We start from the raw sequence: 57,671 nt of genomic DNA, 5'->3' as shown, positions 1-57,671 counted from the left end.
CAATACAAAAACAGCCAGTGAACTCACCACCAGCTGACGAGAAAACTTCATCGGTACTCCTAATAAGCATCCGAGGTCAGTTGAAGTGATTCTCCAAATGACCCCGAAAAAAACAATCTATGCCACAAATGTCTATAATAAACACATCCAATAAAAGCGGTTTTAGAACGCAAGCTCTTATAACATAAGCACTTTACAAAAGATGCATCTTATAACAAATTTATCTTATAACAAGCCAGCGTCCGTCATCGCTTTTTCAACAATTGGCTGACTTTCCGCCGAAAGCTCTGTCATTGGCAGACGCAACAGACCGTGTTTAATCAGCCCCATACGCTGAGCAGCCCATTTAACCGGAATCGGACTGGATTCCACAAACAGGTTCTTGTGCAGCGTCATCAGTTTCTGGTTGATAATGTCAGCCTCTTCCCACTGTTTATCAGCAGCCAGACGGAACATCTTCGCCATATCTGCAGCAGCAATATTGTTGGTCACAGAAATAACGCCACTGCCACCGAGACGGACAAAATCAAGCCCGGTTGCATCATCACCACTCAGTAAGACGAAATCTTTGGCACAAAGTTCACGGTGCAGTGCAACTCTTTCCAGATCACCGGTCGCATCTTTCAGTGCCACAATATTTTCTATCTGCGACAAACGGGCAACGGTCTCCGGTTTCAGATCCACGGCAGTACGCCCCGGAACGTTGTACAGAATAACAGGAACTTCACTGACTTCGGCTATCGCTTTATAATGCTGATACAAACCTTCCTGAGTCGGTTTGTTGTAATAAGGTGTGACACTCAGAACACCGGCAATGCCCGAATTATTCAGCAAACGACTGAACGTCACGGCTTCATGAGTAGCGTTAGCGCCCGTTCCAGCAATAACAGGAACCCGGCCGGCTGCAAACTCTACGGTTTTATTCACTACCTTGACATGTTCTTCAATCGTTAATGTTGCCGACTCTCCCGTAGTTCCGACGGCAACGATACCATCAGTACCCGCTTCCACATGAAACTCTACGAGCTTTTTAAGGCTGTCAAAATCGACTTCGCCGTCACTGTCAAATGGCGTAATTAACGCAACAATGCTTCCTGAAAACATGTCTATCTCCCTTATTTTGTAGTTTCTGCATAGTAATGCATGCCTCTCAGTAAACACAAGGGATTAAACCCCGATTCCCGAGACTAAATCACGATTAATTCATCCCTGTCGGCTTTCGCTGCCGTTACTGTACTAAAACCCACAGAAAAACATCATGATATTTACCCTCACCGTCAATGTGCTAGTATGTCGGATACCACCACCTGTGAAGAAGCTGACATGTCTCAACATTTAGTGATAACTGCAATGGGTTCCGACCGTCCCGGAGTCTGTAACCAGATCGTGCACCTGGTCAGCGCCGCAGGATGCAATATTGTCGATAGCCGCATTGCTCTGTTTGGTAATGAATTTACCCTGATCATGCTGATTTCCGGCACTATCGGTGAAATCACCCGGGTAGAGACCACCCTGCCGCTGCTCGGACAGGAACTGAATCTGATCACGATCATGAAACGGACTTCTCCGCATACAGAACCGGAACACTGTTATACCGTCGAGGTTTTTGTCGAATCAGAAGACAGACCGGGGCTGACTGAACACTTCACTCACTTTTTTGCCGACAGAAATATCGGGCTGGCTTCTCTCAGTGCTCAGGCGATTAATAAAAATAAACTGAACCTGACTAGTGATCTGTTTCAGATCGCTGTCACCGCAACCGTTAGCTCAGAGTGTAACCTGATGCAGCTCCAGGAAGACTTTAACGCTTTGTGTCAATCACTTGCTGTTCAGGGCTCACTCAACTTTATCAAAAGCAGCCAGTAGCACCAACCACCGCTTTCCTTCACCCTCCGCCTTGCAGACTGGCACTGTACTGCCTATAAATATCTCTTGACCTGTGTGTAACACACAGGTTCTAAAATAACCATAAAAGATACCGTTCCTGATCTCAGAAAGGAAAGACGCATGAAGACATCTGAACTGGCAAAACGGGCCGGAGTAACCGCAGAAACCGTACGATTTTATACGCGCAAAGGACTGCTGACGGCTGCCAGAAATCCTGAAAATGATTATAAGCTCTATGATCAGTCGGCACTGGAACGACTGAGATTTATTTATCAGGCACGAGCCATCGGTTTCAGTCTGAAAGAAATTGAAGAAATTATCCAGTATTCACAGCAGGGCAATTCTCCCTGTCCAAAAGTACGCCAAATGCTGGGCAAAAAAATTCAGGAAACGGAAAAAAAAATTGCCGACCTTACCGTCAATCTGAGCATGATGCGGGAAACATTTTCTGAATGGGCCAATGAGCCGGACATGGTGCCGGACGGAAAAGCCATCTGCTGCCTGATAGAAGAATGGTCAGATAAACACGATGCCTTACCGGAGGAAGCCGAACATGAGCAACCATAATTTTGCACTGTCTCTGAGCGGTGTTAACTGCATGAAGTGCGTCGCGAAAATAACAACCGTTTTACGCGAACAGGATCCGGATATCTCTCTGGTGATGAATAAAAGTAAAGACCGGGCCGATTTCATCACACAACTGACTCCGGAACAGGCCATTGCACTGATTGAACAGGCTGGCTACTCGTCAGCACTTATCAGACCTGAAATACAAGTGATGCCGGTTACAAACGTATCCTGCCAGCACTGTGTGAAAAAAATCACCACCGCCATTCTGGAACAGGATCCGGAGGCAGACGTCCAGGTTGACATCCCGGCACAGAAACTCACTGCCACAAGCCGTCTCAGCTCAATTCAGATAGAAACAATACTGGACGAACTCGGCTACCGATCCCCAGAATCCGGCACAGAAGACGTTCCCCCTCTCCCTGAACCCAAAGCCCCCGAGGCCACCCCGACGACTCCCTCTGAGCAACAGACCATAAGGCTGGCACTGTCCGGTGTAACCTGTGCCAGTTGTGTGAATACCATTCACACGGCACTGAATGGTCTGAACAACGTCAGCTCCGTCAGTATTAACTTCGGAAACCGCACAGCAACCGTCATTTCCGATTATCCGGCAGAAACCCTCATCACCACCGTCCGTGCGGCAGGATATGATGCCAGACAGATTGTCGATGAAGATATCGCCGAAAAGGAACGCCAGCGTGAGGAACAACTGGAATATCAGTCAAAAATAACCCAGAGTGCTGTCGGACTGGGGGTCGGTCTGCCATTGATGTTATATGGCCTGCTTGGCGGTTCTATGCGCGTAGAAAGCAGCTCGGAACGGCTTATCTGGCTGGGTATCGGCCTGATCACCTTCCTTATTTTGTGGAAAGCCGGGCGCCATTTTTTCTCCGGAGCCCTGAAAGCTTTTATTAACCGCAATGCCAATATGGATACCCTGATCGCCCTGGGTACAGGTACGGCCTGGCTGTATTCTATGCTTGTCGTGCTGGCTGCCGGATATCTCCCGGAAAGTGCCCGCCACCTGTATTTTGAGGCTGCTGCAATGATCATAGGTCTTATCAACCTGGGTCAGGCACTGGAACTGAAAGCTCGGGGCAGAACGTCACAGGCAATACGCCGCCTGCTGGATCTCAGAGTCAAAACCGCCCTGGTCATCAGAAACGGGCAGGAGTTGATACTACCGGTCGAAGACGTTATAGCCGGAGACCGGATCCGGGTTCGGGCCGGAGAAAAGATCCCGGTCGATGGTGTCGTACAGGAAGGACAAACCGTCATTGATGAATCCATGCTGACCGGCGAACCCATCCCGGTCGAAAAAGTAGCCGGAGATAGCGTATCTGCCGGTACAGTAAACGGTCAGGGAAGTATTATTTTTACCGCTGAAAAAGTCGGCAGCGATACTGTACTTGCACAGATCATCCATATGGTAACCACTGCTCAAAACTCAAAACCACCTATCAGTCATCTGGCCGATAAGGTATCCGCTGTCTTTGTACCCACCGTCATGATCCTTTCTGTACTGACGGCGCTGGCCTGGTACAACTTCGGTCCACAGCCGGTGCTTGTCTATATGGTAGTTACCGCGACTTCTGTACTGATTATTGCCTGTCCGTGCGCACTGGGGCTGGCAACACCGATATCCACCATGATTGCTGTCGGGAAAGCCGCCGAATTCGGCGGACTAATCCGTAACGGTGAAGCACTGCAACGAGCCAGCGAACTGGATACCATAGTGCTGGATAAAACCGGCACCATCACTCAGGGCAAACCCATCGTCACCCACTTCCGTAACTTTACCGTGAATGAGGATGTGCTGAACCTCACCGAAGCACTGGAGAAAGGCTCAAATCATCCGCTAGCAATGGCATTAACCGACTATGCCATCCAACACAAACCCGCTCAGAGCCTGTCCGTAGCACTCACGAACTTCGAATCCGTGACAGGAATGGGTGTAAAAGCAGACTACGGTGATGCCCGTCTGCTGCTGGGTAATGAAAAACTGCTGCACAGATATGGCATTGACACAGAATCAGTGAAAGCCCTTGCCTCGCTATGGGAACATAATGCCAATACCGTTACCTTTTTTGCCCGCAACAACACAATAGAAGCCCTATTCGGGATCAGCGATCCGATCCGGGAAGATGCCAGACAGGCGATTGCCCGGTTCCACCAGCAAGGACTGCATGTGGTAATGCTGACCGGAGATAACGCCAATACTGCCGCCACCATCGCTTACGAAGCGGATGTTGATGAATTTTATGCAGAACTCATGCCCGAAGATAAACTCAACTGGATTAAGACCCTGCAGAACCAGGGGAAAGTTGTCGGCATGGTGGGTGACGGCATCAACGATGCTCCGGCATTGGCACAAGCAGACGTGGGTTTTGCTATCGGCAGTGGTACGGATGTGGCGATTGAAAGTGCAGATATCACCCTGATGCGCGGATCACTCCACGGTATCTCTGATGTAATTGCTATCAGCAGTGAGGCTATGAAAAATATCCGCCAGAATCTGCTGGGTGCCTTTATCTACAACTCACTGGGTATTCCGGTTGCAGCCGGAATTCTGTTCCCGATAACAGGCTGGCTGCTCAGTCCTATTATTGCCGGAGCCGCCATGTCACTGTCCTCCATTACCGTGGTCAGTAACGCAAACCGTCTGCGTCTTTTCACACCGCAGTCCCAGAATAAACAGGAGTAAATTATGTGGGTTAATCTGATCGGTATCGCCGTAATTGGCCTGATTATCTGGTGGTTCTGGATAAAATAACAGGACATCAGTATAGTGGCAGAACAATAAAATGATGCCCGTCTGCCTGGCAAGAACGGGTATCGCCACTTGATAAAAAGGAAGTCACGTTATGTTAGATATTGGTAAGCCGGCGCCGGATTTTACACTAGAAGATCAATCCGGTTCAGACATCTCCCTTGGCGATTTCAGAGGCAAAAAGGTACTGGTGTATTTTTACCCGCGAGCTTCAACCCCGGGATGTACCGTTCAGGCCTGCGGTCTGAGAGATTCGATGGCCGAACTGAAGAAACTCAACGTTAAGGTTCTGGGTATCAGCCCCGATACCCCGCAAAAACTGACCCGCTTTACTGAAAAACAGAACCTGAATTTTACCCTGCTGGCCGATCCTGAACATGTGGTTTGCGAAGCATACGGCGTATGGCAGTTAAAAAAATTTATGGGCCGAGAAAGCATGGGAATAGTCAGAACCAGTTTTTTAGTGGATGAACAGGGGAATCTTGAGTATGTATTTAACAAGTTTAAGACCAAAGATCACCATGAAGTCGTATTAGACTACCTAAACAGCCAATAAGCTTCCATGAGCAATTAACTCTTAACTTGGGGACAGGCATAATTGGATAGAAGAGCACGTGTCTGCCACCAAGACAGAGTTGAATTTCAGGTGGACATGTTCTCATAGCAAGCCTAGTTTGCCTGACTGACCCCATTTTTCGCAAACTCATTTGTGCCCCATTCGAAGTTAACGCAAACAGTTGATAACTGAGAGTACCACTGAAATTAAGATAATTTACCTCATGGACGTCCGTCATAAGTCTGAGCTTGAAGCTTCCAGTTTCGTATAAGAATAGTCTTCTAAACCAATTACTATTGCCTGAATTGTTATACAAGCATGCTCTTTAAGATCTATTTTCCATAGTAGGTTAAATTTAACCATCTATTTTTGTTATACTTTTCCTGAATATATTTTTATAAATAAAGGATTAATATGAAACTTTTCTCATTTCTTGCTGTGATTTTTGTGGGTTTATCAACTCAGGTTCACGCTTATGCCCTTGATAAAGAAGATGTAAACTGGCAGAGAATTCAAAATAAACCATTCACACTGAGATGTGCGGCTTACTCGCCTGACCAAAAATTTGTAGGCGATCGTACTTGGGAATTCTATTTGAAGAACTATTCTGAAAACGGTCATATGGTTCAACGAGTTATTATTGCTCGACATTCAGTGATGGATGAAGCAATCAGCCGCCCAATAGACAAAGAAAATGAGTACTATACTGATTTGGATAAATCTCGTCATGCATCTCTAAATGAATTTGCTCGTGGATTTAAGCTCAGTAGCGTATTTAAGGGTAAGAACTTCACTTTACATGAAACTTTATATTTAACCTTTGATATATATAACCATTCAATGATTTTAAATAAATTTGAGATCGTAGATGGTGAAATAAGACGTAATGATCCTTTATATTTCCCTAATTGTATGTAGTGGTTCACGAAAACTGACCACAGATATAGATCTTTCCATACTTTTTCTCATCTGAGCAGAATTCACATTGATTCAGCTCGTAAAAAGAAATTGTCCATCAGCGTGTCAGCGAGATCTCGGCTGGCACGAAAATGCCCCTAAACGTGTTTCGAGCGCATGAAACCAGCATGAGATTTATTTGGGCAACAAGCTGTTGCACAATTAGGAAACAGCCTGCTTCATCAAATGTCCAACAGGCTGTTGGACAAACTCCACCCCAAATTTTGCAAGAGCCTCTTGCTAAAATAACTCTGAAGCACTTCTGCCCCATAGTTTGCTAGAGTTAGTACTTTTAACAATGCCACCAGTTACTCTTTGACTTAATTAATCCAATACATCTAATATGAGACAAAGTATCTATTAAGTTGGTGTTTATTCACTAATTTGATAATAGGTAACTCGATTTTTTTAACAGACAGTAAGTGAAGATTAAAGTGAAAGGACAGGTAGTATCGTTCATAGCTGAGAAGAAATACGGATTTATTAAGGGCGATGATGGAGAAAGTTATTTCTTTCATTTATCAAGTCTTCTGGACAAATCTGAGGAATCAAAGGTCGTTAAAAATGCCTACTTGACGTTTGACCCCACTCCGACCCCAAAAGGCGACGCTGCAAAAAAAATAGCAATCATCGACACTTTATATAAAAAAGAATTTGTGCCGTTTTTTGTTACGCGGGAGGCGTCGCCTAAACATGGTGAAATTGAACACCATCATGCGCTAAGCACGCCTTATTATGATGATCCCAGTGATGCCAAGGACTACCTTGACCTCTTAGCAAGGACAGTTGGAGCCAACGCCATCCTGAACTATCACATTCGGAAAGAAACGTTTTCTGAGGGAAATTATAACTACTCGATGCATGCCGCCTTAGGTACTCTGGCCTTAGTCAGTGAGTTAGTCCCCTGTTCGGATGAGGAAGAAGTTGAAGAGGCAGAATATGAGATAAAAAAGGCCATTGCTCAATTTGAAGATGACTTTTCTATCGTTAATGACCGGGAAACTAAGATCAGAAATAATCAGGAAGGTTGGTCAATTCCTAGTTGGATTTGGCCAGCGCTGTTCATACTATTCCTGTTTTTTGTCTTTATTGGTTAGAAGATAATGGGAACTATTTGTTCCCATCTGTTATTTTCCTATTCAGGTTGAATAAATTCGTGCTTTTTACCTTGGCTATAGATGGCGGGTACAATTTCGCTGGTATAGGTATAAGTCACACCATTACCATGAAATTGAGGAAATGATGGTGTGTAAAGAAAAAATCCATCTGGTAATTCTTTTGTGAATTGCTTGTTAAAATCAACAAAGTTTATGTTTTTTGTTTTTACATTTAAAAACGCTGGCGTTGGAATACCAACGAGCATGTTTTTGATTAGTAAAGAGTTCTTATCCAAACCGTAGACATAGGCTTCCTTAAATTCACCATTAAACGGAAACTGTGTGCGAGTTAACAGATGTTTTCCCTTATGATTAATTTTACTCACAACACCAACAGGATAAGATTCACCGTCAACAACAACTTTTGTCACGGTAAAACGCTGGTCTTTCGTCACTTCATTCTTAACCTCACCATACGGATGCAGTACTTTGTTAGCCGCAGTATGGACAGAATTCAAAATGTACTCTTGAGCTTCATCTTCCCTGTTGAACTGTTCTACAGGAACAGCAATAATCCATCGTGATTTTGAAGCTGTATGGTTTTTGTGTGCAAGGCTGGTTGCCGCCCCGCCAGCAACATCTATAACACCGATTAAATCACCAGTTAAGATCCGCATTGCCCCAAAAAACTCGGATACACCCGCCCCGCTTTTTTTTGTCAGCTTTGTTTTCGTCTCATCAATTTCTTGCTGCGTAAAATCCCGCAGAGGGCTGTTATCTCGCGTGAGCGCGGTTTGCGCGGCAATGTTATAGGCAAAGCTATGGGTATCGCTAAATGCTACCGGAGTTATTGCTTCCGGCTTGGCTGCGCACCCCATAAGGGAGGCGGCTGAAATAGCGGTTAGTAATGTTAGTTTGATGCTTTTCATTTGGTGAACCTGCGTTTGGTGTAATTACCATTATTGTAACCAGATATTATTATTTTCAAAATTCATTATCATAGTTGAGCTGTTTCACTAAATTAAGTAGGAACTCTAAACAGTTTTTGTCCAAAAGTATGCTGACGGGGCATGTAACACAGAAATGCCCCAAAGCGCCTTAGTGCGATTACTCAGCAACGAGTTAGGCTGCGGAATTTGCAATACGTGAAGTTATGGTAGACACCAGAACGGCACTGCACAGGAACTCCCATTTTCGAGCAATTGCTGTGTTTCTTACACGTATTTCCCTTTTTGAATTGTTATGCAACTTGCTTGAAAGAAGGCATTGCTCGGGGAGCTGAGCAAGACCTAGAGTTTTTACACCCATCACCTATCTGAAACTGTGCACTTCTAGGCATTCATATGAGCCCATCTCAAACTCTCGACATATCCAAGTTCGGTTCTCATATATACTGCACTTGAAGGTTTCTCTATCTAGTGCTGAGCACCAGCCATCTGCTAGCCTAAGCATGATCTCTCCACCCCAAGCATCCCTACTTATATGCTCCTCTGGAACTGAAGTGTCTGAAATAATCATTACTTCAAGGCGGCAGCAGCAAGCCCTACAGTTTGAACAATTAATATTTGGCTTAATTTCGCTTTTGGCGGGTATGCTCATAAGTGCTTACAGATCAAATAATTTATCAAAATTGCGTTTATCAAGAATATCTTCGATTTTTCTTCTTGTTGATTTCGTATTTTTATTATCATTTTCAAGAGGTTTGTTTTCTTTTTTAGGTGATTTTTTATTGCTCTTATTCATCTGAGCTTTCCTTAGCATGGTTGTTAGACAATTTTGAAAGTGCCTAACTTAACCCCAGTGACTGATAATATACTTCCCATCATATTTGACTCGGAAAAGGCAAATTCTAGATTATGCTGTTTGGAGTGAAGTTTTGGAAAAATGTGACGTTGTAGAATGTCACTATTGAGTTGATGTATGCTTGCTGACCAATTTAGTTGTTCATTTTCCAAGAAAAACTCTATTTGGAACATACGTTGAGCTCAGCTTTATTTGGCCGTATGTATTTATCACATGATTTTTTATACCAGTATCGCTGGCGACTAGTTCTTCGAGACAATAAAACTCCTGAAATTTATGTGTATTAGATGCTTATATGGAAAGAATACGGGTGCAATGCACTTGTATTACACCCAATACTGCTATAGCGCGATTACGTTCGACGCCTGAGGGCCTTTTTGACCTTGCTCTACGTTAAAGCTTACTTTTTGACCTTCAGCTAGCGTTTTAAAGCCGTCAGATGCGATAGCTCTGAAATGTACAAATACATCAGCGCCGCCATTGTCTTGTGAAATAAAGCCAAAGCCTTTAGATTCGTTGAACCATTTTACTGAACCAGTAGTTTTAGTAGACATAGATACCTCTAAGAAATTAATAATATTGAAACTGCGAGCAACTGCTATTTAAAAAACTATGACGAGAAGCAATCACAGGAGCTAAACGAAGGTATCGAAAGGAAACTGGGAGAGGGCTTGTACTAAATTTTCACTAATAGCTCGTTTGCAAGAGCTACGCGCACTATACAGGTTGTTTGGAAAATGAACAGCTTTTATTTTATGTTTTTTCAAAATCTGTTGAGCTTGAGATAGCCCGACTCAACAGTAGTAAGTTATTTTAATGCGATTTAGATGCATAAAAAACGGTCATAAATGCCGAAATGGCTTTCAGATAGTGGAAGGTTTTGTCCAAAAGCTATCACGAACGGCATCTCGCATAGAGGTGCCGTTCGTCACTTTGAGATGCGAGAAGTTATCCGTGAATAGCTAATTTAGCAAAGTCACTGATTCAGAAATGTCCAAAAGTTTGTTAACCAGCATTGAATACAGGTTGTGATCACCAAGCGATTCTGTCTCAATGACAATCGGCTTCATCTTTCTATGGGCAGGGAAAGCAGCGAATAGATGCATGAAGCCTTAGCAATACGTTAACTGATACCATGGTAGCAAATTAAGCGATTAACAATTAAAAAATTGTTATCATGGTAACAATTACAAACCCATCATTAGGATAAATCTTTCGTCCCCCATGTTTTAGCAAGAAGATACCGGCCCTCCTTGCAATTGTTACTATAGTATCAATTTAATCAAAATTGGTGCTATAATTGTTACTATATTAGCAATTATCGAGGCGTGCATGTTATCGCTCTATACCGCTTATGATTTGCAGATGGAACTCAAGGAGTTTCTTATATCTGCGCGTAAAAAAGACAAGCTCAGTGTTCAGAAGCTGGCTGATCTCTCTGGCGTGCCTTACGCGACTATTCGAAAGTTTGAATCTACGGGCAACATCTCATTGCGACAGTTCCTTCAAATTGTCGAGGTATTGGGTGATTTGAAGAAGTTGAAAGACCTGACTAAACCGTCTGAGCCAGAATTTAAATCGATAGAGGATGTGCTTCAACATGCTTAAATCAGCCCTAATCGTAAAACGAACGCTTAGCACAGGTGAGAAGGTACTTGTCGGCAAGCTCGCTGAAAATCGTAAGCAAAGCTTCTTTCAATTTGATGAGACTTATTTAGGCGCTCACTCTACCTCTCTGGCTCCATTCAATTTAAAGGCAGATACAAGCCTACAAGTTGCGCCTAGAGAGCCGCATTATGGTATTCATGGGGTTTTTGGAGATAGTCTCCCTGATGGTTGGGGTCTTTATCTCATGGATCGCGTATTTAGACAGAACCATCATAACCCAAAAGAAGTTACCGCCCTAGAACGTTTAGCTTACCTAGGTGACAGATGTATGGGTGCGTTGAGCTATGAGCCTGAATTAAATTTACTTGATGAGTTCAAAGAGTCAATTGACATCATTACCCTTGGCCGAGCTGCAATTGAAGAGTTTGAAGGCACCGAGTCTGCTTTGCTTGAGCATTTGATGAATACTGGTGGATCGGGTGGGGCCAGGCCAAAAATGAACGTGACACGTTTATCGAATGGGCAGTATTCAACATTAGATGACGCACAAGGAACAAAGCTTATCGTAAAGCTGACATCTGAAAAGTTTGACTTGAAGCACTCTGAATCATTAGTCGAATATTGCTACATGCAGATGGCACGTAATGTCGGCATTGAGGTTCCCAACTTTAATTTAATTGATGCGGGTAATGGACAATTTTGGCTAGAGCAGGAACGATTTGATTGCACCGGGCAAGGCGGTCGAATCCATATGATTTCTGCGTGCGGGTTGCTAGACGCACCGTTTCGGGAGCCTTCTTTGGACTATGTGGATTTAGTTAAAGCTACTCGCATCATGTGCAGTGTCACTGAGTCTCAGAAGCTCATTAAGCGCTGCATGTTTAATTACCTAACGGTTAACCAAGATGATCACAGTAAGAACTTCAGTTTCCTTGCCAGTGACGCTGATAACTGGTCGCTATCGCCTTTCTACGACATTGTTTATAGCCCTAACCCTTACAAAGAGCATATGACAGCATTTGGTGGTAATGGCCGAACGCCAAAGAGCGCACTAGATCAGTTAGCTGCTCAGTCGGGGTTGTCTTCAAAGAAAGCAATTATGGTTATGGCTGAAGAAATATTTGAAACAACACGCTCGTTTAGTAATGAGGCCAAACATCTGGGCTTGTCACCTAATCTAATTAAGGAGATTGATAAAGATATGGTAGAAAAATTCAAGGCGCTGTATGTGTAATTCGCTATGGCTTGCAGGCGATTTGACAATCAGCTTCATCTTTCTATGGGCCGGAAAAGCATGAGGTACGCTCAAGAACATTCCCACGCCAATGCGTGGGAATAAGAAACCTAGTCTTCGGCTATCTCTTCGTCCTGATTCTTAATGGCATTCCATACAGCTTTAACCAGTGTTGCCAGCGGGATGGCAAAAAAGACCCCCCAGAAGCCCCACAAACCACCAAAAAACAGTACTGAGATAATGATTGCCACCGGATGCAGGTTGACCGCTTCCGAGAACAGCACCGGCACCAGCACATTGCCATCCAACGTCTGAATAATACCGTAGGCTGCCAACAGCCAGTAAAAATCCGGGGTAATCCCCCACTGAAACAAGCCAACAATCGCCACCGGAACCGTCACGGCAGCAGCACCGATATAAGGGATCAGCACTGATAATCCAACCCCAACGCCCAGCAGCACCGAATAACGCAAATCAAGTAATGCAAAAGTAATATAACTGCTGGAACCTACAATCAGTATCTCCACCACCTTACCGCGGATATAGTTTGAGATTTGCTGATTCATTTCCCGCCACACCCGGGTAGCCAGACGACGATTCTTCGGCATCAGGCTGCTCAAGGTATCCAGCATAACTTCTTTGTCTTTCAGCAGGAAAAACACCAGCAGAGGAACCAGAATCAGGTATACGACCAGAGCGGCAATACTGACCAGAGATGCCAGTGAACCTTTAACGACGGTTTCGCCCAGTCCCACCACCTGCTCTTTTACATTAGACATCACAGATTCGACGATCTTCAGATTTGCCAGTTCAGGGTATTTCTCTGGGATACTGGCAACAAACCCCTGTAAGCCGCTGAACATCGTCGGTATATCATTAATCAGATTACTCACCTGATTCCAGATCGTCGGGATCAGGCCGAACAGTGCAATCAGCATAACGCTGACAAACAAAATAAGCACCAGAATAACCCCAACAGGCCGGGGGATCCCTATCCGGGTCATTTTGATCACAGGCCAGTCCAGCAGGTACGCTACAACAATGGCCACCAGCAGAGGAGCCAGCAGATGTCCAAAGAAATAGATAGTGATAAATCCGAATAACAGAATAGCAACCAGACTGATCGCATGCGGATTGGAAAACCGGCGCTGATACCAGCGCATGATCATATCAAACATCTGTAACGACTCTCTTTTAGTCAACGGGATTTTTCCCGAAATCAATAGTATAGATTTTTGCCCTATAGTTCGAACTCTTTATCAGGACTATTTTTCGATCCCAGAAACAAAGTGTAAACTTAGAGGTCATACATTCAAAGTAAGATATAAAACCGGAGCCAGTTCCGCCTTATGTTCAAGCCCAGCCGATCTCTTATCGCCTTCTGTATTGCCGTTGCTGTCAGCACGCCGTCTCTCGCATCCCCGACGACAAATGTAACCGACATGGATCTGCCGGATATAGGCACGGCAGCAGCCGGAACCCTGACTATCGATCAGGAACTTATCTACGGGGATGCTTATATGCGGATGTTACGCGCAAGCAGGCCCGTTATTCATGATCCGGTTCTGAATGAATATATTCAGACGCTGGGACACAAACTGGTTGCCAATGCCAACGATGTCAAAACCCCTTTCCACTTTTTTATGATCCGGGATAAAGACATCAATGCCTTTGCCTTCTTCGGCGGCTATGTGGCCCTGCATTCCGGACTGTTTCTGCATGCCAGCAGCGAAAGTGAACTGGCTTCTGTCATGGCGCATGAAATCGCTCACGTTACCCAACGTCACCTTGCCCGGAGTATGGAAGACGAAGCCCGTCGTTCTCCTGCCACCATCGCCGCACTGGCCGGTTCCCTGTTACTTGCCATTGCTGCACCTCAGGCAGGTATCGCCGCAATGACAGCGACTACCGCAGGATCCATGCAGAGCAGCATCAACTATACACGCAGTAATGAGAAAGAAGCAGACCGCTTTGGTATGGCGACGCTGGCTAAAGCCGGGTTTGAGGCTCAGGCTATGCCCCGTTTCTTTGGCCGTCTGGCAGAACAGTATCGCTATGCCAGTACGCCACCAGCCATGCTGTTAACCCACCCGCTTCCGGAAGAGCGTATTACGGATTCCAGACTGCGGGCACAGCAGTATCCGGTAACAAAAACCCACCTTTCCCTTGATTATCATCTGGCAAAAGCCCGGGTGATTGCCCGTTACGCGAGTATAGACTCCGAGGCAGCGCTGGACTGGTATGCCCGCCAGCTGAAAAAAGCACCGGCAGAGCTGGTTCCTGCTCTGGAATACGGACAAGCTCTGGTGCATCTGGACAACCGGCAACTGGATAAAGCCGAACCTGAACTGCTGAAACTGCACCGGCAGGATCCCACCAATAATTTCTATCTGGATGCCCTGTCAGATCTCTATCTGTACCTGAAGCAGCCGGAAAAAGCGATTACCCTGCTCAAAACAGCACTGAGCAAAAAACCGAATAACCCGGTACTCAGTATCAACTACGCCAATGCTCTGGTGGAACATCGGCAGTACCAGCAAGCAATACCGCTATTGCAGCACTACACACACAATTATCCTGAAGATATGAACGGCTGGGAACTGCTGGCGAAAGCCAGTGCAGAAATGGGCATTACCGATGAAGAGCTGGCCGCCCGGGGTGAGATGTTTTCACTCAGAGCAGACTGGAATCAGGCCATTCAGAATTATAGTAAGGCCAGCCAGTTGGTTGAGCTTGGAAGCCTGAAACAGGCCAGATACGATGCAAGAATCGATGAACTTCTGGTGCAGAGAGAACGGTTTATGTCTTTGCAGTGATGAACTGTGTCATGGCGAGTTTTAAATATTGTTAACAGGCAGAGGAAACCTCTGCCTGTTTTAATTCAGCGTACCCACTCAAATACCAGCGGTGCCGTATCATCCGGCTGCACATCCGTTTCAGGCGTTTGTACGTTGCTGACAAAAACTCCGGTCTGAGGCGCAGATACCGGCACTGCATCTGCAGATGCAGTCGGCACAGCTGTGCTATTTTCGTCTGTTACTCCTGCGCCTGTCACTTCTCCGGCAGTAAGATCGTTCTCCGGTAACTGCACAGGTGCCGGAATAAATTCTGCTGTGTCCATCTCGAACTTACGCAACTTATTAAATTGCAGCAGTTCGCTGATGAAATTCTCTTGCACTGTCAACAAGTGGACTCGCAAAGTGATTTCATCCCCGGTAATCGTCAGCAGGTCAACACCGGCAACCGCATTTAATGCTTCAATCTGTTTTTCCAGTGCAAAAAATTCATCCGCTGCATGGATACCGAGAATCTGCACAACTACCGCACCGGAAGACTCTCCGCTGTACTGAACCGATCCTTTATGCGCAAAATAGTTACTGACATCATCCACCACATTTTCCAGCGCGGCGGCCAGCGTCCCCCGGCCTTCTCCCGACTGTGGCATCTGACTGGACGTCGCCATATACGCCGGATTCTCATCATACAGGGTATAGCGGATCCGGCTGCTCTCTTCGTCCCCTGAAATGCGTAAAACCAAAACAGCATCCGCCGGATACCGGGCACTGGCACGGCCAACAGACTGAACAAATCCCCCCCACAACTCCGGAGGCGTAATACCGGTGACATCTTCTATATCACCCACAGGAACCGTAACCGGAAGCCCTCTCAGTCCGGCAAAATATTTTAACTGAGAAACGGTGTTATCTTCTGACTGTTCCCAGACAATCTCCCGGCCATAACCACTGTCTTCCACGATCCAGACCAACACACCAGAACGTTCTTCTGACCAGAAAGGCAGCTGTGCCTGCGTCAGTAATGACCGGATCTGCGGCGCATTAAATACCATATTCAGAGTCTGTTGTTCCGCACGGGTTCCGTAGCCGATCTGCGAAAGAAATTCACCGCTCTGACGCAGCGCCTTCACAATAACAGGGTTCCCGGCCGCCAGCTTATCGCCGGAAGCACGTACTACAACCTGCTGCAAGCCCTGCTGTCTTGCCACTTCCTCTGCATCCGTTGCGTTTTCATCTAACACCACTTCGGCACGGTATACATCCACTTTGGTTGCCGCATAAGAGGGTAAAGAGAGTAATCCCAGTAAAAGAAAAGCAATATAGCGCATACGGATCCCAACAAGACAGAAATAGAACAACGATGATAAGCAACTCTTGGTAAGGGAGCAAGGTAATACCGTTTCTCCGTTCCGGCATAAAAGGCAAAAAACTTTAACTTTGTCACAGTTTTTTTGATCTTCACCCTAAAGCAAACGGTTGCAAAGTGATAGAATCCCGCGAATTTTATTTTTAGCCAGATGGATGACACTTATGACTAACATACTTCAAGGCGCTCAAATGCTGTTTGTAGCATTCGGGGCCCTGGTTCTGGTCCCGTTGCTGACCGGACTCGACCCCAATGTTGCACTCTTTGGTGCAGGTATCGGTACCCTTTTATTCCAGCTTATCACCCGTCGCTCTGTTCCTATCTTTCTTGCTTCCTCCTTTGCTTTTATTGCCCCTATCATGTACGGCACCCAAACCTGGGGCATTGCCGGCACCATGGGTGGCCTGATGGCTGCCGGTGTGGTGTATGTCTTTATGGGAGCACTGATTAAGGCCAAAGGCGTCGGTGTTATCCATCGTCTGCTTCCACCTGTGGTGGTTGGCCCTGTAATCATGGTTATTGGTCTGGGTCTGGCTCCGACAGCCGTTAATATGGCGCTGGGGAAAACCGGTGATGGCAGTGCTCAACTGGTTAATGGCGATATCGCATTGTGGATCTCATGTGCTTCACTGATCACCACCATCGCCATCAGTGTATTTGCCAAAGGAATGTTTAAGCTGATCCCTATCTTTGGCGGTATTATCGTCGGTTACACACTCAGCCTGCTGACCGGTATTGTTGATTTTACCCCGGTTGCCGAAGCTGCCTGGCTTTCACTGCCTAACTTTACCTTCCCTGAATTTAACCTGAACGCGATCTTGTTTATGATTCCGGTTGCGATAGCCCCGGCGGTTGAACACGTTGGCGATATGGTGGCCATTTCTCAGGTAACCGGAAAAGATTACCTGAAAAAACCGGGTCTGCACCGCACCATTACCGGTGACGGAATCGCAACCATGGCAGCCGCTATGCTGGGCGCGCCACCAAATACAACCTACAGTGAAGTAACCGGTGCCGTTGTACTTACCCGCGCTTTTAATCCTGTGATCATGACCTGGGCTGCGGTCACCGCGATTGTACTGGCACTGGTCGGTAAATTGGGTGCCATACTGCAAACCATCCCTGTACCAGTCATGGGCGGGATTATGATCCTATTGTTCGGTTCCATTGCAACGGTTGGTCTGAATACCCTGATTAAAAACCATGTTGACCTGCATAAATCCCGCAACCTTGCGATTGTGGCGGTAACACTGGTATTCGGTATTGGCGGTATGGCTTTCGGTATCGGCGGATTCAGCCTGCAGGGCATCAGCCTGTGCGGTATCGTCGCTATCGTTCTGAACTTAATCCTGCCGGAAGAGCTGGGCGAATCACATGTTGTCGATAATGCGCAGATGGAAGAGGAAGCTTAATCCCTGAATTCTGATTAGATACCATCTCACGGTCTTCCATGAGAAGGTATCTTTGAGTTAAAGCCATTTCCAAAACAAGAAAGCCGGTCACTTCAACATGACCGGCTTTCTTATTTATCTGTTCGGATAACTACTTCGTACCGAAGATCTTATCGCCGGCATCACCAAGCCCGGGTACGATATAGCCTTTATCATTCAGCTTCTCATCAATGGCTGCGGTATAAAGCTCCACATCCGGGTGCGCTTTTTCCAGAGCTTCAATCCCTTCCGGAGCCGATACCAGAACCAGAACCTTAATTGCTTTACAGCCTTTCTCTTTCAGCAGATCGATAGTTGCAATCATGGATCCGCCGGTTGCCAGCATAGGGTCAACCACCAGCGCCATACGCTCGTCCATAGCTGAAGCCAATTTATTGAAATAAGGAACCGGCTCCAGAGTCTCTTCATCACGGTAAATACCGACCACACTGATACGGGCACTCGGAATATGTTCCAGGACACCGTCCATCATGCCCAGACCCGCACGCAGGATAGGCACAACCGTCACTTTTTTACCTTTAATTTGATCCACTTCTACCGGACCATTCCAGCCATCGATCATCACTTTTTCAGTTTCAAAATCAGAAGTCGCTTCGTATGTCAGCAGGCTGCCCACTTCTGTTGCTAATTCACGAAAACGTTTTGTGCTAATGTCACCTTCGCGCATTAAACCAATTTTATGTTTAACTAACGGATGCTTCACTTCAACAATTTTCATCTTCTTCTCCGGCTTTTTACAAAATATAAAACCTTGCAAGTATACATGATTTATCCGCACTTTTTGAGCAAAAAACCGAGATTAATTTTCTCACGCAAACGTTTTCCTTTTTCGCCTCCCGCCTGATAGAATAGCGCCCGATTTTCACATCCAAACTTAAAACGAGGATATCCCCGTGAGTGGTAACAACTCTTCTCTTAGCTATAAAGACGCTGGTGTAGATATTGATGCTGGTAATGCTCTGGTAAACAGAATCAAAGGTGTCGTGAAACGTACCCGTCGCCCTGAAGTAATGGGTGGCATCGGTGGTTTCGGCGCGCTTTGCGAACTGCCGACCAAATACAAGGAACCTGTACTTGTTTCAGGTACGGATGGTGTAGGTACCAAGCTTCGTCTGGCTTTGGATATGAAAAAGCATGACACTATCGGTATCGATCTGGTCGCTATGTGTGTTAACGACCTGATCGTTCAGGGTGCCGAACCGCTGTTCTTCCTGGATTACTATGCAACAGGTAAGCTGGATGTGGATACCGCCGCTAATGTGGTTGCCGGTATCGGCGAAGGATGCGTACAGGCAGGATGTGCTCTGATTGGTGGCGAAACCGCAGAAATGCCGGGCATGTACGAAGGTGAAGATTACGATGTGGCCGGGTTCTGTGTCGGTGTGGTTGAAAAATCAGACATCATCGACGGCACTAAAGTTGCAGCTGGTGATGCACTGATCGCCGTTGGTTCCAGCGGTCCGCACTCAAACGGTTACTCACTGATCCGTAAAATTCTGGAAGTCTCTGACGCCGATCTGAATGAAGATCTGCACGGTCGCACTATCGGCGAACAACTGCTTGAGCCAACCCGTATCTATATCAACTCTGCACTGAAAATGATTGCAGCACACGATATCCACGCCATCTCTCATATCACCGGCGGTGGTTTCTGGGAAAACATCCCTCGCGTTCTGCCTGAAGGAACAAAAGCCGTTATCGATGGTAACAGTTGGGAATGGCCGGCTATCTTCACCTGGCTACAGGAAAAAGGTAACGTTGAAACATTCGAAATGTACCGTACTTTTAACTGTGGTGTGGGTCTTATTGTTGCACTGCCGAAAGAACAGGCGGACGCAGCCGTTGCTCTGCTGAAAGCCGAAGGCGAAAATGCCTGGGTTATCGGTGAAATCGCCACAGCCAAAGATGGCGAAGAGCAGGTTGAGATCAACTAAGGGCAGATAATGAATAAGATCGTAGTACTGATTTCAGGGAACGGCAGTAACCTGCAGGCGATTCTCGATAGCTGTGAATCGGCGGTTATACAGGGAACAGTCGCTGCGGTCTTTTCAGATAAACCGGACGCTTTCGGCCTGCAAAGAGCGCATGACGCCAGCGTCCCGGCTATTTTCTCTGACCCGGCTCAATTCAGCTCCAGAGCAGAATTTGATGCCAGCCTGATCACTCAGATTGACCGGTATCAGCCGGATTTAGTGGTTCTGGCAGGCTACATGCGCATTCTGAGTGACGACTTTGTCAACCACTATGCAGGACGAATGCTCAATGTTCATCCGTCTCTGTTGCCTAAATATCCGGGGCTGCATACCCATAAAAAAGCCATTGAAGCAAAAGATAATAAGCACGGAACCAGTGTGCATTTTGTCACTCCGGAGCTGGACGGCGGCCCGGTTGTTTTGCAGGCCAGCGTTCCGGTATTCCCGGATGATACCCCGGAACTATTACAGGAAAGGGTTCAGACTCAGGAACATAAGATCTATCCGCTGACTATTCAGTGGTTTCTGCAAGGTCGTCTGAAGATGGCTAACGGAAAAGCTGTGCTTGATGGGAATATTCTGGGTTCCCGCGGCTACGCCGATGAGTAACAGCAGAAACTGACTCTGCATTCCCACGCGTAAAACATGGGAATGCATCTATCGATTAATGAATGCCCGGTTAATGCCCCACCTTTTCACCAAGATAAAATAGTACACTTTCTCCCGGCTGCATCTTTTGCCATTGTTCATTATCCGTCAGTGGCTGAGTCGCAATCACAGTAACCACATCGTCAGGAGTCGTCTCTTCCTGAAAGTTTACCGTGACATCTTCATCAATCAATGACGCCTGTCCGAACGGTGCCCTGCGGGTGATCCAGTGCAGATTATTGGTACAAAAGGTCATCAGGTATTCACCGTCGCTCAGCAGCATATTAAACACCCCAAGCGCTTTCAGTGTCTGACAGGCGTCGGCAATAAACCCGAATAGCTCAGCCATATTTTCCGGCGGTTCAGGAAAACGCTGTTCCATCTGGCATAACAGCCAGCAGAATGCCAGCTCGCTGTCTGTTTCCCCCACGGGACGGAAACGCCCGGTGTGCAATACCTGGTAATCCGTCAACTGACCGTTATGCGCAAACGTCCAGAAACGTCCCCACAGCTCCCGGGTAAACGGATGAGTATTTTCCAGTTTCACCCCACCGCGGTTTGCCTGACGGATATGACTGATCACGGCCCGGCTTTTGATCGGATAGCTCTGTACCAGTTCAGCAATCTTTGAATTATAACTAGGATTCGGATCCTTAAAGGTACGGAACCCTTTCCCTTCATAAAAGGTGATCCCCCACCCATCCCGGTGTGGCCCTGTTTTTCCTCCGCGCTGCATCAGCCCGGAGAAGCTAAAACAGATATCCGTTGGTACATTAGCACTCATACCAAGCAGTTCACACATGCATTACTTCCTTCTGCTTCTGGTACAAGGGGAATTACTCCGCTTTTGCCATTTCTTTTTCAATCAGTTGAATAACGATATGGATGATTTTGATGTGTATTTCCTGAATACGGTCAGCGTAGCCAAAATGCGGTACCCGTATTTCAATATCAGCCACGCCAGCCATCTTCCCGCCGTCTTTACCGGTCAGCGCTATCGTCTTCATGCCCTTAGCTTTAGCCGCTTCTATCGCTTTCAGAATATTACCGGAATTTCCGGATGTAGACAGTCCCCAGAGAACGTCGCCTGTTGAACCGACCGCTTCCACATAGCGGGAAAAAACATATTCGTAGCCATAATCATTGCTGACACAGGACAGATGGCTCGGATCAGAAATCGCAATCCCCGGATATCCCGGACGTTCGTCACGGTAACGGCCGGTCAGCTCTTCGGCAAAATGCATCGCATCGCAGTGCGAACCGCCATTTCCGCAGGAAAGGACTTTGCCTCCCTGCTTAAAAGACTCCGCAATCATTACCGCAGCCGCTTCAATCTTACGGATATTCTCATCATCACTAAGGAATTTATTCAGTACTTGCGCAGCTTCATTCAGCTCCGAACGGATCAAATCTTGGTACATTCTCGTCTCTCTTCTTGTTTGAGGCTGATAAGTAGGTGTTCACTTCTCCATGTAAAGGAGATGCAGGCAGATTGTGCAGATTCAACCCGCCAGACAGATGCTGACGAGTTTACTCATAAATTCCGTTACTTGTCGATTGCGGAGACTAGTTTTTTGGTGGTGCATCAAGCTGCATTTCCGGCTTGTCTGTTTTTCCCGCCCGTAATTTACCGATAATAAACCACGCCAACAGCCCGAGAAGAATCATTACCACATTACCAATAATGATCATCAACATATTTTTCTCTAATGCTTCCTCTCTTTCGTGACGGAGCCGAGCCAATTCCAGCGCCCGTTTCTGCTCTTCCTGAATGCGATGGTATTCCGCAGTAGATTTTTCTATATCCAGCATCTGCATCACACTGAAACTAGATTCAGGGAGCATCAGCGTTAATCCCCGGTTAGTCGCTGCTTCCGTTGCATAAACCGTCCCCGACCAAATATGTTTACCCGGCGTCTGATCCGCCGGCAGTGTAAAGTCAGCCGTCAGCGAATCTTTATCAGCGGAGCTCTGAGTTATGGTCTGTTCTTCATTCGGATTGGTCTGCTTGATCGTCACCGCAATACTGCCGGGGAGCGTCATACCCGCTTCCCCCGTCACCATCATCCGGTGCTCTTTCTGATCGTCACGAGCCCGCACAAAGGTCACAGTAACCGGAGAGGGATAAACCAGTGTTGTCTGTTCCACCGCGCGCATAAATACACCATTTCCGGAAACCACCCGTGCCCGGTATTTTCCGGGAGCCACATCCAGAGGCACTTCCACGGTAAATACCCCGTCACCGGGGTACTCATCCAGCCCGGTACCGTCATCCGTAAAGGCTCCCAGCATGATAGGATCCGGCTTTAACTCATCCGACAGATTTTCTTCATCTTCCAGATAAGGAATAAAGGCCACCTGAAGTTTGACCCGATCCAGAAAATCCCTTAATACCAGTGGCTTTCCGTCCTGTGTCAGCCTGGCTGTAAATTTAAATCTTTCACTGGCATAAGCACGGCTCGGAAATGAATCGACTTTCAGCTCCAGATTCGACAGCAGGATAATATTATTTTTGGGTGTAACTTTACCAATAGCCTGCCACGGCCCCGGCATCGGATCCGTAATGGAGATGATATCCAGCCCGTTTTCTTCATACCAGGACACATTGTCCGGATAATCTCCGGCGTAGTATTTTTTTCCGTCCGGACGAACCAGAACCACCGCCTTCGATGGCCTTTTCCGGTAGATAACGAACGAGATCTGTTTGATTGTAGGGTCGACACGGAAACGGTTATCAAGCAAGGACATGGCTGACTCTGTTGCAGACAGACTGAACGAGCTGAACAGCATACATAACAGTAATAACACGATCCTTAGCATAGTTTCCTCAATCGGTTCTATCAGGCGAAGACATCATTCACTGACGCCAGAGACAAGTACCACCCTTCTCAACAATATCCAGACGAGACTGGTGTGCTTCTAGTTCATCGGCCGATGCCCGTAAAACCTTTAGCGCTTTTCGCCCGCCGACAACCCGTTTTATGGCTTCAGATCCCGAATCGCTTCCCTCCTGCTGACTGGCATTAAACTGCAGTGAAGTCTGTCCCCCCGTCATTAACAGATAAACGTCAGCCAGAATCTCGGCATCGAGCAATGCCCCGTGGAGCGTCCGGTGAGAGTTATCTATACCGTAACGTTCACACAACACATCCAGATTATTTCTTTTACCGGGAAAAATCTTCTTCGCCATGGCCAGCGTATCGGTAACCTTACAGTACTGTTCGGTTTTACCAATGGCCGGATCCAGCTTTTCAAATTCATAATCCATAAAGCCGGTATCGAAGGGAGCATTGTGTGCCACCAGCTCGGCACCGCGGATAAACTCAAGGAATTCTGCATGTACATCGCGGTATTCCGGTTTGTCGACCAGAAATTCATCAGTAATACCATGAACTTCAATCGCATCCGGCTGGATCTCCCGGTCAGGTTTGATATAGACATGAAAGTGACGACCCGTCAGTTTGCGGTCAATAATTTCCACGGCACCAATCTCGATGATCCTGTGCCCCATATAATGAGGGCCGCCCTCACGGTTCATACCTGTGGTTTCGGTATCGAGTACCACGATACGTTCATGAGAAGAATTGTTTCTGGTATTCATAATGATATCTGTGTCAGACTATGTCGATTCTGCGATTTCAGGTAATAGTATCAGAACATGACAAAACAAGTTGAAATTTTCACTGACGGTTCCTGTTTAGGCAATCCCGGTCCCGGCGGCTACGGCGTTGTGCTGCGTTATAAACAAACAGAAAAGCAGCTGGCAAAAGGGTATACCCTGACCACGAACAACCGCATGGAAATGATGGCTGCCGTTGTCGCCCTGCGCACCCTGAAAGAACCCTGCCATGTCATACTGACCACCGACAGCCAGTATGTCCGTCAGGGAATTACCCAGTGGATCCATAACTGGAAAAAGCGTGGCTGGAAAACTGCCGATAAAAAACCGGTTAAAAATGCTGATCTGTGGCAGGCTCTGGATAAGGAAACAGCCCGGCATCAGGTCGAATGGCACTGGGTAAAAGGCCATGCCGGTCACCGAGAGAATGAAATCTGTGATGAAATCGCCCGTGCGGCCGCAGAAGCGCCTACCGAAGACGATACCGGCTATCAGGGCTGACCGTCCAGAATCACAGCCGATAACCGCCGTATCAGCGGTTATCCTCCGGACAAACCTTATCGCCGCATACCTTGTAGTTGATCCCCAGCGGATAAAAGCGCCGTTTCAGATGCCAGTGGGGTTTGATCGGTTTTAACGGATAAGTACGCTTTCTTGCCACGATAAAGTACAGAGAGCCGAACATCCGCATCCGGTCTCCAATACTGTTTTCCAGCCAGGCTCCCAAAGGCAGCCGGGTCGGAAAAACGGCATAGCGATCCATATGAATGACCTGATAGTTCAGCAGCCCCAACCAATCGCGGATCCGGTTTGGCGTAAACATTCGTCCGCTCCACGGCAGACTCTGTTTATGCCATGGAAGCAGGCTGGAAAGCCCCATGATACTGACGGGGTTAAACCCGGTAATGATCAGATAGCCATCGTCCACCATCACTCTGTCGACCTCACGCAGCAAGCGGTGCGGGTCATTACAGTAATCCAGCAGATGCGCCATCAGAACGCCATCAAAGCTCTTTTCCAGAAACGGCAGATCATAAGGGTCGGCCACCACAGTGCGCAGAGAGTTTCGAGTATCCAGACAAACCTGATGTTGAATATTACACATACAACTGGCAAGCTCACAACTCAGGCCTCCGAGTTTAAGCATGTGGTAACCGAATAACCTCGGGCACCATTCGTCAAGCCGGCTCTGGATAGATTCAGCGACCCACTGACCTTTTTTCAGTTGCTGCCAGGAGTGTGGCTTTTCAAGCTTTCGTGATGTACGTGCGGGTTTCACACCTCACCTCGCTCATAATAATTAAGGAACGAAATATGTTAGTCATCAAAAGCATACCTGCATTCAATGATAATTACATCTGGCTGATTCAAAATAATGATCAGCAAGCTGCCGTTATCGACCCCGGTGAAGCAGCACCGGTGCTGGACTATATCCGCCAACATGGCCTGACTCTGGAAACCGTACTGATCACCCATCATCATGCGGATCATACCGGCGGCATTTCAGAACTGCTGCGCCATAACCCGAAACTGAATATTGTCGGACCGGCAAACGACCCGGTTCCGGCTCTGACTCATTCCGTCTCCGGTGGTGAACAGTTTGAACTGTTCGGTGAGACCTTTGTAGTACTGGATTTACCGGGTCACACTCTCGGCCATATCGGCTATGCCGGAGCAGGAAAGTTATTTTGCGGGGATACCCTGTTTTCTGCCGGATGTGGCCGTATTTTTGAAGGCACTCCGCAGCAGATGTTCGACTCTCTCAGTAAAATAGCGGCGCTGCCGGAAAACACCGACATCTATCCGGCACATGAATATACCACAGCAAACATCACGTTTGCTCTGGCAGTAGAACCGGATAACCACCATCTGCTTGATTACCGGGAGCAGGTCAACCGGCTGCGTGCAGACAATCAGCCCACACTGCCAACCCGCCTCTCTCAGGAAAAACAGGTGAATCCGTTTCTGCGTACAGACGAAGAAAGCATTATCCGCTCTGTGGCAAACCGAACGTTTGACACCTCTTCCATCGCCGTCTTTACTGCTCTGCGTCAATGGAAAGATAATTTTTAAGTGTTATTGACTTGTCACTCATATAGTCGGCAAGTATGATCAACAGCCGTTTTTTTTAAAAGGCCGTATTAATGAAAAAACTCATCGGGTGGATGATGGTTCTGTCACTGGCAGGCTGTCAGATGACTCAGCAGAACCAACCTGTCATTCAGGACACGGAAACTGCGTCGGATACCGAACAGGCAGCCGCAGGCACCGCTCATACAGGCGAAACAGAGAGCACACCAGCGCTCAGTTTACCGGCGGAAACAACGGAACCGACTGCCGATGACATACCTGATCCGGCTGAGCAGGCCGATGTCTGGCAACGGATTGCGATGCAGTTTTCCATCCCGGTTCCGAAACATAGCAAAATAAATTACTACCGGAACTGGTATCTGACCCATCCGGGACATCTGGAAAGTGTGGCACAGCGGGCACAGCCTTTCCTGTATCTTATCGTAGATAAAATAGAACAGAGAGGCCTGCCGCTGGAGCTGGCTCTTCTGCCTGTAGTGGAAAGCTCTTTTGACCCTTTCGCCTATTCACACGGCAGCGCTGCCGGTTTATGGCAGTTTGTACCGGGTACAGGAAAGATGTATGGGCTGAAACAGAACTACTGGTATGACGGTCGACGGGATGTGGCTGCGGCTACCGATGCCGCTCTGGATTACCTGACCTATCTGGGTAACCGTTTCGACGGTAACTGGAATCACGCTATTGCCGCTTATAACAGTGGTGGTGGCCGGGTTTCCCGCGCCATCAGTAAGAACATCCGCCTGAACAAACCAACGGACTTTTTCTCTCTGGATTTACCGGTAGAAACCAGCAGCTATGTGCCGAAACTACTGGCGCTGGCCGATATCATCAGCCATCAGGAAGAATATGGTATCGTTATTCCGGCAATCCCTAACTACCCCGTACTGACAGAGGTGGATCCGCAGGAACAACTTGATCTGGCTATTGCCGCCAAATATGCCGGGATCAGCGTCAAAGAACTACAGAGCTATAACCCGGCCTTTAACCGTTGGGCAACGGATCCTGACGGCCCTTATACGCTGCTGATCCCAACTGAGAAAGCCGGACAGTTTGAGCTTGCTGCACAAGAAAACCGGGGCAAAGGACTGAAACTGATCCGCTACAAAGTAAAATCAGGAGATGCCATCAGCCTGCTGGCAAAAAAATATAAGACCACCGCAGATACTATTCGTCAGGCAAATGGTCTGTCCGGAAATACTATCCGGGCCGGACAGTACCTGATGATCCCGACTTCCACCAAAGACGGCAATATCTATGCTCTCAGCGCCCCTAACCGCCTGGCTAAAACACAAGCCATCAGTCGGGGACAGTATAAACTGACTCATATCGTTAATCAGGGCGACAGCCTGTGGAGTATTGCACAGCAACATAAGGTGTCTCATCAGTCACTGGCGAAATGGAATGGCATGGGCCCGCGTGATACGCTGCGCGTCGGTCAGAAACTGGTTATCTGGAAGAAGGGACGCAATGGTGCCATTATCCGTACCGTTAACTATCAGGTACGCAGCGGTGATTCTATCAGTGCTATCGCCAGCCGGTTTAAGGTCAGCAGTGCCGATATCATCCGCTGGAATAATCTGGGTTCGGATAAATACATCCAGCCGGGACAAAAACTGACACTGTATGTGGATGTCACCAAAGTCAGCGTGTAATCAGCAAACCGTCAGGGCAGGATAACAAAATGTACTGACATGGGATTATGGTCAGAAGCGTCCGTTACGGGCGCTTCTGCTTTTATCGGTGTCAGTCCGCGAAAAAACAGGTGATCCAGTTTATAGCCGGTCAGTATCTCCTCCCGGTTATCCGGATGAAAACTGACTTCATCCAGCCCCAGTTGCTGCATGTGGTGTTGCAGCACGTTCATCCGGTGACTGCTCCAGGAATTAAAATCCCCAGCCACAATCAGTGGCCCGGAATGTCCGGATACTGCTTCACGCAACGCCTCAAGCTGTTCGGAATACTCTTTGACACCCAGAGTAAAGTTCACCGCATGAATATTAATCACAGCCAGTGTCTGACCATCAGAAAGAGAATAGCGCGCATAGAGCGCAGATTTAGGCAGCCGTAACCAGGGCTCTGTTTGAGTATAAGCACACACCCGCTGCGGAGCTGTCCGCGACAGGTTCAGCACCCCGGCACTGACACCAAAAGCATTGAATGCACTGGTATGAGCTGCCTGCCAGTGATTATCCTCTATCCAGGCGGAAAATTCCTCGTTCAGGCTGCCTTCCTGCAACAGCAGCAGTTGTGCATTCCGGCTCAGTCTCTCCAGCGTTTCCTGCCAGCCGGAACGGTTCTCTTTGTAGATATTCCATACCAGCACACTCAGGGTTCCGTGGTTATCCAGTACCGGAGAGAATGTCTGCGAAGAACACTGTCCGCCGGTAGCTTGCCAACGGTGATGAGGGGTGGTGACCATCAGAAACGGGGATTCCGGAATGTCAAAGATAAGCAGAAATAAAAAAGACAAACCGGTAAGCAACAAGAGAAAAGCGCTAAAAAGCTTTTTCATGGAATAGTCCGAGAGGAGAGCGTATTCTTGTTCCCACAGCCCTCTGCGGGAACGAGAAATAAAACGAGATGTGTAATTTAAATCGCGTCTTCGTCTTCTTCGCCGGTGCGGATACGTACCACACGGTCTACATCACAGACAAATATCTTACCGTCACCGATCTTACCTGTCTGGGCAGTTTCGATGATCGTTTCAATACACTGCTCGACGACATCAGCATTCACCACGATTTCAAGTTTTACCTTCGGCAGAAAATCTACCATATATTCTGCGCCACGATACAGTTCCGTGTGGCCCTTCTGACGGCCAAAACCTTTTACTTCAGAAACCGTCATACCGGTAATACCGACTTCAGCCAATGCTTCACGAACATCATCCAGTTTGAATGGTTTAATAATTGCTTCAATTTTTTTCATTGTAATCCTTTAACTCCGGCGATTTATTTCGGTTATGCGGTTATTATTACTGATATCATTCAAATAGCAATCGGCGCTATCCAATTTTGTTTGGGTCACTGGTGTTTTCACTCCCATATCACTTCAACAGCATCACCGGAAAACTCCCGGTCAGTAAATAACCCGGCGACCATGGCCAACCGCTCACCGTACATAATCAGCGGCAGACGCCGGCGTTGCCATCCCGGAATACCATATTCCTGAAACAGCTTTTTCAGTTTCCGGCTATGCGTTCTCTGCTCAGGATGAGCCATCAGACCTTCCGGATTAAACCCTATCCATATGTTTTCTTCCGCCTTAGCCCGGCGAAGACAGAGCCCCTTTCCTGTGATGTTGTCGGTCAGCACAACCGAACCCAAACCATCCGGTAACCTGACCGGGCAGTTTACGCTCAACTCTGCACGCCAGTGGCTAATATCCCGGTATTTATCGATAAAATACAGACAGCCCCGGTAACGGCGGATTTCCCCCTGAGCAAGCTGCAGTCTGGGGTTCGCATCGCCTTGGGCGCAGGCGACTTCCTGCCAGATGAGTGCCAGTTGCTTTCGAGACGGCATCCGGCTACTGCATCGCTCCAGCCACATCCGGATCAACTGATTACGGGCAAGCGCTGTCTGGGCTTGTACTGCCTGAATGTTCAGACCGCCATCCGGTACAACCATGCTATCCAGGCTGTCACTAAGCAATTCCTGCAGCAAAGCTTCCTGTTCGGCACACAGGGCGGCACTGCGGGCTACCGCGCGCTCTATTTCAGGCCAGCGTCCGGTCAGTTGCGGGACAATGCAGTGACGAAGAAAATTCCGGTCATAGCGGGTATCCTGATTACTTTCATCTTCCACCCATTCCAGCCGGTGCTGCTGTGCATAGCGGATAATGGCATCACGACTAACGGACAACAGCGGACGCAATACCCGGCCGGAACCAAAAGCTGCATATTCAGGCATGGATGACAAACCTTTCGGGCCACTGCCACGTTTCAGTGCCAACAGAAAGGTTTCGGTCTGGTCACTTAAATGCTGTCCGGTCAAAAGCAGATCACCGGGCTGCATATATGTCTCAAACACCTGATAGCGCTTGATACGTGCCTCTTCTTCGATACTGCGGCCATTGCTCCGTTCAAGAGTGACTTTTTCAGCCACATAGTCAACCGAACCGGAAAGACTCCACTGCTGACAGAGTGCAGCCCAGTCATCTGCATTGGGACTTAGCCCGTGATGAACGTGTACAACCAAACAGTCAGTGTGGGGATGTTCCTGTCGATACAGGGACAGAAGATGCAACAGAACCCGGGAATCAACACCACCACTCAGGCCGAGCACAATTTTACTCTGCGGCAGGTAGTAACGGTTAAGAAGAGAAGAAAAATGGGGATAGAGCACAAGAACCTCTTTTTCACTCATTCCCGTGCTTTCACACGGGAATGCACACCTGAGGCAAGACGAAAATCAGCAGTAACCGTAATTCATCAGACGCTGATATCGACGTTCCAACATGGATTCAGTATCCAGATAGCCAAGCGCTTCCAGTTGTTTAAGCAGAACCGCTTTCAGGCTGACTGCCATCTGTACCGGATCCCTGTGTGCGCCACCCAGAGGCTCTTCGATAACGTTATCGATCAGCTCCAGCTCTTTCAGACGCGGAGCTGTCAGTCCCATGGCTTCTGCCGCCTGAGGGGCTTTTTCTGAATCACGCCATAGAATAGAAGCACAACCTTCCGGTGAAATAACCGCATAGGTGGAGTACTGCAGCATATTAACATAGTCACCGACACCGATAGCCAGTGCACCGCCGGAACCGCCTTCACCAATCACATTACAGATCACCGGTACTTTCAGTCCGGACATGACCTTAAGGTTACGGGCTATCGCTTCCGACTGGCCGCGCTCTTCCGCCCCCACACCCGGATAAGCACCGGCTGTATCGATAAAAGTAATCACCGGCATATTAAACCGCTCAGCCATCTGCATCAGACGCAGGGCTTTACGGTAACCCTCCGGTTTCGGCATCCCGAAGTTACGTCTTACCTTCTCTTTGGTTTCCCGGCCTTTCTGATGACCAATCACCATAACCGGACGGTTATCCAGACGCGCAATACCACCGACAATAGCTTTGTCATCAGCATAGGCACGATCACCGGCCAGCTCATCAAATTCAGTAAACGCATTCTCGATATAGTCCAGCGTATACGGACGACGCGGATGACGTGCCAGTTGAGCAACCTGCCATGCCCCTAAGTCACTGAAAATTTTCTTCTTCAGTTCCTGACTTTTTTCTTCCAGTTGATGGATTTCTTTATCTAAATCAACGGAAGCACCGCCACCATGACGCGAAACATCACGAAGCGCTTCAATCTTAGCTTCTAGTTCAGCGATTGGTTTTTCAAATTCAAGAAAATTCATGCTCATCTATGAATCCTTAGTTATTCAGTTACGTATTCGCTGCAACTGGATTTTAGTTAAATTCGAGTTCTACCTGATTCTTACCAAGTAGCTGTTTTAATTCATCTAATAACGAATCATTCGGCGTGACCCGCCATTCTGTACCCAGCTCTATTCTGGCCCGGGCATCGTCACGCTGATAATAAATATTGACGGGAACAGTACCTGCCTTATGCGGCTCCAGGATCCGGGCAAACTGTTCAAAAAATACGTCGTCAATTTGTGACTGCATCAGGGATACGGATAATCCGCGTGCGTATTTCTCCCGCGCTTCACCAAGTTCTGAAATTTCGCGGGCGGACATTTTAAAGCCCCCGTTGAAGTCATCAAAGCTGACCTGTCCGGAGATCACCAGTATTTTATCTTTTTCCAGCAGTTCTGCATACTTATCAAGCGCATCAGAGAAAAGCATGACCTCCAGCCGTCCGGATCGGTCATCCAGCGTCATGATGCCGATGCGTGTGCCGCGTTTGGTGGTCATCACCTTAGCGGCTACCACCAAACCCGCTACCGTAACCGACTGATCCCGGCGGGTTGGCGTCACATCTTTTAATCGACAACTGGTAAAGCGTCCGAGTTCCTTCAGATATTCATTTATCGGGTGTCCGGTCAAATAAAGACCCAGCGCCTCACGCTCTCCTTCCAGTCTGACCTTTTCCGTCCACTCAGGTGCTTGTGCGTATGCCTGCTCAACAGCTTCCGGCGCTTCAGTCAACACACCGAACATATCAGCCTGCCCAAAGGCTTCTGCCTGATGGAACTGTCCGGCAGCCTTTACGGCATCATCCACAGACGCCAGCATAGCAGCTCTATGAGGCCCCAGCCTGTCCAGCGCTCCAGCCTGAATCAGTTTCTCGATCACCCGTTTATTGACTTTTTTCAGATCGATACGAGCACAGAAATCAAACAGATCCTTAAAATATCCGCCCTTATTCCGGGCTTCGATAATGCTTTCAATCGGCCCTTCACCCACACCTTTAATGGCACCGATGCCATACACGATGGCACCGGTCTCATCAACGTTAAAGCGGTACAGACCGGAGTTAACATCCGGTGGTAGCACGGTCAGTTTCATACGGAAACACTCGTCCACCAGCCCGACCACCTTCTCGGTGTTATCCATATCTGCAGTCATTACCGCAGCCATAAACTCAGCCGGATAATGTGTCTTCAGCCACAGCGTCTGATAAGAAACCAGCGCATAAGCCGCTGAGTGAGATTTATTGAAACCGTAACCGGCGAACTTTTCTACCAGATCGAAGATCTTCATTGCCAGTTCGCCATCGACGCCGTTTTTGATTGCGCCCTCTTCAAAGACAGCCCGCTGCTTGGCCATCTCTTCCGGTTTTTTCTTACCCATGGCCCGACGCAGCATATCCGCACCACCCAGCGTATACCCTGCCAATATCTGGGCAATCTGCATCACCTGTTCCTGATACAGGATAATGCCATAGGTTGGATCCAGCGTCTCTTTCAGCGATTCATGCTGCCAGGTTTCATCAGGATAGGAGATCGCCTCCCGCCCGTGTTTACGGTCGATAAAGTTATCCACCATCCCGGATTGCAGCGGCCCCGGACGGAACAACGCCACCAGTGCGATAATATCTTCAAAACAGTCGGGTTGCAGACGCTTGATCAGATCCTTCATACCGCGGGATTCCAGCTGGAATACTGCCGTAGTCTCCGAATTCTGTAATACCCGGAAAGAGGCGGAATCATCCAGCGGGATCGACTCAATACGTACCAGAGGTTTACCCTCGCGCTCCATACGCGGGTTAATCAGCCCTAATGCCCAGTCGATAATGGTCAGAGTCCGCAGTCCGAGGAAGTCAAACTTTACCAGTCCGGCGGTTTCTACATCGTTCTTATCAAATTGGGTAACCGGAAAATGCCCTTCTGAATCGCAGTAGATTGGCGCGAAATCGGTGATGGTCGTCGGAGAGATAACCACACCACCGGCATGCTTACCGGCGTTACGTGTCACCCCTTCCAGAATGCGACACATATCGATCAGCTCTTTCACTTCCTCATCGGCTTCATAAATTTCAGGCAGTTGTGGCTCGGCCTTGAATGCTTTTTCCAGCGTCATACCCGGATCAGGCGGAACCAGTTTGGAAATGCGATCCACAAACCCGTACGGATGCCCCAGCACCCGACCGACGTCACGGATAACCGCTTTAGCCGCCATAGTACCAAAAGTAATGATCTGCGATACCGCATCCCGGCCATACATTTCCGCTACGTGATCGATAACCAGATCCCGCTTATCCATACAGAAATCAACGTCAAAATCGGGCATGGATACCCGTTCCGGGTTCAGGAAACGTTCAAACAGCAGATCATATTCCAGCGGATCCAGATCGGTGATTTTCAGCGAGTAGGCCACCAGAGAACCTGCCCCCGAACCACGTCCCGGTCCAACCGGCACATCGTTATCCTTCGACCACTGGATAAATTCCATCACAATAAGAAAGTAGCCGGGAAAGCCCATCTGGTTGATAACGTCCAACTCGATCTTCAGGCGTTCATCATACTCCGGCCTGCGCTGCCTGCGCACTTCCGGATCCGGAAACAGGAACTCCAGACGCTCTTCCAGACCTACCTCTGATTTTTTAATCAGATAATCTTCAATCGCCATACCTTCCGTCGGGAAGTTAGGCAGAAAATATTCTCCCAGCCGTACCGTTACATTACAGCGTTTGGCAATTTCCACACTGTTTTCCAGTGCCTCCGGAATATCGGCGAACAGTTCACACATCTCAGCTTCGGTACGCAGGTACTGCTGCGGGCTGTAGTTCTTTGGCCGACGCGGATCTTCCAGCGTATAGCCGTCATGAATAGCAACCCGGATCTCATGCGCATCAAACTGCTCTGCGGTCAGAAAGACTACATCATTTGTTGCCACAACCGGCAGGTTGCTTTTCTCCGCCTGTTCCAGAGCAAAATGCAGGTAACTCTCTTCATCCGCACGTCCAGTACGGGTCAGTTCAAGATAAAAACAGTCTGGAAAATGTTGCTGATAAAAGCCGATACATTTATCCACCAGAATCTGATTACCTTTCAGCAATGCCTTTCCTACCTCACCACTCTTACCGCCAGAAAGAATAATCAGACCATCACTGTGCTTAATCAGCCACTCTTTATCGATAACCGGCTGATGCTGGACATGACCGCGCTGATACGCTTCGGAGATCAGCAGGGTCAGGTTGTTGTAGCCTGTGTTGTCTGCCGCCAGAATGGTCAGTTTAGTCAGCTCATCGCCGAATTCGGCAGACTGCATAGAAAAATCAGCTCCGACGATGGGTTTAATGCCACAGCCATGAGCCGTGTTGTAGAACTTAACCAGACCACACAGGTTGGTAAAATCGGTCAAAGCCATAGCGGGCATGCCGAGCTCAGCCACTTTCTTAACTAATGGCGGCACCTTGGACAGGCCGTCCACCATAGAGAAATCACTGTGAATGCGTAAATGTATAAACTTGGGATCAGCCATGTTGCAGAATTCTTTTTACCGGCTTAAAACTTTTTCGGTGTTGATCAATGACACCGTGCTCTTCTATCGCTGCGAAGTGGGCTTTGGTCGGATAGCCTTTATGCTGAGCAAAACCGAACTGTGGATACACTTTGTCCAGCTCATCCATCTCCTGATCCCTGACTACCTTAGCCAAAATAGACGCCGCACTGATTTCTGCGACTCTTAAATCGCCTTTAACCACCGCCTCAGCGTCCATAGAAAGCGGCGGCACACGGTTACCATCAATCAGTACAAAATCCGGACGGAGCGTCAGTCCTTCTACTGCACGTTGCATCGCCAGCATAGTGGCGTGCAGAATATTCAGACGGTCGATTTCTTCCGGAGAACAACGGCCAATTGCCCATGCCAGTGCTTTTTCCTGGATCTCAGGGAAGAGTGCCAGACGTTTCTTCTCCGATAATTTTTTCGAATCCGTCAGACCTTCAATCGGATTAGCCGGATCTAAAATCACAGCCGCCGTAACCACATCCCCCACCAGAGGACCCCGTCCGACTTCATCAACTCCGGCAATAAGCCGGTAGCCAGACGGATATTCAAACGGAGGTAATTCTTTAGTCATTCTACTGTCCAATCAGTTTTAAGACGGCCGCTGCCGCCTGTTCATCGGCATTTTTACGCAATTGCTGGTGCATCTGTGTAAACAATGTCTGCATCTCGGAGTTATCACCACTCAACAGACGTTCTGCCTCCCGGGCAAGATTCTCTGCCGTACAGGCTTCCAGCAGAAACTCTTTCACGACTTCCCGACCGGCAAGGATGTTTGGCAACGAAACAAATTCAGTTTTTACCAGACGCTTAGCGATCATTGCCGTCAACCGGTTAACCCGGTAACCAACCACCATAGGACGGTTAACCAGCATGCATTCCAGTGCGACCGTTCCTGATGCCAGTAAAACGGCATCGGATGCCTGAATCACATGACGGGCAGTATCTTCCACCAGAACAAAATGCAGATCGGGTGCGATTTCCTGCCATACCTGAACAAACTGTTCCCGCCGCCTGCGATTAACCAATGCGACGACAAATCCCAGCTCCGGATGCAAATTGTGCAGACGCTGGCAGGTTTCAATAAATGGCCGGGCGAGCATATTCAGTTCCGAACCACGGCTTCCCGGCAACACCGCCAGCCAGCGTTTTTCCGTTTCCAGCCCCAGTAGAATCCTTGCCGCCATTTTATCATTGGTCACCGGTATGGCATCGGCCAGTGTATGACCGATAAATTCGCACGGAACATCAAACCGGTCACAAAAAGTTTTCTCAAACGGCAGAAAAGCCAACACCAGATTGGTGGCTTCTTTGATCTTAAAGATACGTTTCTGCCGCCATGCCCATACAGACGGGCAGACATAGTGGACGGTTCGGATACCAGACTGCTTCAGCGTTTTCTCCAGACGCAGATTAAAATCCGGAGCGTCGATACCGATAAAAACATCCGGCGGATTGTCTTTAAAATAGCGAACCAACTGTGCCTTGACGTTCAGCAGCCGAGGCAGGCGGCCAAGTACTTCCACCAGCCCCATGACAGCCAGTTCATCCATGTCAAACAGAGACACACACCCCAGCGCTTTCATCTTCGGCCCGCCGATACCAACAAATTCAGCATCAGGATACTGTTTGTGAATGGCTTTTATCAGCCCTTCACCCAGGGTATCCCCGGACAGTTCTCCGACAACAATGCCGATTTTCAGAGGACGTTGCATATTTTTTTCATGATCCTCATTGCCACGCTCCGGCGTGGGTATACACATCTGGCTAAGAACAAGTTTCCGACAACAGCTAACGGATAATCCCGCGCTCAGAATTATCCAGGAAGTCCATAAACAACTGCACAGATTGATACTCTGTCGCTTCTTTAGCAATCTCAGCCTTAGCTTCTTCCAGTGTCAGGCCGCTGCGGTAAAGTGCTTTATAAGCACGACGAATCGCCATGATCTCTTTTTTCTCGAATCCACGCCGTTTCAGACCTTCGATATTAATACCGAACGGTACACAGTGGTTACCCTGTCCCATCACATATGGCGGCACATCCTGTACCACAATTGAGCCACCACCCAGCATGCAATGGTCACCGATATGGCAAAACTGGTGAATCGCTGACATACCACCGATAATAGCCTGATCGCCGACTTTTACATGTCCAGCCAGAGTGGCATTATTGGCAAAAATACAACGGTCACCGATAACGCAATCATGTGCAACATGAGCATTGATCATAAACAGGTTATCACTGCCGACTTTCGTTACACCAGCATCCTGAATCGTACCCCGGTGCATAGTCACACTTTCACGTATCGTGTTACGGTCACCAATTTCCAGACGGGTATCTTCACCAGCATATTTCAAATCCTGGCAAGCCTCACCGATGGAAGCAAACTGAAAAATCCGGTTATCTTCACCAATAATCGTCGGTCCTTTTACCACGACATGGGAAAGAAGCTCTGTACCACGACCAATCTTTACCTTGCTCTCAACAAAGCAGAACGGACCGATTTTTACATCGGCACCGATAACCGCGCCGTCTTCAACAATCGCTGTTGGATGAATTTGTGCAGTTGCATGAATCATAATAATCAGAACTCTCGGCGGGCACATTTCAGTTCAGCAGAACAGACAACTTCACCGTCAACTTTTGCTGTGCCGTTAAACAGGGCAATCCCTCTGCGCTCTTTAATAAATTCCACTTCAATAACCAGCTGGTCGCCCGGTACAACCGGCTTACGGAATTTAGCATTATCGATACTTGCAAAATAGTATAGTTCGTTTTCAGTCGGCGCTCCGAAGGTCTTAAATGCCAGCAGACCGGTTGCCTGAGCCATCGCTTCAAGGATCAGTACGCCGGGAAAAATCGGCAACTGGGGAAAATGACCGGTAAACTGAGGTTCATTGACTGAGACATTTTTCAGGCCAACAAGGTATTTTCCTTCTGCATAATCAGTCACACGATCAATCAGCAAAAATGGATAACGATGGGGAAGCAGTTTACGAATTTCAGTTACATTCATCGTTTTCTTTTCAGTAGTCAAAATCATCTTCCTATATTACAAACCAGTTAACTGGCAGGGATTATAAACGAAAAAGACCTGCAAACGGCAGGTCTCTGTTAAGAAAAGTGCAGATCAGGATTCCAATTTCTTTTCAACGGCTTTGAGACGCTTATTCATCTCATCGATCCGGTGTACCCGGGCCGCCGTTTTGCGCCACTCTTTATTCGGCTGCAGAGGAATGCCCGATGAATACATCCCTTTCTCTTCAATACTGCGCATCACCATACCCATACCAGTGATCGTCACACCGTCGGCTATCTCAATATGCCCGTTAATGACCGCACCACCGCCGATAATGCAGTACTTGCCAATGTTCGTACTGCCGGCCACAATCGTACCACCGGCCATCGCACTACCATAACCAATGTGTACATTGTGTGCTATCTGGATCTGGTTATCGATAATCACATTATCCTCGATAACGGTATCGTCCAAAGCACCACGATCTATGCTGGTGCAAGCACCGATCTCAACCCGGTTGCCGATACGTACGGTGCCGACCTGAGGGATTTTTACCCACTCACCTTTATCATTGGCATAACCAAAACCGTCTGAACCAATCACTGTATTCGCCTGGATCAGGCAGGATTCACCAATCTGAACCCCATGATAGACAGATACATTAGACCACAGGCAGGTATTGGCTCCGATAACGGCTCCCTTGCCGATAAAGCAACCGGCACCAACCGAAACCTTATCACCCAGAACAACACCGGCTTCGATAACAGCGTTGGCTCCAATCGTTACCTGTTCACCCAGAGTCACATCTCCGGCAATGACAGCAGAAGGGGCAATCGTATCCGCCGGCTTGGGTGTACTGTCCAGAGCCTGAGCCACCCGGGCATAAGCCAGATACGGGTCATTAACCACTAATGCATTGGTACGGCACAGTTCCAGCTCCGACGCTTTTACCATTACGGCAGAAGCCCGACATTCGGTAAGGTGCTTACGGTACTTAGGGTTGGAGAGAAACGTAATGTCTCCCTCCCCCGCCTTGTCCATCGCAGCAACAGTCCGGACGGTCACATCACCATTACCGTGAAGTGTTCCTCCCGTTACTGCCGCTAATTCAGCAAGAGTTATTGTTGGCATAGTGTTCCGCTACTATCAGTTCAGTTCAGCCAGAACTTTTTCAGTCAGATTTAACTCTGGTTTTGCGTATGTCACCAGCTGGCTTTCAATGACCATATCGTAACCTTCCGCTTCCGCAACCTTGGTAACAGCCCCCTGAATAAGCTTAACCATTTCAATTTGAGCCTTACGCTGGCGCTCCTTGTTGGCATCCTTAAACTTATCCATCTTCATCTTCCCTTCTTCTTTCAGTCCGGCGATTTCGATCTGCAGTTTTTCCACTCCGGCTTCACCCAGCAATTCTTTATCGCGCGTAGCCTGTTCAATCTTGGTGTTGATCTTAGCTTCCAGCTTCTGTATTTCTGCGGCTTCATCATCAGCCTGCTGCTGCAGCGGCTTAAGGATCAGCTCACGCTTACTTTCAGGCACTTTATTTATCAGAAAACCTGTACTGACATAGCCAATCTTTTGCGCAGCTTCTGCTGAGTGAGCAAAGAATGAAGAACTTAGAATAACAAGGCTAATACCAGCCGCTTTTACGATTTTTTTCAAAACAATTTCCTTTTAGAACGTTTTACCGATAGTGAAGGTGAAGAATTCTTCGTCGTCACCGTCGTATTTTTTAATTGGTTTAGCCACAGCAAAGACCAGAGGCCCCATTGGCGACATCCATTGCAGTGCCGCACCGTATGAAGCGCGGTAATTAGTCGGATCCGAGTAATCATAGTAATAACGCTGACCATACAGGATATTACTGGAATCGTAATTAAATTCGGTATCCCAGACGCTGGCCATATCATAGAAGAGACTGGTCCGGATCTGACTCTGCATCTCATCCGAAGCAAACGGCGTCGGTACAATCAGTTCCACACTTGCCAGTGCCGTAGCATTACCACCGACAGAATCATCGGTTGCAATATATCCGGCATTGTTGCCGCTATTACCGCTGCCGGAAATGGCCCCTTCATTGTAAACCGCTTTCGGACCAGCCGAATTGGAACTGAAGCCCCTTAAAGTACTAAAGCCCCCGGCATAGAAGTTCTCATAAAACGGATACAGGTTATCGACACCGTCTGTCTGACCATAGCCATTACCGTATCCCAGACGACCGCGCAGTAACAGAGTAAACTCATGCTTTTTCGTCAGCGGGAAATACTTCCGGGCATCGTAACGCAGCTTAAAGTATTTCACGTCTGAACCCGGTGTTGTCATGCTGTAGGTGACACGCTGATGGCTACCGTCAGTCGGGAAATAACCCCGGTTCAGATTGTTGCGCGTCCAGGTCAGAGAAATATCAAAATCGTCTGCGGTCAGCTCACTGGCTCCCGAATCACCGGTCAGGTTCTGCAAAAATTGCTCAACCTGAACATAAGGATCAAGGTTTTCAATCTTGGTGTGGGTATACCCCACTCCCATTTCAAAGAAGTTCAGCTCATCGTACGGGAAACCCCAGGTCAAGCTGGTGCCATAACTTTCGTTGGTATAATCCACAATACCGGCATCGGAAGCTTCAAACTTGTTGTAGAACACCTTACCGCCCAGACTCACACCATCCAGATTCCAGTACGGATCCCGGTATTCCAGACTCACGTTCTGCTGGTAATCGTTGGTCGTCGCACTGATACCCACCCGGTTACCGGTACCGGCAAAGTTATCCTGTTGCAGCCCCACCTGGAAGCTCATTCCAGACTCAGTACCATAGCCGATACCAAAGTTAACACTGCCAGAGTTGGCTTCCTTAACCTTATACACCAGATCCACCTGATCATCGGTGCCCGGAACACGTATCGTTTCAACATCAACGCTTTCAAAATACCCGGTACGGCTGAGACGACTTTTACCCGTTTCAATCGATTTGGAGTTGAGCCAACTGCCTTCCATCTGACGCATTTCGCGGCGCAGTACTTCATCTTTGGTGACAAGGTTACCGGTAAAACGGATATCCCGCACATAGATCCGCTTACCCGTTTCAACATGCAGTGTCAGAACAACTTCCTGTTTTTCTTCATCAAACTCAGGAACCGTGTGCACCTGCGGATAAGCATACCCGGCTTCTCCGAGCACTTTTTTGACATCTTCCTCTAGCGAAGTCACCAAAGAAGCACTATAGATATCACCCTGTTCAAACGGCACCAGTTGTTCAAATTCAGCTTCTTTACCGATCAACTCTCCACGGAACTGTACATCTTTAACGGTATAAGGTTTTCCCTCATTCAGTACTAACGTGATATACACCCCTTTCTTATCCGGAGAGATAGCGACCTGAGTGGCATCAATCTTGAATTTCAGGTAACCACGGTTCAGATAATAGGACTTCAGAGACTCGATATCTCCGGCCAGTACCTGCTTCTGATATTTATCGTCTGACAGGAAATTCCACCAGGAGACATCGACATTCAGATCAAAACGGGACAGCAGTTCTTCATCATCAAAAACTTCATTACCGATAAAGTTAATCTGCTGAATCTTGGCTGAAACACCTTCAGCAAACACAAACTTCAGATCAGCGCGATTACGGGGCAGAGGTGTGACAATCGCTTTCACTGATGCATTATATTTCCCTACACTGTAGTAGAAATCTTCCAGCCCTTTTTCGATATTACTTAATGTCGTACGATCCAGAGCTTCCCCCATCCGAATTCCGGACGCGTCCAGATTCTGCTGCAGTTGCTCTTCCTTAATCGCTTTGTTACCGGAGAAAGAGATACTGGCAATGGTCGGTCTCTCTTTCACCTGAACAAGCAGCGCATCACCATCACGAAAGACTTTGATATCCTCAAAGTTACCGGAAGCATACAAGGCTTTAATGATGTCGGAGATATCCTGAGAATCTACCGTATCGCCAACACGGACAGGCATCTTCAGCAGAGCCGCACCCAGCGCAACGCGCTGCAGACCCTGAATATTAATGTCCTGAACTACAAATTGTTCCGCTCCACTTGCTGTGGTACTTGCTACAAGCAGTGAAGTCAGCAGTAATCGCTTAATCGCCATACCTGTTCTGATTATTCCTTTCTACTACAATGCCTACGGTTCTGGTAATCAGCCGAGATCACAGGCGCATAAAATCATTAAAAATAGCGATGGCCATCAATGAAAAAATGATAGCGCCACCGATACGATAACCCATTTCCCGGACTTTTTCCGGTACTGGCCTGCGGATAACCGCTTCCATTGCATAAAATAACAGGTGTCCGCCATCTAAAACCGGTAACGGCACCAGATTTATAATCCCCAGATTGACACTGATCAGCGCCAGAAAACTGAGAAAATAAACCAGTCCGAAATTCGCCGTTGACCCGGCTCCTTTCGCTATTGAAATCGGTCCGCTCAGGTTATCCAACCCGACAACACCGATAACCAGTTTTTTTAACATGGTAAAGGTCAGCTGGATTACCTGTCCGGTTTTCTCAAATGCCTTACCAACAGATTCAAATACATCATATTTAATTTCAATGCGATACTTTTGCGGCCATTCTGCGACATCAGGAGCAATACCGGCAAAACCGATCACTTTATCAGCAGAAAGTCTTCGGCTCTCTGGTGTCAGCAACAGCATAACGCTTTCACCACGGCGATCCACACCTACATTCAGTGTGCGCTCAGCAGAATCCTGAATATGCTCAACCACATCCTGCCAGTTCACTATCGGCTCCCCGTCGATGCTCAGAATCGTATCACCCGGCATAAATCCAGCCTTATCCGCTGCGCCGCCTTCAGACACATGTGCAACAGAGGTATAAACCTGCGGGCTGAATGGCCTGAAGCCCAGTGTCGTCATCGCCGACTCGGTTTCCGGATCAAAAGTCCAGTGGCTGATATCCAGCGAAACCGTCTGTTCCAGACCGATTTCGTCTGGCTGTGTCACCGACAAGGTCATATGCTCGTCACCAATATGAGCAATAAGCTGCATATTGGCAGATTCCCAATCCGGAGTTTGGATGCCTGAGACCGCTTTTAGTTCCATCCCCGGCTGAATACCGGCCTGTGCCACGATAGACTCAGGGATCACTTCACCAATAACCGGTTTAACCGTCGGAACGCCGAGAAGAAAAACCAGCCAGTAAGCCAGCACGGCAAAAAGAAAGTTAAATACCGGCCCAGCAGCAACAACCGCACTACGCTGCCAGAGAGGCTTATTGTCAAAAGCCATATGCTTCTGCTCTTCAGGAACCTCACCGTTGCTCCCATCCAGCATTCGGACAAACCCACCCAGTGGGATCACAGACAGGCTGTACTCCGTGCCATCCTTACCAGTTCTCTTCCACAACGATTTGCCAAATCCGATAGAGAACTTTTCAACTTTTACTCCACAACGGCGAGCCACCCAGAAGTGACCAAATTCATGGACGGCAACCAGAATGCCCAGAGCAATAATAAAGCTGGCAAAATTCCATAGTATATCTGTCATAGTGTTCGCTCTCTGACCATGTCTGTTGCGATTATCCGGGACATTCTATCCAGCTCCAGCAGACTTTCCAAGCTACCGGTGTCTGTATGATGAGTTCCTGCGCAAACCTTTGAAAGTACTTGTTCATTGACAGCAGCAATATCGGTAAAGTTCAGTCTGCGTTGCAAAAAAGCCGCGACGGCAATTTCATTGGCCGCATTCAGTGCCGTTGTGGCATGCTGCCCCAGATAGCAGGCATCAATCGCCAGTTTAAGACACGGGTAACGGGCAAAATCCGGCTCAAGAAAGGTCAGTTCTCCGACTCGGGTAAAGTCGAGCGGTGCCACACCGGATGAAATGCGACCGGGATAAGACATACTGAGTGCAATCGGGGTACACATATCCGGTTCGCCCATCTGTGCCAGTACCGAACCATCTGTGTACTGAACCATGGAGTGGATCACCGACTGTGGATGGATAACGACTTTCAACTGCTCCCGGGCACAGTTAAACAACCATTTGGCTTCGATATATTCCAGCCCCTTATTCATCATCGTCGCTGAATCAACCGAGATCTTCGGCCCCATCGACCAGTTTGGGTGTGCAATCGCCTGCTCAGGCGTTACATACGCCAGTGTTGATACGTCTGTATAACGGAAAGGCCCGCCGGAGCCGGTCAGCAAAATACTGGCGATACCGTGTCTGTTCAGATCGCAGCGGCCGGGGCGACGCTGAACCGCTTCAGGCAGACACTGGAAGATAGCATTATGTTCGCTGTCAACCGGCAGCAGTTCCGCTCCGGACTTCTCCACTTCCCCAATGAACAATTCACCAGACATGACCAGTGCTTCTTTGTTTGCCAGTAATACCCGCTTACCCGCTTTAACAGCCGCCATGGTCGGAACCAGCCCGGCAGCACCGACAATAGCCGCCATCACCATATCGACCTCATCGAGTGCAGCTACCTGACACAAGCCTTCCTCTCCGGCCAGAACTTCTGTCTCTAATCCCTGAACCTTCAGTTCCCGTTCTAATTGCCGGGCAGCCTCAGGGTCAGCCATTGCTGCATAACCGGGACGCCACTGCCTGCAGAGCGCAACCATTTTGTCCACACTGGAACCGGCCGCCAGCGCAGTCACGGAAAACTGCTGCGGGTTTTCTGCTATAACTTTGAGGGTGCTACTGCCAATCGAGCCGGTTGCACCAAGGATTGTAATATTTCGCATTCCAACGTCGCTGTATCTGCAAAAAGGTATCCGGATAAAAGAAGCGGCTGAGCCTCTCTTTTTATCAGAACAGAAAATAAAGTAAGGTAAATACCGGGAAAGCGGCCGTCAGGCTGTCGATACGATCCAGCAGACCACCATGTCCCGGAATAATATGACTGCTGTCTTTGATCCCGGACACACGCTTAAACATGCTTTCCACCAGATCTCCCAGCACAGAGATAACCACAGTGCACAAGGTGATCAGCAACATAGAAACGGAGCCGGAGAAAGCGATATCAAACCAGCCAGCAACCAGCCACCCAACAATCAATGCTGCAACTAATCCGCCCAGCAAGCCTTCAATCGTTTTATTCGGGCTGACTTTCGGAGCCATCTTATGCCTGCCCAGACTCTTGCCGGTAAAATAGGCTCCGCTGTCGGCTACCCAGACCAGCAGACAGACATACAACACCAGCTTAGCACCATGATAAGGATCGGCAGTGATCCCCTCTGCTCTGAGCAGAATCACGCTCCAGAAAAACGGCAACAGGGTAAATACGCCAAACAGATGTCGCAACAACACGCTACCCTGCCAAAACGGCAAAGACTTAGGGTATGTCACCGCAAGTACACTCGACACTATCCACCAAAGAACCCCTACCCCCAGTACACTGTAGTGAGAAGCAACAACCTGATTCAGGGTTTCGGCATCGGATGGAAACAGAACATAACTGCCAATCAGAACAATACTTGTCGGCAGCATAGCCGGTATTCGGGCACGGTTACCGGTAAACTGAGCCCACTCCCAGCATCCAACCAGAGAAACAACCAGCATAGCCAGTACAAAATAAGGAAGAGAAAGCTCAAAAATCCCCAGCACAACCAAAGGTGCCAGAATTAACGCGGTAATAATTCTTTGTTTCAAATGCGTTATCCTATTTATTTTCCATGAGCGCTTTTATCTGCTCACCGGTACAACCAAATCGCCGTTCACGGTTAATGAACCACGATACCGCCTCAGCCAGACTCTCTTCATTAAAGTCAGGCCAGTATTGAGGCGTAAAATACATCTCTGCATAGGCAAGCTGCCAGAGCATAAAGTTACTGATCCGACACTCACCACTGGTGCGGATCAGCAAGTCAACTTCAGGAAGATCTGCCATTGTCAGATGCTGCTGTACAACTGATTCTGTAATATCCCCCGCTTCCAGAGTTCCTTGCCGGACTTCTGCAGCAATCGACTTAACCGCTTCGGTAATATCCCATTTACCACCATAATTCGCTGCCACATTCACGACCATGCCGGTATTGTCAGCGGTTAGCGCTTCTGCACTGGCAATTTTATTCTGCAGGCGGGTACTGAACTGGGTTTTATCACCAATAATACGCAATTGCAGATTATTTTTATGCAGACGCTTCACTTCCTGAGATAAAGCGGTGATAAACAATTCCATCAACAGGCTGACTTCTTCTTCCGGACGACGCCAGTTTTCACTGCTGAACGCAAACAGAGTAATCGCTTTTACTCCAAGTTTGGCTGCTCCGGAGATGGACTTTCTAACCGCCGCAACCCCAGCTTTATGCCCGAACACCCGGGGCTTACCCTGAGCTTTTGCCCAGCGGCCGTTACCATCCATTATGATGGCGATATGTTTGGGGATGGATTCTAGCGCAACAGGATTATTCGACATAAAAAGATTAAGACACTGGTTAATTTAAAAAATCAGCAAAAAAAAACGCCGGGTCGCGAGCTGCCAACCACAGCGTTTTTTATTTCACGCATTCACGCGCACAATATCAGTTTATGGATTATTAAACTTCCATCAACTCTTTTTCTTTCGCGGCAAGAACTTCATCGACTTTTTTCACCGCAATATCAGTCAGTTTCTGAATTTCGTCTTGTGCTTTACGATCTTCGTCTTCTGAAATTTCTTTCTCTTTCAGCAACGCTTTCAGATCACCGTTCGCATCACGACGGATATTACGGATTGCCACCCGACCATTTTCAGCTTCACCACGAACAATTTTCACCAGATCTTTACGGCGCTCTTCTGTCAGCGGAGGAAGAGGAACACGGATAACCGTACCGGCAGACATTGGGTTAAGACCCAGATCCGACATCATAATGGCTTTTTCTACTTTCGGTGCCAGTTCTTTGTCAAATACGGTAATCGCCAGCGTTCTTGCATCTTCAGCAATAACGTTAGCAACCTGATTAAGCGGTGTCGGCGCACCATAGTATTCCACAGAAAGACCGGAAAGCAGACTTGGGTGAGCACGGCCAGTGCGAACCTTGCTCAGATTGTTTTTCAGTGCTTCTACGCTTTTGTCCATACGCTCCTGGGCGCTATTTTTAATCTCGTTAATCACGATGTCACCTTTGATATTATTCGGTCAGACAGAATACATTCCCGGCACAGGAATGCTCCTGTTATTCATTCTGTTAAGCTTGGCTGATCAAAGTCCCTTCAGCTTCACCCATCACCACACGGCGAAGGGCACCCGGCTTGTTCATATTAAATACCCGGATCGGCATTTTATGATCCCGTGCCAGAGTAAAGGCAGCCAGATCCATCACTTTCAGTTCTTTTTCAAGTACAGCATTGTAAGACAGCTTATCATACAGCTCTGCATCTGGGTTGGCTACAGGGTCAGAGTCAAATACACCATCCACTTTGGTCGCTTTCAGAACCACATCAGCTTCGATTTCAATACCACGCAGGCACGCCGCAGAATCGGTGGTAAAGAACGGGTTACCCGTACCAGCAGAGAAAATTACCACTCGTCCCTGACGCAACTGGCTGATTGCATCCGCCCAGTTATAATCATCACAGACACCATTCAAAGGAATGGCTGACATCACACGGGCATTCACATACGCCCGGTGCAGTGCATCACGCATTGCCAGGCCATTCATCACCGTAGCCAGCATACCCATATGGTCACCCACAACACGGTTCATACCGGCTTCTGCCAGACCGGCACCACGGAACAGGTTACCACCGCCGATCACCAGACCGACCTGAACGCCAAGTTCAACCAGTTCTTTTACTTCCTGAGCCATACGATCAAGAACCGCAGGATCGATACCAAACCCCTCGTCTCCCTGAAGAGCCTCACCACTAAGTTTTAACAGAATACGCTGATATGCAGGTTTAGGATTAGTCGCCATGGAGTTTCCTTCCAAACAGTGTTGTTGATTAACAGTTACCATTTAGCATTTCCTTATCCATAAATTGTGCGGAGAACCGCAGGTTGAACCAAAAGACCAAATGGTAACGGTTAGCCATGCACTGATATTTACATCAATAAATACCAGCCATTTGCAAAAAGACCGTAGCTCAACTACGGTCTTTTTTCTGAGCATTAACGCTAAGGATTAACCTTTTTGCGCCGCTGCAACTTCTTCAGCGAAGCTCATTTCTTCTTTCTTCTCGATGCCTTCACCGACTTCCAGACGAACGAAAGTAGAAACTGATGCGCCTTTTTCTTTCAGGATTTCGCCAACAGATTTCTTAGGTTCCATAACGAATGGCTGACCAGTCAGAGAGATTTCACCGGTGAATTTCTTCATGCGGCCAACAACCATTTTCTCTGCGATTTCAGCTGGTTTGCCTTCGTTCATTGCGATTTCAACCTGAACCGCTTTCTCTTTTTCTACTACGTCAGCTGGTACGTCTTCTGGGTTAACATACTCAGGACGAGAAGCAGCAACGTGCATAGCAACGTGCTTCAGGGTTTCTGCATCGCCTTCACCAGCAACGACCACACCGATTTTCTCACCGTGACGGTAAGAAGCCAGTGCAACACCTTCAACGTACTGAACGCGACGGATAGTTACGTTTTCACCGATTTTAGCAACCAGAGCAACACGAGTTTCTTCGAATTGAGCTTGCAGTTCTTCAACAGAAACTTTAGAAGCCAGAGCCGCTTCAGCCACTTCGTTTGCAAATGCAGTAAAGTTCGCATCTTTAGCAACGAAGTCTGTTTGGCAGTTAACTTCAAGCAGAGCAGCAATACCATCAGCTTCTTTGATGATGATTGCGCCTTCAGCCGCTACGTTACCGGCTTTCTTAGCAGCCTTCGCAGCACCTGACTTACGCATGTTTTCAATAGCCAACTCGATGTCGCCATCAGTTTCAACAAGCGCTTTTTTACATTCCATCATGCCTGCGCCGGTACGTTCGCGCAGTTCTTTTACTAGAGCAGCAGTAACAGCCATTCTCTATTCCTCAATTGGTCTGGATAAGATAAAAGTCAGGGGCCTGACTTTCGGCCCCTGATACTAACTATAGCTTAATTTGTGTTTAGGTTGTGTTTCACTGAAAAACGATTCATCACCAAAACACCGCCAACACAATTAAGTGTAAGACGTCAGAGTCCGCTATTACTCAGCTTCTTCTACGAAACCGTCTTGTTCAGCAGCAACAGCAACTACGTCTTGGTTACGACCTTCTTTTACAGCGTCAGCAGCAGCGTTCAGGTACAGCTGAACTGCACGGATTGCATCGTCGTTACCAGGGATGATGAAGTCAATACCGTCTGGGTCAGAGTTAGTATCCACAACAGCGTATACTGGAATGCCCAGATTGTTAGCTTCTTTAACTGCAATGTGCTCGTGATCAGCATCGATTACGAACAGAGCGTCAGGCAGACCGCCCATATCTTTGATACCACCAAGAGATTTCTCTAGCTTCTCCATTTCACGGGTACGCATCAGAGCTTCTTTCTTAGTTAGTTTATCGAAAGTACCGTCTTGAGACTGAGCTTCAAGATCTTTCAGACGCTTGATAGACTGACGAACAGTTTTGTAGTTAGTCAGCATACCGCCAAGCCAGCGGTTGTTAACGTAGAACTGGTTGCTTGCAATAGCAGCTTCTTTAACAGCTTCAGATGCAGCACGCTTAGTACCAACGAAAAGAACCTTACCTTTTTTCTCGCCAACTTTAACCAGCTCAGACAGAGCTTCGTTGAACATAGGTACTGTTTTTTCCAGGTTGATGATATGAACGCGGTTACGAGCACCAAAGATGAATGGCTTCATTTTTGGGTTCCAGTAACGAGTCTGGTGACCGAAGTGAACACCAGCTTTCAGCATATCGCGCATTGATACAGTTGCCATTTTAAAATCCTCTAATGGGGTTAGGCCTCCACATACCCCATGCATCCGACTTACCGCCAGCCGTCATTACAGCTTTCACAGCGGAAGCACCCCGGAACATGTGTCGGTACGTGTGTGATTTAAAGATAAATTGTTTACCGCCAAAAACCTGCTTCGCCGTCAGGAGAGAACAGACCTTTGACTTGGCGCGCTTTATACCATATTTTGCCACTCTATTACCAGTAATATGCTTAAATTACTTTACGATCCAAGATTAATTTCAGAATCCGTTGCAGTCACGTTCGCCACTGGTAGAATACGCCCATTGCAGTAAAGCTGAGAAACGAAATGACAATCAAAATCAAAACTGAAGCAGAGATAGAAAAATTACGCGTTGCAGGCAAACTGGCTGCAGACGTACTGGAGATGATCGAACCTTACGTCAAACCGGGCGTAACCACAGAAGAACTGGATCAGCGCTGTCACCAGTTTATTCTGGAACACGGTGCCTACCCGGCTCCGCTGGATTACCACGGCTTTCCCAAATCTATCTGTACTTCTGTCAATCATATCGTTTGTCACGGTATTCCTGCGACAGAAGATGCTATCGGCAGCACAGGTAAACTCAAGCCCGGCATTCTAAAAGACGGAGATATCGTCAATATCGATATCACTGTGATTATTCCGGACGATAAAGATGCTTCGCTGGAAACCAGACCGTACGGCTATCACGGTGATACCTCTCGCATGTTTTTGGTCGGTGATGTTTCCCCGGCTGACAAACGCCTGTGCATGGTCACGCAGGAAGCCCTGTATGTGGGTATGCGAAAAGTAAAACCGGGAGCAACCATCGGTGATATCGGCACCGCCATCGATAAATATATCCGGGAAAACAATAAGAAAAATCCACGCAACAAGTTCTCTATTGTAAAAGACTTCTGCGGTCACGGCATCGGTGACGAATTCCATGAAGAACCGCAGGTAGTGCATTATCGCAACAGTGATCGCAGAGTACTGCAACCGGGTATGGTCTTTACGATTGAACCGATGATCAATGCTGGTAAATTCGGCTGTTCTGTCGACAGTGAGGATGACTGGACAGTTTACACGGGTGACGGTAAAAACTCTGCCCAGTGGGAACATATGATTGTCGTAACGGAAACCGGCTGTGAGGTTCTGACCCTGAGACCGGAAGAAACTATCCCCCGTATTATGGTCAACAACTGATCGGCTTCTCTTCTGAACAGGCGTCATTCTCTTTCAGGTGAATGACGCCTATTTCTCTGCATATCTATAAGTAAATCACATTTTTACAATCGTCCCGCCCGCTGGTAAAGTGAGCCTTATTTACTTGCACGGAATGCATGGTATGCCGTATTTATCTCCGCTAAAACTGACCGATGGGCAACTCAATCCGATTGAGCTCCGGCGCCAACTGGATACGCTTTTTGACTATCAGAAGCAGGAGTTTCTGAACAACCACCCTATTTCTGATCTGATCTATGCCCGCAGCGAATATATGGATCAACTGCTGCAGCGCCTCTGGCAATACTATGGTTTTTCCGATATTGAAAATCTATGTCTGGTTGCCGTCGGCGGCTATGGCCGGGGGGAACTCCACCCTCTGTCTGATATCGATATTCTGATCCTGACCCAGTCCGTGCCTTCCGACGATTTAAAAAGCAAGATCAGTGAATTTATTACCCTGCTGTGGGATCTCCGGCTGGAAGTCGGCCATGCTGTGCGTACAGTTCAGGAATGTGCTGACGTGGGACGGGACGACCTCACGGTTGCCACCAACCTTCAGGAAGCCCGTTTACTGAGCGGCTGTAATAATGCGTTTTATGAGCTGAAAAAAGTGATTATGGCCGACTCCTTCTGGCCCAGTGATGTATTTTTTGAGGCCAAGGTTCAGGAGCAGAAAGAGCGCCACGCCCGCTACCATGACACCACTTACAATCTGGAGCCGGATATTAAATCCAGTCCGGGAGGATTAAGGGATATCCATACTCTCAGTTGGGTTGCCCGGCGTCATTTTGGAGCCACCTCCCTGCTGGAAATGAGCCATTTCGGCTTTCTGACCGATGGCGAATACCGGGAACTGAAAGAATGTCAGGATTTTCTCTGGCGGATCCGCTTTGCCCTTCATCTGGAACTGAAACGCTATGATAACCGTCTGACGTTTGCCCATCAGGCACAGGTAGCGCATCTGCTGGGCTTCAGCGGTGAAGGCAACATTGCGGTTGAAACCATGATGAAAGAGTTCTACCGGACCTTGCGCCGGGTGGCAGAACTGAACAGCATGCTGCTGCGACTGTTTGATCAGGTCATTATCAATCAGGGAGAACTGCCGGAAGCTGAAATACTGGATAATGACTTCCAGCGGCGAGGCTCACTGATTGAAGCACGTAAGCCGGCACTGTTCCAGTCACGCCCGGAAACCATTCTGGATATGTTTATTCATATCGCCAATGACTCCTCTATCGATGACGTCGCTCCGGCAACACTGCGTCAGTTACGTACCGCCAGAAGACGCCTGAACCGTTTCCTGCATACCATTCCGGCCGCACGGGAAAAATTTATGACCCTGATGCGCCACCCAAATACCCTGCATAAGGCTTTCAGCCTGATGCACAGACTCGGCGTTCTGTCCACCTACCTTCCTCAGTGGAGCCATATTGTCGGGCAGATGCAGTTTGACCTGTTCCATGTCTACACGGTTGACGAGCACAGTGTCCGGGTACTTAAACAGATTCACTCGTTCAACCATGCAGACAATAACGACAGCCATCCAATCTGTTGTGAAGTCTACCCACGGCTGCAGAAAAAAGAGCTGTTGATTCTGGCCGCTATTTTCCATGATATCGGCAAAGGGCGTGGCGGAGACCACTCAGAAATCGGAGCCGTCGAGGCTTATGATTTCTGTATCGAACACGGTCTGTCCAAGCCCGAAGCTAAACTGGTTTCCTGGCTGGTTAAAAGCCATCTGCTGATGTCGGTAACGGCACAACGGCGGGATATCTATGACCCTGAAGTCATTGCCGGGTTTGCCCGACAAGTACGGGATGAAGAATATCTGGATAATCTGGTGTGTCTGACCGTCGCAGATATCTGTGCCACGAACTCGGAACTGTGGAACAGTTGGAAAAGAACCCTGCTGGCAGAGTTATATTATTCTACCCAGCGCGCGCTGCGACGGGGTCTGGAACATCCGGTCGATGTCCGGGATCGCATCCGCCACAATCAGCAACTGGCTTCGGCTCAGTTGCGTAAGCAGGGTTTTAGCGCCAGAGAAATCGAACTGCTGTGGCACCGTTTTAAGGCCGACTATTTCCTGCGCCATACCTACCAGCAAATAGCCTGGCACAGCGAACACCTTCTGCGAGAGGAAGATAAGGATAAGATACAGATCCTGATCGGGGAAAAAGCCTCACGCGGAGGTACGGAACTGTTTATCTATACCAGAGATCAGCATGCACTGTTTGCCACTGTTGCCGCCGAGCTGGACAGAAGAAATCTGAACGTACTGGATGCACAGATCATGGCAAGTAAAGACGGCTATGTTCTGGACACCTTTATTATTCTGGATCAGAACGGAGAACCAATAGACGAAAGCCAGCACCAGCCATTAATCCAACAACTGATGAAGGTTATTAAAGACGGTAAACCAGCCGCCATCCGTCTGCGCAGAACCCCGCGCAACCTGAAACACTTTAATGTGAAAACACGGGTTGATTTTATTCCGACCAAACGAAGAAAGCAGACCCTGATGGAGTTTGTTGCACTGGACACTCCCGGACTACTGGCCAAGGTGGGGGCGACGTTTGCCGAGCTGGACATCAACCTGCACGGAGCCAAAATTACCACCATCGGCGAACGGGCAGAAGACTTATTTATTCTGACCTCACCAAGCGGTTCCCTGCTCACCTATGAACAGCAGGAGCAGCTAAAAGAGATGTTGATCCAGAATGTATCGGAGCTAATGCCGAGTTAAAGACAGGAAGAACTGAAACCAATACAGGCTTCTATAACGAATCCTGTATTGGTTATAACGAACCCTGTACTGGTGCACAGCCCCCGTCCGGGAACCCTATGCTACAAATCAGGCGCTGAACTTTTCTAATACTTCAGCTTCGGTCATTACCGGGCTGGCGGAATCTAAGCGATAATAAGAAGGCTTCAGATCAATAAAATACTGCATGGCTAACTCTAGCTTTTCATCCTTATCAATATCTAACACCCCGAGTAACACATTGTGCTCTCCGGTATCATTCAGCTTATAATACAAATGAGTGCCGCAGTGTTTACAAAATCCACGCGTTGCCCAGGGAGAAGAATTAAACTCAGAAACGTTATCCTTACCTGTTATCTCGACATGGGTTCCACATGGTAAGGCAAACTGAGGCCCTCCATTCCATTTTTTACAAATATTACAATGACAGACAATAAATTTATTCGTATTTGCTGTCACTTTCAGTTCTACGCTACCGCATAGACACTTACCCCTATACTCGCCACCTTCCATATTTTTTCTCCTTCGGAAACCCAGCTACAGACGGCGTCGTTCCATCTGTGCTTTCACTTAATCCTTCCGATCATCATAGGCAACCAGGCACACATCAAGGCGTTCTGTATATTCTTGCGAGAGACATCACTCCGGTAAAAAACAAACTCCGTCAGATCAGGAAGCAGCAACCGACCGCTGCAACTTAATCAGAGCTTCAGCCAGTTCCGGAGACGGCGTATTATGCAGCAGAGGCAGAAGTACCATCCGCAGTGCCGGAAGCATCACCAGATCGGAAAACAGCTGATTAAACAAAGGCTGGTTGCCCGTCAGAGCCAGACGCAGCAGAAACAGCCCGGCATTGTCCTCATTATCCAGGATCTGCCATGACCGTCCGGCCAGTCCGATAAGGACTTCCTGATGGCTCAACTGCGGGCTGGTCAGAATGGTATCCGTAACCCGTTGCAGTACAGAACGTTCAGCACCGGATAAGGCTCTGACCAAAGCAGAAAGCAGAAACAGATCCGGCTGAGTACGGTTACACTCGTTCAGTGCCATGTCCTGAATGCTCTGTGCCAGTTTTTCCGGCAACCGGCTATGTTCCAGTGCACCAAGCAAGGCATATAACGGCTCTGTCGGCAGATGTGATATCGCTTTACGGATCAGTACCCCATTCTGTTCATTATCCAGCCGGGCACACATATCGGTAATCCCCTGTAATCCTACCGTCTGCCATTGATCCCAGCCCGGCTCTCCGGAAAAATAATGCTGTGCATGTTTATAATACTGACTGACAGGCAGGGACAGAACGGCTCGGAGCTGACTATGAAATACCGCCATCTTGTCCTCTGATGGTTTGAACGTATACGGATTATTTGCCAGAGCCTGCTGCTGTTCTTCTGTCAATTGTTTATTCAGACGGGAGCCCATCGCTTCCAGAACATAGCGGATAAAATTCCCCACATCCGACTGCTTCAGCAGACCACGTTCATCCAGTGGAAATGTCAGAAACCAGATCCACGGCTGTTTATCGTGATTCCAGTACGCGATTGCCAATTGAGCATGGCGCTGAATAGGGTACGGATAAGGTTGCTGTCCCTGCTCGACATTAGCGAAAAGTGTGTTTGCAATCGGCTGAATGCGTCTGCCCAGATCAAAGATTGTATAGTCACAGCCGCTGTTGGTCAGTAACTGGGTCAGGGTATAAATGTTGTCCATAAGTGGAGTCCTGCTTGGAATTATGGCTATTGCCTAATAAATGGTACTCTTAGGCCAAAATTCAAGGCCGCCATTTTGGAGTGGCGCAGATTGGAGCCCAAATGACCAATATTGTCCGACTGAAGCAAAAGCTTATTGATCTGGAACTGATGCTGCGGGAAAAAGAATTGTGGCAGCCGGTTTCCCCGGCAAATGAAGCCTTAGCCAGCACTGAACCCTTTGCAATTGATACCCTGTTACCTCAGGAATGGTTACAGTGGATTTTCATACCCAGAATGCTGACGCTGATAGCCCATGGACAACCGATGCCCTGCGGATTTGCTATTACACCGTATTTCGCTGAAATCTGGGGACAGGAGAGCGACAAACAGGCTCTGCTCGCATTGATCCAGGAAATTGATGAGGTATGTCAGTAATGCAGGAACTGGATATTATCTATCGCGACGAATACCTGATTGCCGTAAATAAACCGGCGGGAATGCTGGTACACCGATCCTGGCTGGATAAATATGAAACCCGCTTTGTGATGCAGACGCTACGGGATCAGATTGGTCAGCATGTTTTTCCTTTACATCGTCTGGACAGACCGACGTCCGGCGTGCTCATCTTTGCCCTTTCCGGTGAAATCGCGGCAAAAGTGATGCCGATGTTTGCTGCTCATGAAATGCAGAAAACCTATCATGCTATCGTGCGCGGGTGGATAGAAGAAGCCGCCGTGCTGGATTATCCGCTTATTGAAGAACAGGACAAAATAGCCGATAAGTTTGCCAGCAAAGAACCGGAGGCGAAAGAAGCCGTCACGGCATACCGGCCTCTGGAGAAAGTGGAAGTCCCGTTTTCTACCGGACGTTTTCCCACCAGCCGGTACAGCCTGATAGAAATGCAGCCGAAAACCGGCAGAAAGCACCAACTACGCCGTCATATGCACCATCTGAGTCATCCGATTATCGGGGATACCACCCACGGTGACGGCAAACATAACCGCTTATTTCGCGACCAGTATGACGCCCATCGATTAATGCTGCATGCATCAGAGCTCTGTTTTGTTCATCCGTTCAACGGAGAAAACATAACCATTAAGGCCGGTTTTGATGCCGTATGGTTACGTTTGTTTGAGCAGTTCGGCTGGCGTCTTGGGGAATAAGAAAAACCCCGATACTTACGTATCGGGGTTCTGATCTTACTCGCAGCATTCCGGCCACTAAAACGAAGCTCCCTGCATCATCCTTAATAGTACCGAATCCTTCGGTTTATCCTGCCTCGCCTTCCCGGCGGTGTCCTGATCATCCTGATCTGCTAACTTCCTGATTAGCGCACATCACTTGTTCCCTGAGCGGTTTCCCTTCCATCATCCTGATGGGGTTCCTGCCTTCATCCTGAAGGTGTCCTTTCGCTCCATGCTGACTGCCGTCCCGGCAATCAAACTTCATCCTGAAGATAGCCTTTCCCGGCTAATGTTAATCCATGTCTGCATCCTGCCGACACCAGTAAGATTACCCGGTTCCCAGCTTCTCACAAGACGGTTTTTTATTTTTTTTATGCATGAAAGTGCTCACAAAACAAACAAGGAATTTAAAAACAACAAGTTACATAGAGCTTAGTGGCTAAAATTCCGAGAAAATTTCGCTTTTTCCTACAAACCGTGTGAGAGATATCTCACAAAACACTTCCTTATTTACCACAAACCAAAGCTGAATAACAATTCACACAGATGAATTATTAGTCACAAAAAGCCAATCTGATTGCATAAATACGGATTGGTCAGTACAG

General features: G+C 48.0%; 55 protein-coding genes (1 of these 55 running past the window's edge). 19 read left to right on the top strand and 36 right to left on the bottom strand.

Annotation, left to right across the window (positions count from 1 at the left end; translation table 11 throughout):
- Window positions 1–51: the start of an outer membrane protein assembly factor BamC gene (gene bamC / locus CSW98_RS10225; RefSeq protein ID WP_100800382.1), read on the bottom strand. It extends 969 nt beyond the left edge of the window; 51 of the gene's 1,020 nt are visible here — the first part of the coding sequence; the start codon lies at window positions 49–51; its stop codon lies off the left edge, out of view.
- Between the two features lie 174 nt (window positions 52–225).
- Entirely contained in the window at window positions 226–1,104 is an 879-nt protein-coding gene (gene dapA / locus CSW98_RS10220) for a 4-hydroxy-tetrahydrodipicolinate synthase (RefSeq protein ID WP_100800381.1), read from the bottom strand.
- Between the two features lie 219 nt (window positions 1,105–1,323).
- Here dapA and CSW98_RS10215 point away from each other — a divergent pair, with 219 nt between their 5' ends.
- The 6 genes from CSW98_RS10215 (at window position 1,324) to CSW98_RS10190 (ending at window position 7,837) form a co-directional block, all read left to right on the top strand.
- On the top strand, window positions 1,324–1,866 hold the full coding sequence (locus tag CSW98_RS10215) for a glycine cleavage system transcriptional repressor (protein WP_100800380.1): 543 nt from the start codon (window positions 1,324–1,326) through the stop codon (window positions 1,864–1,866).
- A 141-nt stretch (window positions 1,867–2,007) separates the two neighbouring features.
- Entirely contained in the window at window positions 2,008–2,454 is a 447-nt protein-coding gene (locus CSW98_RS10210; protein ID WP_100800379.1) for a MerR family transcriptional regulator, read from the top strand.
- Window positions 2,441–5,161 (top strand): heavy metal translocating P-type ATPase, encoded by a 2,721-nt coding sequence (locus CSW98_RS10205; protein ID WP_100800378.1) that lies wholly within the window; start codon window positions 2,441–2,443, stop codon window positions 5,159–5,161. The genes CSW98_RS10210 and CSW98_RS10205 overlap by 14 nt, the downstream gene beginning before the upstream one ends.
- A gap of 160 nt (window positions 5,162–5,321) precedes the next feature.
- A complete protein-coding gene (gene bcp, locus CSW98_RS10200) occupies window positions 5,322–5,783 on the top strand; it encodes a thioredoxin-dependent thiol peroxidase (protein WP_100800377.1) in 462 nt (153 codons plus the stop codon).
- 414 nt (window positions 5,784–6,197) lie between these two features.
- Window positions 6,198–6,701: a hypothetical protein gene (locus CSW98_RS10195; RefSeq protein WP_100800376.1), complete on the top strand. Its 504-nt coding sequence runs from the start codon at window positions 6,198–6,200 to the stop codon at window positions 6,699–6,701.
- Between the two features lie 461 nt (window positions 6,702–7,162).
- Window positions 7,163–7,837, top strand: a complete 675-nt coding sequence (locus CSW98_RS10190) for a cold-shock protein (protein ID WP_100800375.1) — start codon at window positions 7,163–7,165, stop codon at window positions 7,835–7,837.
- 38 nt (window positions 7,838–7,875) lie between these two features.
- Here the strand turns inward: CSW98_RS10190 and CSW98_RS10185 are convergent, their stop codons facing one another.
- From CSW98_RS10185 to cspE, 4 genes are all read right to left on the bottom strand, one after another.
- Window positions 7,876–8,766: a hypothetical protein gene (locus tag CSW98_RS10185; RefSeq protein WP_100800374.1), complete on the bottom strand. Its 891-nt coding sequence runs from the start codon at window positions 8,764–8,766 to the stop codon at window positions 7,876–7,878.
- 382 nt (window positions 8,767–9,148) lie between these two features.
- A complete protein-coding gene (locus CSW98_RS10180) occupies window positions 9,149–9,436 on the bottom strand; it encodes a YkgJ family cysteine cluster protein (RefSeq protein WP_100800373.1) in 288 nt (95 codons plus the stop codon).
- Between the two features lie 6 nt (window positions 9,437–9,442).
- Window positions 9,443–9,580, bottom strand: coding sequence for an adenosine deaminase (locus tag CSW98_RS10175; RefSeq protein WP_100800372.1), 138 nt, complete (start codon window positions 9,578–9,580; stop codon window positions 9,443–9,445).
- Window positions 9,581–9,981: 401 nt separating this feature from the next.
- A complete protein-coding gene (gene cspE, locus CSW98_RS10165) occupies window positions 9,982–10,194 on the bottom strand; it encodes a transcription antiterminator/RNA stability regulator CspE (protein ID WP_100800370.1) in 213 nt (70 codons plus the stop codon).
- A 778-nt stretch (window positions 10,195–10,972) separates the two neighbouring features.
- Between cspE and CSW98_RS10160 the strand changes: the two genes are divergently transcribed.
- Both CSW98_RS10160 and CSW98_RS10155 read left to right on the top strand, forming a co-directional pair.
- On the top strand, window positions 10,973–11,248 hold the full coding sequence (locus CSW98_RS10160; RefSeq protein WP_100800369.1) for a helix-turn-helix domain-containing protein: 276 nt from the start codon (window positions 10,973–10,975) through the stop codon (window positions 11,246–11,248).
- A complete protein-coding gene (locus tag CSW98_RS10155) occupies window positions 11,241–12,482 on the top strand; it encodes a type II toxin-antitoxin system HipA family toxin (RefSeq protein WP_100800368.1) in 1,242 nt (413 codons plus the stop codon). The genes CSW98_RS10160 and CSW98_RS10155 overlap by 8 nt, the downstream gene beginning before the upstream one ends.
- A 110-nt stretch (window positions 12,483–12,592) precedes the next feature.
- Here CSW98_RS10155 and CSW98_RS10150 read toward each other — a convergent pair whose 3' ends face one another.
- On the bottom strand, window positions 12,593–13,660 hold the full coding sequence (locus tag CSW98_RS10150) for an AI-2E family transporter (protein WP_100800367.1): 1,068 nt from the start codon (window positions 13,658–13,660) through the stop codon (window positions 12,593–12,595).
- A 171-nt stretch (window positions 13,661–13,831) separates the two neighbouring features.
- Here CSW98_RS10150 and bepA point away from each other — a divergent pair, with 171 nt between their 5' ends.
- Complete coding sequence (gene bepA, locus CSW98_RS10145) at window positions 13,832–15,298, top strand: beta-barrel assembly-enhancing protease (RefSeq protein ID WP_100800366.1); 1,467 nt, start codon at window positions 13,832–13,834, stop codon at window positions 15,296–15,298.
- Between the two features lie 65 nt (window positions 15,299–15,363).
- On the opposite strand, the gene CSW98_RS10140 is transcribed toward bepA, so the two are convergent.
- A complete protein-coding gene (locus CSW98_RS10140; RefSeq protein ID WP_100800365.1) occupies window positions 15,364–16,605 on the bottom strand; it encodes a DUF2066 domain-containing protein in 1,242 nt (413 codons plus the stop codon).
- Window positions 16,606–16,807: 202 nt separating this feature from the next.
- On the opposite strand from CSW98_RS10140, the gene CSW98_RS10135 reads away from it, so the two are divergent.
- Window positions 16,808–18,055: a uracil-xanthine permease family protein gene (locus CSW98_RS10135; RefSeq protein WP_100800364.1), complete on the top strand. Its 1,248-nt coding sequence runs from the start codon at window positions 16,808–16,810 to the stop codon at window positions 18,053–18,055.
- Between the two features lie 130 nt (window positions 18,056–18,185).
- Here CSW98_RS10135 and upp read toward each other — a convergent pair whose 3' ends face one another.
- A complete protein-coding gene (upp, locus tag CSW98_RS10130; protein WP_100800363.1) occupies window positions 18,186–18,812 on the bottom strand; it encodes a uracil phosphoribosyltransferase in 627 nt (208 codons plus the stop codon).
- A 175-nt stretch (window positions 18,813–18,987) separates the two neighbouring features.
- Here upp and purM point away from each other — a divergent pair, with 175 nt between their 5' ends.
- Together purM and purN are read left to right on the top strand one after the other, a co-directional pair.
- Window positions 18,988–20,028 carry a phosphoribosylformylglycinamidine cyclo-ligase gene (gene purM, locus CSW98_RS10125; RefSeq protein ID WP_100800362.1) on the top strand — a complete coding sequence of 347 codons (1,041 nt, stop codon included), beginning with the start codon at window positions 18,988–18,990 and terminating at the stop codon, window positions 20,026–20,028.
- A 9-nt stretch (window positions 20,029–20,037) separates the two neighbouring features.
- Entirely contained in the window at window positions 20,038–20,676 is a 639-nt protein-coding gene (gene purN / locus CSW98_RS10120; RefSeq protein ID WP_100800361.1) for a phosphoribosylglycinamide formyltransferase, read from the top strand.
- A gap of 70 nt (window positions 20,677–20,746) precedes the next feature.
- Here purN and CSW98_RS10115 read toward each other — a convergent pair whose 3' ends face one another.
- The 4 genes from CSW98_RS10115 to dnaQ all read right to left on the bottom strand — a co-directional run bounded on the left by CSW98_RS10115 (window position 20,747) and on the right by dnaQ (window position 24,316).
- Window positions 20,747–21,517 (bottom strand): class II glutamine amidotransferase, encoded by a 771-nt coding sequence (locus tag CSW98_RS10115; protein WP_100800360.1) that lies wholly within the window; start codon window positions 21,515–21,517, stop codon window positions 20,747–20,749.
- Window positions 21,518–21,551: 34 nt separating this feature from the next.
- The gene (gene lpcA, locus CSW98_RS10110) at window positions 21,552–22,136 is read right to left on the bottom strand and encodes a D-sedoheptulose 7-phosphate isomerase (RefSeq protein WP_100800359.1); all 585 of its coding nucleotides are present in this window, start codon (window positions 22,134–22,136) and stop codon (window positions 21,552–21,554) included.
- 145 nt (window positions 22,137–22,281) lie between these two features.
- On the bottom strand, window positions 22,282–23,535 hold the full coding sequence (locus CSW98_RS10105; protein ID WP_100800358.1) for a TIGR03503 family protein: 1,254 nt from the start codon (window positions 23,533–23,535) through the stop codon (window positions 22,282–22,284).
- Between the two features lie 37 nt (window positions 23,536–23,572).
- Entirely contained in the window at window positions 23,573–24,316 is a 744-nt protein-coding gene (dnaQ, locus tag CSW98_RS10100) for a DNA polymerase III subunit epsilon (RefSeq protein WP_100800357.1), read from the bottom strand.
- Between the two features lie 57 nt (window positions 24,317–24,373).
- Between dnaQ and rnhA the strand changes: the two genes are divergently transcribed.
- Window positions 24,374–24,835, top strand: a complete 462-nt coding sequence (gene rnhA / locus CSW98_RS10095) for a ribonuclease HI (RefSeq protein WP_100800356.1) — start codon at window positions 24,374–24,376, stop codon at window positions 24,833–24,835.
- Window positions 24,836–24,866: 31 nt separating this feature from the next.
- Here the strand turns inward: rnhA and CSW98_RS10090 are convergent, their stop codons facing one another.
- Window positions 24,867–25,613: a class I SAM-dependent methyltransferase gene (locus tag CSW98_RS10090; RefSeq protein ID WP_100800355.1), complete on the bottom strand. Its 747-nt coding sequence runs from the start codon at window positions 25,611–25,613 to the stop codon at window positions 24,867–24,869.
- Between the two features lie 35 nt (window positions 25,614–25,648).
- Between CSW98_RS10090 and gloB the strand changes: the two genes are divergently transcribed.
- On the top strand, window positions 25,649–26,407 hold the full coding sequence (gene gloB / locus CSW98_RS10085; protein WP_100800354.1) for a hydroxyacylglutathione hydrolase: 759 nt from the start codon (window positions 25,649–25,651) through the stop codon (window positions 26,405–26,407).
- A gap of 71 nt (window positions 26,408–26,478) precedes the next feature.
- On the top strand, window positions 26,479–28,077 hold the full coding sequence (locus tag CSW98_RS10080) for a lytic transglycosylase (RefSeq protein WP_100800353.1): 1,599 nt from the start codon (window positions 26,479–26,481) through the stop codon (window positions 28,075–28,077).
- An 11-nt stretch (window positions 28,078–28,088) separates the two neighbouring features.
- Here CSW98_RS10080 and CSW98_RS10075 read toward each other — a convergent pair whose 3' ends face one another.
- From CSW98_RS10075 to rpsB, 20 genes are all read right to left on the bottom strand, one after another.
- A complete protein-coding gene (locus CSW98_RS10075) occupies window positions 28,089–28,937 on the bottom strand; it encodes an endonuclease/exonuclease/phosphatase family protein (RefSeq protein ID WP_100800352.1) in 849 nt (282 codons plus the stop codon).
- 77 nt (window positions 28,938–29,014) lie between these two features.
- A complete protein-coding gene (gene glnB / locus CSW98_RS10070) occupies window positions 29,015–29,353 on the bottom strand; it encodes a nitrogen regulatory protein P-II (RefSeq protein WP_100800351.1) in 339 nt (112 codons plus the stop codon).
- A gap of 107 nt (window positions 29,354–29,460) precedes the next feature.
- Window positions 29,461–30,792: a tRNA lysidine(34) synthetase TilS gene (gene tilS / locus CSW98_RS10065; protein WP_100800350.1), complete on the bottom strand. Its 1,332-nt coding sequence runs from the start codon at window positions 30,790–30,792 to the stop codon at window positions 29,461–29,463.
- A gap of 45 nt (window positions 30,793–30,837) precedes the next feature.
- Complete coding sequence (gene accA / locus CSW98_RS10060) at window positions 30,838–31,797, bottom strand: acetyl-CoA carboxylase carboxyl transferase subunit alpha (RefSeq protein ID WP_100800349.1); 960 nt, start codon at window positions 31,795–31,797, stop codon at window positions 30,838–30,840.
- Between the two features lie 46 nt (window positions 31,798–31,843).
- Window positions 31,844–35,323 carry a DNA polymerase III subunit alpha gene (gene dnaE / locus CSW98_RS10055; RefSeq protein WP_100800348.1) on the bottom strand — a complete coding sequence of 1,160 codons (3,480 nt, stop codon included), beginning with the start codon at window positions 35,321–35,323 and terminating at the stop codon, window positions 31,844–31,846.
- On the bottom strand, window positions 35,316–35,924 hold the full coding sequence (gene rnhB / locus CSW98_RS10050) for a ribonuclease HII (RefSeq protein WP_100800347.1): 609 nt from the start codon (window positions 35,922–35,924) through the stop codon (window positions 35,316–35,318). The genes dnaE and rnhB overlap by 8 nt, the downstream gene beginning before the upstream one ends.
- Before the next feature lies 1 nt (window position 35,925).
- Window positions 35,926–37,065: a lipid-A-disaccharide synthase gene (gene lpxB, locus CSW98_RS10045; RefSeq protein ID WP_100800412.1), complete on the bottom strand. Its 1,140-nt coding sequence runs from the start codon at window positions 37,063–37,065 to the stop codon at window positions 35,926–35,928.
- A 76-nt stretch (window positions 37,066–37,141) separates the two neighbouring features.
- Window positions 37,142–37,930 (bottom strand): acyl-ACP--UDP-N-acetylglucosamine O-acyltransferase, encoded by a 789-nt coding sequence (gene lpxA, locus CSW98_RS10040; protein ID WP_100800411.1) that lies wholly within the window; start codon window positions 37,928–37,930, stop codon window positions 37,142–37,144.
- Between the two features lie 5 nt (window positions 37,931–37,935).
- Window positions 37,936–38,367, bottom strand: a complete 432-nt coding sequence (fabZ, locus tag CSW98_RS10035) for a 3-hydroxyacyl-ACP dehydratase FabZ (RefSeq protein WP_198517325.1) — start codon at window positions 38,365–38,367, stop codon at window positions 37,936–37,938.
- Between the two features lie 114 nt (window positions 38,368–38,481).
- Window positions 38,482–39,501 carry a UDP-3-O-(3-hydroxymyristoyl)glucosamine N-acyltransferase gene (gene lpxD / locus CSW98_RS10030; protein ID WP_100800346.1) on the bottom strand — a complete coding sequence of 340 codons (1,020 nt, stop codon included), beginning with the start codon at window positions 39,499–39,501 and terminating at the stop codon, window positions 38,482–38,484.
- 15 nt (window positions 39,502–39,516) lie between these two features.
- The gene (locus CSW98_RS10025; protein ID WP_100800345.1) at window positions 39,517–40,032 is read right to left on the bottom strand and encodes an OmpH/Skp family outer membrane protein; all 516 of its coding nucleotides are present in this window, start codon (window positions 40,030–40,032) and stop codon (window positions 39,517–39,519) included.
- 12 nt (window positions 40,033–40,044) lie between these two features.
- Window positions 40,045–42,474, bottom strand: a complete 2,430-nt coding sequence (gene bamA, locus CSW98_RS10020) for an outer membrane protein assembly factor BamA (RefSeq protein ID WP_100800344.1) — start codon at window positions 42,472–42,474, stop codon at window positions 40,045–40,047.
- A 58-nt stretch (window positions 42,475–42,532) separates the two neighbouring features.
- The gene (gene rseP / locus CSW98_RS10015; RefSeq protein ID WP_100800343.1) at window positions 42,533–43,891 is read right to left on the bottom strand and encodes a sigma E protease regulator RseP; all 1,359 of its coding nucleotides are present in this window, start codon (window positions 43,889–43,891) and stop codon (window positions 42,533–42,535) included.
- Window positions 43,888–45,096, bottom strand: a complete 1,209-nt coding sequence (gene ispC / locus CSW98_RS10010) for a 1-deoxy-D-xylulose-5-phosphate reductoisomerase (RefSeq protein WP_100800342.1) — start codon at window positions 45,094–45,096, stop codon at window positions 43,888–43,890. The genes rseP and ispC overlap by 4 nt, the downstream gene beginning before the upstream one ends.
- A gap of 64 nt (window positions 45,097–45,160) precedes the next feature.
- On the bottom strand, window positions 45,161–46,003 hold the full coding sequence (locus CSW98_RS10005) for a phosphatidate cytidylyltransferase (protein ID WP_100800341.1): 843 nt from the start codon (window positions 46,001–46,003) through the stop codon (window positions 45,161–45,163).
- Between the two features lie 10 nt (window positions 46,004–46,013).
- Window positions 46,014–46,769: an undecaprenyl pyrophosphate synthase gene (gene uppS / locus CSW98_RS10000; RefSeq protein WP_100800340.1), complete on the bottom strand. Its 756-nt coding sequence runs from the start codon at window positions 46,767–46,769 to the stop codon at window positions 46,014–46,016.
- A gap of 121 nt (window positions 46,770–46,890) precedes the next feature.
- A complete protein-coding gene (frr, locus tag CSW98_RS09995) occupies window positions 46,891–47,448 on the bottom strand; it encodes a ribosome recycling factor (RefSeq protein WP_100800339.1) in 558 nt (185 codons plus the stop codon).
- A gap of 73 nt (window positions 47,449–47,521) precedes the next feature.
- Window positions 47,522–48,250 (bottom strand): UMP kinase, encoded by a 729-nt coding sequence (gene pyrH / locus CSW98_RS09990; RefSeq protein WP_100800409.1) that lies wholly within the window; start codon window positions 48,248–48,250, stop codon window positions 47,522–47,524.
- A gap of 207 nt (window positions 48,251–48,457) precedes the next feature.
- Complete coding sequence (tsf, locus tag CSW98_RS09985) at window positions 48,458–49,300, bottom strand: translation elongation factor Ts (RefSeq protein WP_100800338.1); 843 nt, start codon at window positions 49,298–49,300, stop codon at window positions 48,458–48,460.
- A gap of 165 nt (window positions 49,301–49,465) precedes the next feature.
- The gene (gene rpsB / locus CSW98_RS09980) at window positions 49,466–50,200 is read right to left on the bottom strand and encodes a 30S ribosomal protein S2 (protein WP_100800337.1); all 735 of its coding nucleotides are present in this window, start codon (window positions 50,198–50,200) and stop codon (window positions 49,466–49,468) included.
- Window positions 50,201–50,527: 327 nt separating this feature from the next.
- On the opposite strand from rpsB, the gene map reads away from it, so the two are divergent.
- Together map and glnD are read left to right on the top strand one after the other, a co-directional pair.
- Entirely contained in the window at window positions 50,528–51,406 is an 879-nt protein-coding gene (gene map, locus CSW98_RS09970) for a type I methionyl aminopeptidase (protein WP_100800335.1), read from the top strand.
- Window positions 51,407–51,548: 142 nt separating this feature from the next.
- The gene (gene glnD, locus CSW98_RS09965) at window positions 51,549–54,173 is read left to right on the top strand and encodes a bifunctional uridylyltransferase/uridylyl-removing protein GlnD (protein ID WP_100800334.1); all 2,625 of its coding nucleotides are present in this window, start codon (window positions 51,549–51,551) and stop codon (window positions 54,171–54,173) included.
- Window positions 54,174–54,281: 108 nt separating this feature from the next.
- Here glnD and CSW98_RS09960 read toward each other — a convergent pair whose 3' ends face one another.
- Both CSW98_RS09960 and CSW98_RS09955 read right to left on the bottom strand, forming a co-directional pair.
- Window positions 54,282–54,704, bottom strand: a complete 423-nt coding sequence (locus tag CSW98_RS09960; protein ID WP_100800333.1) for a GFA family protein — start codon at window positions 54,702–54,704, stop codon at window positions 54,282–54,284.
- Window positions 54,705–54,860: 156 nt separating this feature from the next.
- Window positions 54,861–55,901: a DUF3549 family protein gene (locus CSW98_RS09955; RefSeq protein ID WP_100800332.1), complete on the bottom strand. Its 1,041-nt coding sequence runs from the start codon at window positions 55,899–55,901 to the stop codon at window positions 54,861–54,863.
- Between the two features lie 101 nt (window positions 55,902–56,002).
- Here CSW98_RS09955 and CSW98_RS09950 point away from each other — a divergent pair, with 101 nt between their 5' ends.
- Window positions 56,003–56,317: a YqcC family protein gene (locus tag CSW98_RS09950; RefSeq protein ID WP_100800331.1), complete on the top strand. Its 315-nt coding sequence runs from the start codon at window positions 56,003–56,005 to the stop codon at window positions 56,315–56,317.
- The gene (gene truC / locus CSW98_RS09945; RefSeq protein WP_100800330.1) at window positions 56,308–57,045 is read left to right on the top strand and encodes a tRNA pseudouridine(65) synthase TruC; all 738 of its coding nucleotides are present in this window, start codon (window positions 56,308–56,310) and stop codon (window positions 57,043–57,045) included. Before CSW98_RS09950 ends, truC begins: the two co-directional genes overlap by 10 nt.
- Window positions 57,046–57,671 lie beyond the last annotated feature (626 nt).

The sequence above is a fragment of the Vibrio sp. HA2012 genome (genome assembly GCF_002812955.1).
Lineage (GTDB): Bacteria > Pseudomonadota > Gammaproteobacteria > Enterobacterales > Vibrionaceae > Vibrio.
The sequence above is the reverse complement of the archived record's forward strand: the minus strand, read 5'-3'. Positions and strand labels throughout refer to the sequence as shown.

Bases quoted from the DNA above. Each gene is read 5' to 3' on its own strand.
- CSW98_RS10150 (WP_100800367.1), bottom strand. From the start codon at position 13,660: ATGTTTGATATGATCATGCGCTGGTATCAGCGCCGGTTTTCCAATCCG.
- rnhB (WP_100800347.1), bottom strand. From the start codon at position 35,924: ATGACTAAAGAATTACCTCCGTTTGAATATCCGTCTGGCTACCGGCTT.
- fabZ (WP_198517325.1), bottom strand. From the start codon at position 38,367: ATGAATGTAACTGAAATTCGTAAACTGCTTCCCCATCGTTATCCATTT.
- CSW98_RS10205 (WP_100800378.1), top strand. From the start codon at position 2,441: ATGAGCAACCATAATTTTGCACTGTCTCTGAGCGGTGTTAACTGCATG.
- upp (WP_100800363.1), bottom strand. From the start codon at position 18,812: ATGAAAATTGTTGAAGTGAAGCATCCGTTAGTTAAACATAAAATTGGT.
- CSW98_RS09955 (WP_100800332.1), bottom strand. From the start codon at position 55,901: ATGGACAACATTTATACCCTGACCCAGTTACTGACCAACAGCGGCTGT.
- bepA (WP_100800366.1), top strand. From the start codon at position 13,832: ATGTTCAAGCCCAGCCGATCTCTTATCGCCTTCTGTATTGCCGTTGCT.
- rnhA (WP_100800356.1), top strand. From the start codon at position 24,374: ATGACAAAACAAGTTGAAATTTTCACTGACGGTTCCTGTTTAGGCAAT.
- uppS (WP_100800340.1), bottom strand. From the start codon at position 46,769: ATGTCGAATAATCCTGTTGCGCTAGAATCCATCCCCAAACATATCGCC.
- dapA (WP_100800381.1), bottom strand. From the start codon at position 1,104: ATGTTTTCAGGAAGCATTGTTGCGTTAATTACGCCATTTGACAGTGAC.
- glnB (WP_100800351.1), bottom strand. From the start codon at position 29,353: ATGAAAAAAATTGAAGCAATTATTAAACCATTCAAACTGGATGATGTT.
- CSW98_RS09960 (WP_100800333.1), bottom strand. From the start codon at position 54,704: ATGGAAGGTGGCGAGTATAGGGGTAAGTGTCTATGCGGTAGCGTAGAA.
- dnaE (WP_100800348.1), bottom strand. From the start codon at position 35,323: ATGGCTGATCCCAAGTTTATACATTTACGCATTCACAGTGATTTCTCT.
- CSW98_RS10160 (WP_100800369.1), top strand. From the start codon at position 10,973: ATGTTATCGCTCTATACCGCTTATGATTTGCAGATGGAACTCAAGGAG.
- CSW98_RS10180 (WP_100800373.1), bottom strand. From the start codon at position 9,436: ATGAGCATACCCGCCAAAAGCGAAATTAAGCCAAATATTAATTGTTCA.
- lpxD (WP_100800346.1), bottom strand. From the start codon at position 39,501: ATGCCAACAATAACTCTTGCTGAATTAGCGGCAGTAACGGGAGGAACA.
- truC (WP_100800330.1), top strand. From the start codon at position 56,308: ATGTCAGTAATGCAGGAACTGGATATTATCTATCGCGACGAATACCTG.
- CSW98_RS09950 (WP_100800331.1), top strand. From the start codon at position 56,003: ATGACCAATATTGTCCGACTGAAGCAAAAGCTTATTGATCTGGAACTG.
- CSW98_RS10140 (WP_100800365.1), bottom strand. From the start codon at position 16,605: ATGCGCTATATTGCTTTTCTTTTACTGGGATTACTCTCTTTACCCTCT.
- lpxA (WP_100800411.1), bottom strand. From the start codon at position 37,930: ATGATTCATGCAACTGCACAAATTCATCCAACAGCGATTGTTGAAGAC.
- cspE (WP_100800370.1), bottom strand. From the start codon at position 10,194: ATGTCTACTAAAACTACTGGTTCAGTAAAATGGTTCAACGAATCTAAA.
- glnD (WP_100800334.1), top strand. From the start codon at position 51,549: ATGCCGTATTTATCTCCGCTAAAACTGACCGATGGGCAACTCAATCCG.
- CSW98_RS10215 (WP_100800380.1), top strand. From the start codon at position 1,324: ATGTCTCAACATTTAGTGATAACTGCAATGGGTTCCGACCGTCCCGGA.
- ispC (WP_100800342.1), bottom strand. From the start codon at position 45,096: ATGCGAAATATTACAATCCTTGGTGCAACCGGCTCGATTGGCAGTAGC.
- CSW98_RS10185 (WP_100800374.1), bottom strand. From the start codon at position 8,766: ATGAAAAGCATCAAACTAACATTACTAACCGCTATTTCAGCCGCCTCC.
- CSW98_RS10175 (WP_100800372.1), bottom strand. From the start codon at position 9,580: ATGAATAAGAGCAATAAAAAATCACCTAAAAAAGAAAACAAACCTCTT.
- accA (WP_100800349.1), bottom strand. From the start codon at position 31,797: ATGAGCATGAATTTTCTTGAATTTGAAAAACCAATCGCTGAACTAGAA.
- CSW98_RS10195 (WP_100800376.1), top strand. From the start codon at position 6,198: ATGAAACTTTTCTCATTTCTTGCTGTGATTTTTGTGGGTTTATCAACT.
- CSW98_RS10155 (WP_100800368.1), top strand. From the start codon at position 11,241: ATGCTTAAATCAGCCCTAATCGTAAAACGAACGCTTAGCACAGGTGAG.
- bcp (WP_100800377.1), top strand. From the start codon at position 5,322: ATGTTAGATATTGGTAAGCCGGCGCCGGATTTTACACTAGAAGATCAA.
- CSW98_RS10105 (WP_100800358.1), bottom strand. From the start codon at position 23,535: ATGCTAAGGATCGTGTTATTACTGTTATGTATGCTGTTCAGCTCGTTC.
- gloB (WP_100800354.1), top strand. From the start codon at position 25,649: ATGTTAGTCATCAAAAGCATACCTGCATTCAATGATAATTACATCTGG.
- rpsB (WP_100800337.1), bottom strand. From the start codon at position 50,200: ATGGCAACTGTATCAATGCGCGATATGCTGAAAGCTGGTGTTCACTTC.
- bamA (WP_100800344.1), bottom strand. From the start codon at position 42,474: ATGGCGATTAAGCGATTACTGCTGACTTCACTGCTTGTAGCAAGTACC.
- dnaQ (WP_100800357.1), bottom strand. From the start codon at position 24,316: ATGAATACCAGAAACAATTCTTCTCATGAACGTATCGTGGTACTCGAT.
- CSW98_RS10115 (WP_100800360.1), bottom strand. From the start codon at position 21,517: ATGTGTGAACTGCTTGGTATGAGTGCTAATGTACCAACGGATATCTGT.
- rseP (WP_100800343.1), bottom strand. From the start codon at position 43,891: ATGACAGATATACTATGGAATTTTGCCAGCTTTATTATTGCTCTGGGC.
- CSW98_RS10210 (WP_100800379.1), top strand. From the start codon at position 2,008: ATGAAGACATCTGAACTGGCAAAACGGGCCGGAGTAACCGCAGAAACC.
- CSW98_RS10135 (WP_100800364.1), top strand. From the start codon at position 16,808: ATGACTAACATACTTCAAGGCGCTCAAATGCTGTTTGTAGCATTCGGG.
- CSW98_RS10080 (WP_100800353.1), top strand. From the start codon at position 26,479: ATGAAAAAACTCATCGGGTGGATGATGGTTCTGTCACTGGCAGGCTGT.
- lpcA (WP_100800359.1), bottom strand. From the start codon at position 22,136: ATGTACCAAGATTTGATCCGTTCGGAGCTGAATGAAGCTGCGCAAGTA.
- tsf (WP_100800338.1), bottom strand. From the start codon at position 49,300: ATGGCTGTTACTGCTGCTCTAGTAAAAGAACTGCGCGAACGTACCGGC.
- tilS (WP_100800350.1), bottom strand. From the start codon at position 30,792: ATGAGTGAAAAAGAGGTTCTTGTGCTCTATCCCCATTTTTCTTCTCTT.
- purN (WP_100800361.1), top strand. From the start codon at position 20,038: ATGAATAAGATCGTAGTACTGATTTCAGGGAACGGCAGTAACCTGCAG.
- lpxB (WP_100800412.1), bottom strand. From the start codon at position 37,065: ATGCAACGTCCTCTGAAAATCGGCATTGTTGTCGGAGAACTGTCCGGG.
- CSW98_RS10075 (WP_100800352.1), bottom strand. From the start codon at position 28,937: ATGAAAAAGCTTTTTAGCGCTTTTCTCTTGTTGCTTACCGGTTTGTCT.
- map (WP_100800335.1), top strand. From the start codon at position 50,528: ATGACAATCAAAATCAAAACTGAAGCAGAGATAGAAAAATTACGCGTT.
- pyrH (WP_100800409.1), bottom strand. From the start codon at position 48,250: ATGGCGACTAATCCTAAACCTGCATATCAGCGTATTCTGTTAAAACTT.